The organism is Bacillus sp. B4EP4a, from assembly GCF_006680105.1.
In the GTDB taxonomy this organism is placed as follows: Bacteria; Bacillota; Bacilli; order Bacillales; family DSM-1321; genus Peribacillus; species Peribacillus simplex_E.
Genome location: NZ_VHIK01000018.1, coordinates 1 through 57,671, shown reverse-complemented (window position 1 = coordinate 57,671; position 57,671 = coordinate 1). Strand labels below are relative to the sequence as shown.

Annotated in this window: 50 protein-coding genes and 1 pseudogene (1 of these 51 running past the window's edge); 46 read left to right on the top strand and 5 right to left on the bottom strand. The window is 38.8% G+C overall.

Features of this window, described 5'->3' with window-relative positions; genetic code table 11:
* From FNK51_RS10515 to FNK51_RS10465, 11 genes and pseudogenes are all read left to right on the top strand, one after another.
* Window positions 1–778: the 3' portion of a thiamine pyrophosphate-dependent dehydrogenase E1 component subunit alpha gene (locus tag FNK51_RS10515; RefSeq protein WP_098371783.1), read on the top strand. It extends 218 nt beyond the left edge of the window; the window shows 778 of its 996 coding nt (coding positions 219–996); its start codon lies off the left edge, out of view; its stop codon occupies window positions 776–778.
* Window positions 779–790: 12 nt separating this feature from the next.
* Complete coding sequence (locus FNK51_RS10510) at window positions 791–1,774, top strand: alpha-ketoacid dehydrogenase subunit beta (RefSeq protein ID WP_098371784.1); 984 nt, start codon at window positions 791–793, stop codon at window positions 1,772–1,774.
* A gap of 44 nt (window positions 1,775–1,818) precedes the next feature.
* A pseudogene (locus FNK51_RS27525) lies at window positions 1,819–1,920 on the top strand (2-oxo acid dehydrogenase subunit E2); the annotation flags it as partial.
* Window positions 1,921–2,391: 471 nt separating this feature from the next.
* Entirely contained in the window at window positions 2,392–3,762 is a 1,371-nt protein-coding gene (locus FNK51_RS10500) for a sigma-54 interaction domain-containing protein (RefSeq protein ID WP_141993286.1), read from the top strand.
* 435 nt (window positions 3,763–4,197) lie between these two features.
* Window positions 4,198–5,754: an AMP-binding protein gene (locus FNK51_RS10495; protein WP_141993285.1), complete on the top strand. Its 1,557-nt coding sequence runs from the start codon at window positions 4,198–4,200 to the stop codon at window positions 5,752–5,754.
* Between the two features lie 179 nt (window positions 5,755–5,933).
* A complete protein-coding gene (locus FNK51_RS10490; protein ID WP_141993284.1) occupies window positions 5,934–6,728 on the top strand; it encodes an enoyl-CoA hydratase in 795 nt (264 codons plus the stop codon).
* Between the two features lie 272 nt (window positions 6,729–7,000).
* Window positions 7,001–8,467, top strand: coding sequence for a GntP family permease (locus FNK51_RS10485; RefSeq protein ID WP_098371789.1), 1,467 nt, complete (start codon window positions 7,001–7,003; stop codon window positions 8,465–8,467).
* Window positions 8,468–8,667: 200 nt separating this feature from the next.
* On the top strand, window positions 8,668–9,111 hold the full coding sequence (locus tag FNK51_RS10480) for a MaoC/PaaZ C-terminal domain-containing protein (RefSeq protein ID WP_141993283.1): 444 nt from the start codon (window positions 8,668–8,670) through the stop codon (window positions 9,109–9,111).
* 730 nt (window positions 9,112–9,841) lie between these two features.
* The gene (locus FNK51_RS10475; RefSeq protein WP_098371791.1) at window positions 9,842–10,765 is read left to right on the top strand and encodes a DMT family transporter; all 924 of its coding nucleotides are present in this window, start codon (window positions 9,842–9,844) and stop codon (window positions 10,763–10,765) included.
* 465 nt (window positions 10,766–11,230) lie between these two features.
* The gene (locus FNK51_RS10470) at window positions 11,231–12,208 is read left to right on the top strand and encodes a ring-cleaving dioxygenase (protein WP_141993282.1); all 978 of its coding nucleotides are present in this window, start codon (window positions 11,231–11,233) and stop codon (window positions 12,206–12,208) included.
* Window positions 12,209–12,316: 108 nt separating this feature from the next.
* On the top strand, window positions 12,317–12,916 hold the full coding sequence (locus FNK51_RS10465) for a nitroreductase family protein (protein ID WP_141993281.1): 600 nt from the start codon (window positions 12,317–12,319) through the stop codon (window positions 12,914–12,916).
* Between the two features lie 164 nt (window positions 12,917–13,080).
* On the opposite strand, the gene FNK51_RS10460 is transcribed toward FNK51_RS10465, so the two are convergent.
* Entirely contained in the window at window positions 13,081–14,424 is a 1,344-nt protein-coding gene (locus tag FNK51_RS10460) for an aminotransferase-like domain-containing protein (protein ID WP_141993280.1), read from the bottom strand.
* A 117-nt stretch (window positions 14,425–14,541) separates the two neighbouring features.
* Here FNK51_RS10460 and FNK51_RS10455 point away from each other — a divergent pair, with 117 nt between their 5' ends.
* Together FNK51_RS10455 and FNK51_RS10450 are read left to right on the top strand one after the other, a co-directional pair.
* Window positions 14,542–15,498: a DMT family transporter gene (locus tag FNK51_RS10455; protein WP_141993279.1), complete on the top strand. Its 957-nt coding sequence runs from the start codon at window positions 14,542–14,544 to the stop codon at window positions 15,496–15,498.
* Entirely contained in the window at window positions 15,499–16,383 is an 885-nt protein-coding gene (locus FNK51_RS10450) for a DMT family transporter (RefSeq protein ID WP_141993278.1), read from the top strand.
* Window positions 16,384–16,646: 263 nt separating this feature from the next.
* On the opposite strand, the gene FNK51_RS10445 is transcribed toward FNK51_RS10450, so the two are convergent.
* The 3 genes from FNK51_RS10445 to FNK51_RS10435 all read right to left on the bottom strand — a co-directional run bounded on the left by FNK51_RS10445 (window position 16,647) and on the right by FNK51_RS10435 (window position 19,370).
* Window positions 16,647–17,204, bottom strand: a complete 558-nt coding sequence (locus FNK51_RS10445; RefSeq protein WP_098371797.1) for an MFS transporter — start codon at window positions 17,202–17,204, stop codon at window positions 16,647–16,649.
* The gene (locus FNK51_RS10440; RefSeq protein ID WP_141993277.1) at window positions 17,201–18,631 is read right to left on the bottom strand and encodes an FAD-binding oxidoreductase; all 1,431 of its coding nucleotides are present in this window, start codon (window positions 18,629–18,631) and stop codon (window positions 17,201–17,203) included. Before FNK51_RS10440 ends, FNK51_RS10445 begins: the two co-directional genes overlap by 4 nt.
* 133 nt (window positions 18,632–18,764) lie before the next feature.
* Window positions 18,765–19,370, bottom strand: coding sequence for a TetR/AcrR family transcriptional regulator (locus FNK51_RS10435; protein ID WP_141993276.1), 606 nt, complete (start codon window positions 19,368–19,370; stop codon window positions 18,765–18,767).
* Between the two features lie 487 nt (window positions 19,371–19,857).
* Between FNK51_RS10435 and FNK51_RS10430 the strand changes: the two genes are divergently transcribed.
* From FNK51_RS10430 to FNK51_RS10305, 27 genes are all read left to right on the top strand, one after another.
* Window positions 19,858–21,177: an MFS transporter gene (locus tag FNK51_RS10430; protein WP_141993275.1), complete on the top strand. Its 1,320-nt coding sequence runs from the start codon at window positions 19,858–19,860 to the stop codon at window positions 21,175–21,177.
* Window positions 21,178–21,492: 315 nt separating this feature from the next.
* Window positions 21,493–22,962, top strand: coding sequence for a helix-turn-helix transcriptional regulator (locus tag FNK51_RS10425; RefSeq protein WP_141993274.1), 1,470 nt, complete (start codon window positions 21,493–21,495; stop codon window positions 22,960–22,962).
* Between the two features lie 195 nt (window positions 22,963–23,157).
* Window positions 23,158–24,831, top strand: a complete 1,674-nt coding sequence (gene hutU, locus FNK51_RS10420; RefSeq protein ID WP_141993273.1) for a urocanate hydratase — start codon at window positions 23,158–23,160, stop codon at window positions 24,829–24,831.
* A complete protein-coding gene (gene hutI / locus FNK51_RS10415) occupies window positions 24,831–26,129 on the top strand; it encodes an imidazolonepropionase (RefSeq protein ID WP_141993272.1) in 1,299 nt (432 codons plus the stop codon). The genes hutU and hutI overlap by 1 nt, the downstream gene beginning before the upstream one ends.
* Window positions 26,130–26,618: 489 nt before the next feature.
* On the top strand, window positions 26,619–27,941 hold the full coding sequence (locus FNK51_RS10410; protein WP_098371804.1) for an MFS transporter: 1,323 nt from the start codon (window positions 26,619–26,621) through the stop codon (window positions 27,939–27,941).
* A gap of 445 nt (window positions 27,942–28,386) precedes the next feature.
* Window positions 28,387–28,539, top strand: a complete 153-nt coding sequence (locus FNK51_RS26540; protein WP_179891081.1) for a hypothetical protein — start codon at window positions 28,387–28,389, stop codon at window positions 28,537–28,539.
* Between the two features lie 302 nt (window positions 28,540–28,841).
* Window positions 28,842–30,227 (top strand): MFS transporter, encoded by a 1,386-nt coding sequence (locus FNK51_RS10405; protein WP_286178634.1) that lies wholly within the window; start codon window positions 28,842–28,844, stop codon window positions 30,225–30,227.
* 75 nt (window positions 30,228–30,302) lie between these two features.
* On the top strand, window positions 30,303–31,862 hold the full coding sequence (gene hutH / locus FNK51_RS10400) for a histidine ammonia-lyase (protein ID WP_141993271.1): 1,560 nt from the start codon (window positions 30,303–30,305) through the stop codon (window positions 31,860–31,862).
* Between the two features lie 130 nt (window positions 31,863–31,992).
* Window positions 31,993–33,120, top strand: coding sequence for an N-methyl-L-tryptophan oxidase (gene solA / locus FNK51_RS10395; protein WP_141993270.1), 1,128 nt, complete (start codon window positions 31,993–31,995; stop codon window positions 33,118–33,120).
* Window positions 33,121–33,603: 483 nt separating this feature from the next.
* The gene (pxpA, locus tag FNK51_RS10390) at window positions 33,604–34,365 is read left to right on the top strand and encodes a 5-oxoprolinase subunit PxpA (RefSeq protein WP_141993269.1); all 762 of its coding nucleotides are present in this window, start codon (window positions 33,604–33,606) and stop codon (window positions 34,363–34,365) included.
* Between the two features lie 119 nt (window positions 34,366–34,484).
* Entirely contained in the window at window positions 34,485–35,624 is a 1,140-nt protein-coding gene (locus FNK51_RS10385) for an NRAMP family divalent metal transporter (protein WP_094246674.1), read from the top strand.
* A gap of 79 nt (window positions 35,625–35,703) precedes the next feature.
* Window positions 35,704–36,495: a putative hydro-lyase gene (locus FNK51_RS10380; protein ID WP_063233464.1), complete on the top strand. Its 792-nt coding sequence runs from the start codon at window positions 35,704–35,706 to the stop codon at window positions 36,493–36,495.
* 27 nt (window positions 36,496–36,522) lie between these two features.
* Window positions 36,523–37,281 (top strand): 5-oxoprolinase subunit PxpB, encoded by a 759-nt coding sequence (pxpB, locus tag FNK51_RS10375; RefSeq protein WP_063233465.1) that lies wholly within the window; start codon window positions 36,523–36,525, stop codon window positions 37,279–37,281.
* Window positions 37,278–38,267, top strand: a complete 990-nt coding sequence (locus FNK51_RS10370) for a 5-oxoprolinase subunit C family protein (RefSeq protein ID WP_098371808.1) — start codon at window positions 37,278–37,280, stop codon at window positions 38,265–38,267. The genes pxpB and FNK51_RS10370 overlap by 4 nt, the downstream gene beginning before the upstream one ends.
* Window positions 38,268–39,019: 752 nt before the next feature.
* On the top strand, window positions 39,020–40,102 hold the full coding sequence (locus FNK51_RS10365) for a hypothetical protein (RefSeq protein ID WP_141993268.1): 1,083 nt from the start codon (window positions 39,020–39,022) through the stop codon (window positions 40,100–40,102).
* The gene (locus FNK51_RS10360; protein ID WP_141993267.1) at window positions 40,089–42,257 is read left to right on the top strand and encodes a molybdopterin oxidoreductase family protein; all 2,169 of its coding nucleotides are present in this window, start codon (window positions 40,089–40,091) and stop codon (window positions 42,255–42,257) included. Before FNK51_RS10365 ends, FNK51_RS10360 begins: the two co-directional genes overlap by 14 nt.
* On the top strand, window positions 42,258–42,818 hold the full coding sequence (locus FNK51_RS10355; RefSeq protein WP_061462858.1) for a 4Fe-4S dicluster domain-containing protein: 561 nt from the start codon (window positions 42,258–42,260) through the stop codon (window positions 42,816–42,818).
* Between the two features lie 11 nt (window positions 42,819–42,829).
* Window positions 42,830–43,357 carry a QcrA and Rieske domain-containing protein gene (locus FNK51_RS10350; protein WP_141993266.1) on the top strand — a complete coding sequence of 176 codons (528 nt, stop codon included), beginning with the start codon at window positions 42,830–42,832 and terminating at the stop codon, window positions 43,355–43,357.
* The gene (locus tag FNK51_RS10345) at window positions 43,347–43,538 is read left to right on the top strand and encodes a hypothetical protein (protein ID WP_141993265.1); all 192 of its coding nucleotides are present in this window, start codon (window positions 43,347–43,349) and stop codon (window positions 43,536–43,538) included. The genes FNK51_RS10350 and FNK51_RS10345 overlap by 11 nt, the downstream gene beginning before the upstream one ends.
* 5 nt (window positions 43,539–43,543) lie before the next feature.
* The gene (locus tag FNK51_RS10340) at window positions 43,544–43,855 is read left to right on the top strand and encodes a hypothetical protein (RefSeq protein WP_063233471.1); all 312 of its coding nucleotides are present in this window, start codon (window positions 43,544–43,546) and stop codon (window positions 43,853–43,855) included.
* Complete coding sequence (locus FNK51_RS10335; RefSeq protein WP_141993264.1) at window positions 43,842–44,129, top strand: hypothetical protein; 288 nt, start codon at window positions 43,842–43,844, stop codon at window positions 44,127–44,129. Before FNK51_RS10340 ends, FNK51_RS10335 begins: the two co-directional genes overlap by 14 nt.
* Window positions 44,122–45,627 (top strand): nitrate/nitrite transporter, encoded by a 1,506-nt coding sequence (locus tag FNK51_RS10330; protein ID WP_141993263.1) that lies wholly within the window; start codon window positions 44,122–44,124, stop codon window positions 45,625–45,627. The genes FNK51_RS10335 and FNK51_RS10330 overlap by 8 nt, the downstream gene beginning before the upstream one ends.
* Window positions 45,628–45,833: 206 nt before the next feature.
* On the top strand, window positions 45,834–46,484 hold the full coding sequence (locus FNK51_RS10325) for a sensor histidine kinase (protein WP_141993262.1): 651 nt from the start codon (window positions 45,834–45,836) through the stop codon (window positions 46,482–46,484).
* 98 nt (window positions 46,485–46,582) lie between these two features.
* Window positions 46,583–47,236 (top strand): response regulator transcription factor, encoded by a 654-nt coding sequence (locus FNK51_RS10320; protein ID WP_098371816.1) that lies wholly within the window; start codon window positions 46,583–46,585, stop codon window positions 47,234–47,236.
* Window positions 47,226–47,687 (top strand): GAF domain-containing protein, encoded by a 462-nt coding sequence (locus FNK51_RS10315; RefSeq protein ID WP_141993261.1) that lies wholly within the window; start codon window positions 47,226–47,228, stop codon window positions 47,685–47,687. The genes FNK51_RS10320 and FNK51_RS10315 overlap by 11 nt, the downstream gene beginning before the upstream one ends.
* A 23-nt stretch (window positions 47,688–47,710) precedes the next feature.
* Window positions 47,711–49,438, top strand: coding sequence for a sensor histidine kinase (locus tag FNK51_RS10310; RefSeq protein WP_141993260.1), 1,728 nt, complete (start codon window positions 47,711–47,713; stop codon window positions 49,436–49,438).
* A gap of 255 nt (window positions 49,439–49,693) precedes the next feature.
* Entirely contained in the window at window positions 49,694–50,449 is a 756-nt protein-coding gene (locus tag FNK51_RS10305; protein ID WP_141993259.1) for an IclR family transcriptional regulator, read from the top strand.
* 225 nt (window positions 50,450–50,674) lie between these two features.
* Here the strand turns inward: FNK51_RS10305 and FNK51_RS10300 are convergent, their stop codons facing one another.
* Window positions 50,675–51,697: an NAD(P)H-dependent amine dehydrogenase family protein gene (locus tag FNK51_RS10300; RefSeq protein WP_141993258.1), complete on the bottom strand. Its 1,023-nt coding sequence runs from the start codon at window positions 51,695–51,697 to the stop codon at window positions 50,675–50,677.
* A 132-nt stretch (window positions 51,698–51,829) separates the two neighbouring features.
* On the opposite strand from FNK51_RS10300, the gene FNK51_RS10295 reads away from it, so the two are divergent.
* The 6 genes from FNK51_RS10295 (at window position 51,830) to FNK51_RS10270 (ending at window position 57,464) form a co-directional block, all read left to right on the top strand.
* On the top strand, window positions 51,830–52,009 hold the full coding sequence (locus FNK51_RS10295; protein WP_098371821.1) for a hypothetical protein: 180 nt from the start codon (window positions 51,830–51,832) through the stop codon (window positions 52,007–52,009).
* Window positions 52,010–52,415: 406 nt separating this feature from the next.
* Window positions 52,416–53,696 carry an MFS transporter gene (locus FNK51_RS10290; protein ID WP_141993257.1) on the top strand — a complete coding sequence of 427 codons (1,281 nt, stop codon included), beginning with the start codon at window positions 52,416–52,418 and terminating at the stop codon, window positions 53,694–53,696.
* A 368-nt stretch (window positions 53,697–54,064) separates the two neighbouring features.
* A complete protein-coding gene (locus tag FNK51_RS10285; RefSeq protein ID WP_260286232.1) occupies window positions 54,065–54,853 on the top strand; it encodes an SDR family NAD(P)-dependent oxidoreductase in 789 nt (262 codons plus the stop codon).
* 245 nt (window positions 54,854–55,098) lie between these two features.
* Entirely contained in the window at window positions 55,099–55,893 is a 795-nt protein-coding gene (locus FNK51_RS10280) for an alpha/beta fold hydrolase (RefSeq protein WP_141993256.1), read from the top strand.
* Between the two features lie 88 nt (window positions 55,894–55,981).
* The gene (locus tag FNK51_RS10275; RefSeq protein ID WP_141993255.1) at window positions 55,982–56,230 is read left to right on the top strand and encodes a ferredoxin; all 249 of its coding nucleotides are present in this window, start codon (window positions 55,982–55,984) and stop codon (window positions 56,228–56,230) included.
* A 241-nt stretch (window positions 56,231–56,471) separates the two neighbouring features.
* On the top strand, window positions 56,472–57,464 hold the full coding sequence (locus FNK51_RS10270) for an NAD(P)/FAD-dependent oxidoreductase (protein ID WP_141993254.1): 993 nt from the start codon (window positions 56,472–56,474) through the stop codon (window positions 57,462–57,464).
* The last annotated feature ends 207 nt before the right edge of the window (window positions 57,465–57,671 follow it).

Here is a 57,671-nt window from a genome sequence, read left to right as displayed (position 1 = left end):
CCGTGATCTCGGTGTGGTGCTTGCGTTTGGGATGACCGCAAGGGATTTAATGTTATCCAGTTTTGCAAAAGCAGAAGATCCAAATTCGGGCGGGCGTCAAATGCCTGGGCATTTTGGGCAAAAAAAGAATCGCATCGTGACGGGATCTTCGCCAGTTACCACTCAAGTGCCACATGCAGTGGGAATTGCACTCGCTGGAAAAATGGAAGGAAAAGATATTGTTTCATTCGTTACATTCGGTGAGGGTTCATCAAACCAAGGTGATTTCCATGAAGGGGCGAATTTTGCAGGTGTACATAAACTTCCGGTTATCTTGATGTGCGAGAATAATCAGTATGCCATTTCCGTACCGCTTGAAAAGCAATTGGCTTGCGGGAAAGTGTCGGACCGGGCCATTGGTTATGGCATGCCAGGGGTGACGGTTGATGGAAATGACCCGATCGAAGTATACCGGGTGGTGAAAGAAGCGGCCGAGAGAGGCAGGCGTGGAGAAGGACCAAGCTTAATCGAAACGGTTTCATACAGGCTTACACCACACTCAAGCGATGATGATGATAGTCAATACAGATCGCCAGATGAAGTGTCGGAGGCAAAAAAAATAGATTCGATCATCACTTTCGGTGCCTACTTAAAAGAAGCAGGAATCATGGATGACCAAATGGAGAAACAAATGAACGAGGAAATAATGGAAGTTGTGAACGAAGCGACGGATTATGCGGAAAATGCTCCATTTGCAAATGAAGACACGCTCTCAAATTACGTTTACGCAGGTAAGTAAGGAGGAAAGAAGATGGCAGTGATATCTTATATAGATGCCGTAATAATGGCGATGCGGGAAGAAATGGAACGTGATCCCCGTGTATTTGTATTAGGTGAAGACGTAGGGGTAAAAGGCGGTGTGTTTAAAGCGACTTCAGGGTTATACGAACAATTCGGGGAACAGCGTGTCATTGATACACCGCTTGCTGAATCCGCAATCGCAGGAGTTGGCATCGGCGCGGCCATGTACGGAATGAGGCCGATTGCGGAGATGCAATTCGCTGATTTTATCATGCCCGCAATCAACCAAATCATCTCGGAAGCTGCAAAAATCCGTTATCGCTCAAATAATGACTGGCATTGCCCTATCGTCATCAGAGCTCCATACGGCGGGGGTGTACATGGGGCGTTATACCATTCACAATCCGTTGAAGCCATTTTTGCCAATCAACCGGGACTTAAAATTGTCATGCCCTCTACACCCTACGACGTGAAAGGGTTATTGAAAGCAGCCATTCGCGATGAAGATCCGGTCCTTTTCTTTGAACATAAACGTGCCTATCGCCTTATTAAAGAAGAAGTGCCGAATGATGATTATGTTTTACCGATTGGTAAAGCGGATGTAAAACGTGAAGGCGAGGACGTTACAGTGATTACTTACGGCCTTTGTGTTCATTTTGCGCTTCAGGCAGCTGAAAGGCTGGCCAGTGATGGCATATCCGTTCATATACTTGATTTACGAACCGTTTATCCATTAGATCAAGAAGCCATTATGGAAGCTGCATCTAAAACAGGAAAAGTCCTATTGGTTACTGAAGATAATAAGGAAGGAAGCATCATTAGTGAAGTATCGGCGATCATCGCAGAAAACTGCCTCTTCGATCTCGATGCCCCAATCATGAGACTCGCGGGCCCGGATGTCCCTGCGATGCCATATTCACCACCATTGGAGAAATCCTTCATGGTCAATCCTGAAAAAGTGGAAAAGGCACTGAGGGACCTTGTTGCCTATTGAACGGACCTTAAAATAGAACAAACAAAGCATCCTCCATCTCGGGGGATGCTTTGTTTGTTCCCGTAATTGATCATGCCGATGAAAAACCAATTAAGGAAATCGCCAAGGATGTCCGTGAACTTGACCAAAAAGTACGCATGAATAAAAAATTATTGAAACGGCATTTGATTTTACTCGAATCTTATACGTTGAAGCAAGTCGGCAAAATAAACTATACCAGTATTTATTGAAGACGAGACTACAGGCTACAGAGATTCGTATAGACCAAGCACTTGAAGAGTATTGTAAGGGAAATGGAAAAGGTGAATTTTATATTAGTTCACATAATACGGATTATAATCATTAAGGCCTTTAATAGTGTTTATATTGGGGTTGAATCTTAAAAATGAACTTAAGTCTAGCAACTATAAAAAGGTTGCCAGGCTTTTTTTTCGATAAATAAAGTCAACTATAGAAGCGTGAAAAACTAATCCGTTTGATTACGCTAGGGAGGGCACATAATATCTCCCCCGATTTCTTTTATTCAGTTGTGATTTTTGATGAATTTTCACTTCTTAAATATATATTGACCGAAATGCGTGGTATTATATGGTAAAGGATTCTAGGTAAAGGAGCTTATGATGAATACTGGACAATTCTCCAATAATAAACTATTAGATATAGTGTTTGAAAGTACATATTATGGAATTGTAATTGTCGATAGTAATGGAAAAATTCAATACATTAGCAATAAATATTGTGAATTTTTAAATGTTGAACGCGACACAGTGATTGGTGAACATGTGACGAATATAATTGAAAATACAAGGCTACACCTTGTAGTGCAAATAGGTAAATCGGAAATCGCTGATATACATTTTCTTCGTGGTGATTTTGTTATCGCCAATCGCATTCCTATCATCGAAAATAATGAAATAATTGGTGCAATCGGGACAATAATGTTTCGTGATCTTGATGACTGGAATAAAATGAATAGTCACATTAAGGAGATACTGACAAAACATAATTTTTACAGAAATGAAATAGATGTTACAAATGGAGTAAAGTATTCCTTACACAACTTAATTGGAACTTCTCAAGAAATACAACAGTTAAAAGAACGTGTGAAAAGGTTGGCTAGAGGTGATATCTCTGTACTAATTAGAGGAGAAAGCGGTACAGGCAAGGAAATAATAGCACATAGCATTCATCAGTTAAGTGGAAGAAGCGACAAACCGCTTGTGAAAATAAATTGTAGTTCAATTCCGGAACACTTGTTAGAATCTGAACTTTTCGGTTATGAAGAAGGTGCCTTTACTGGGGCAAAAAAGGGAGGTAAAATAGGAAAGTTTCAATTTGCTGATGGTGGAACGGTTTTCCTTGACGAAATTGGTGATATGCCTCAGCAAATGCAAGTCAAGTTATTAAGGGTACTTCAGGAGAAAGAGTTTGAGCCTGTAGGTTCGCTTTACCCAAAAAAACTAAATGTTCGAGTGATTGCTGCAACAAATCGCCCTTTAGAAAAATTGGTTGAAGAAAAGCTATTTCGTGAAGACTTATTTTATAGAATTAATGCTGTCCAATTATTTGTTCCTCCTTTAAGAGATAGAATTGAAGATATCCCTTTACTTGTAGATTATTTTTTAAAAAAAATCACAGCTCGAATAGGAAAACGAGTAACCTCCATACACCCTGAGGTGATTTCATTAATAGAGCAATATAACTGGCCAGGGAATATCAGAGAACTAGAGAATGTCATTGATGCAGGAGTTCACCTATCAAATGAAGAGGTAATGGGAAAGGATGCTTTACCTGATAATCTAAAACTTCATAATGTGAATATGAAAGAATTAAGTTTAAAGGATTGTGTAGAGGAAACAGAAAAGAAGGAAATCGAAAGAGCGTTAAGGAGGTTTAAGTTTGATAAAAAAAGGGTTGCGGAAGCTCTTGGGATAGGGAATTCTACCCTTTACGATAAAATTAGAAAATATCAGATTTCTGACCAATAAAAATAAATCCGGCATTTCAGAATTCATTCCGAAATCCCGGATTTATTTTTTAATTTCCGGATTAATGTTGATATAGTTCACATTACAGGAGAAACAAGGCTATAAATTATGAAAATTAATGAATGAAAAATCAACTGATCTTACTTCAGTTGATTTTTTTTAGTTATTTTCCGAATAATCGGAAAATAAGTTATTGGGTTTTCCTCGATTATTAAGGACAGTAAGTCAGTAAGGGTTTTTTCCGTTTTGGAATGAATCTTGCATTCAAAATTAGAAGAAAGGAGGAAAGAAAACGATAAAAACGAGTGGTCAATTTAATGGCATGTAAGAGGGCCTGTTTAGAAAGTTTGAGAATTGATTTGAACATTATTGAATTTAGTGGCCTTGCAGCCTAAATTTTGTCTGTATTTTTTTAATTGAAAAGGAGGAATTTCATTGGATGTCGGTTTTATCACAAGAAAAATGGCGAATGATTTAAATAATATAAATCCTAGAAAAATAGCAATAAAAGAAGAAGTAGGAAAGTCGATGACGTACATGGATCTCCACCTTATATCAAATGCGTATGCAAACAAGCTTTACGAAATTGGAGTGCGAAAAGGGGATCGTGTCGGTATTTTACTTTACAACTGTCTCGAATATTTTAGTCTATATTTTGCCATTGCGAAAATCGGTGCAATTGCAGTTCGACTTAATTTTAGGCTTTCAAGTGCAGAGCTTGAGTATGCATTAAATGATTCACAGACAAAAATATTGTGCTTCCATTCTAACTTAGCCAATCAGCTGGAATCAGTTTGTAATAATGTTTCTGTTGAGCGTTATTTTTGTCTTCCTCATAGAAATGGCTCAACCCCAGGTTGGTCAGAGTCATGGAGTGTTTTAGAAAGTGGTTCGGTAGATGAGGTCAAAGTCGATAACATTAAATTAAACGATCCAGTCATGCTGATGTACACATCAGGAACTACGGGAAGACCTAAAGGTGCGATTTGGACTCATGATACAACTTTCTGGTTTTCCACGATACAAGCACTGAAATGGAAATTTACAGGGCGAGAAGTTGCGATGACGACAGGGCCACTATACCATGTTGGAGCGATGGAAGATATCGCACTTCCCATTCTACTGATGGGTGGAAGGGTAATAATTACAAAAAGCCAAGAATTCGAGATTGGAAGAATTCTTTCCGTTATTGAAGAGGAAAATGTGACCGATTCTTTTTTATTCCCTTTCATGATTTATGAAATGCTAAATTTGCCTGAAATTGAAAAGTATCAGCTAAAATCTTTAAAAACTATTTATACAGGTGGTGACCCGCTAATGCCATGGGCACTAGAACAATTAAAAAAGAGGTTTCCTCAAATTGGAGTTGTTCAAGTTTACGGGTTAACTGAAGGACAGCCAATTGCGGCTTCGCTTGAACCAAATGATGCTTTTACAAAAGGCCATACCGTAGGAAAGCCGATGCCACTTACAGAAATAAATATTATCGATGAGGAGGGAACGCCTTTGCCAGTTGGTGAAATTGGTGAAATCGCTATTAAAAGTCCAGCGGTTTCTGAGGGTTATTGGAGGAAACCAGATGCCACAATGGAAACATTCGTGAATGGGTGGTGTAAAACAGGAGACATGGGAAAATTCGATCATGATGGGTATCTATCAATTGCAGGCAGAAAAAAAGATATGATTCGGAGCGGTGGTGAAAACATTTACTCAGCGGAAATTGAAGATGTCTTATACCGGCATGAGGAAGTGAAGGAAGTTTCTATAATTGGTATTCCTGATCCGAAATATATTGAGGCTGTATGTGCTGTTATTGTTAAAAAAGAAGGAGCCAAACTTACGGAGGAAGATGTTGTTAATTATTGTAAGGAACATCTTGCTAGCTACAAAAAACCTAGAAAGGTCACATTTGTTGATGAAATACCACGTACCCCATCCGGGAAGGTTCAAAAGTTTATTCTTCGAAAACAATTTAGTGGAATGGATAAATAAGGGGTTTATGGAAGGGTGAAAAAGGTTTTGTGAATACATTATTTCACTTTGTTTAAAAAATCACATAACCACGAAGGATTCTATCATAGATATCAGGGTTCACCCACTGATTCACGTTTTTCAATAATGCCAGAGTATTTGGAACCCACAAGTACACTTTAGGTTTAGGAGGAAAGCCGATGAAGAATAAGGATCAAGTTGTTTCATGGTCAAAACAGAGTAATATTGCAACGATTATTATTGATAATCCACCTGTTAATGTATTAAGCGCAGATGTTATAGAACAATTGAATCTTGTGGTGGATGAAATTGAAAGCGATTACAATATTAAGGTCATTATACTTACCGGTGAAGGCGAAAGAGCTTTTGTTGCTGGAGGAGATATTAAAGAATTTCCAGCATGGATTGGAAAAGGAGTGGAAGAAGGAAAGGGGAAATCACTTTGGCTTCAGGAACCACTTAATAAAATTGAACGGTTATCTCGACCAACTATTGCTGCAATCAACGGATTAGCACTAGGTGGAGGGTGTGAACTTGCCTTAAGTTGTGATATTCGAATTGCGGAGGAACATATTAGGATTGGGCTTCCTGAAATTAAATTGGGATTGTTTCCAGGTGCAGGGGGAACTCAAAGACTTCCTAGACTGATAGGTAAAGCCAAAGCAAAAGAAATGATCTTTACTGGAGAGCCACTGAATGCAGAAGATGCCAAACAAATAGGGCTTGTTAATCATGTTGTGCCAAAGGGCGAATCTTTAGAAAAAGCAAAGGTAATTGCAAAATGTATTTGCAATCATTCTTTACAATCTTTAACTTTTGCAAAGCATTCTATTGATTTTGGTTATGAACAAACACTTGAAGATGGACTCGTGATTGAAGCTGAAAATTTTGGTCATGTTTTTCAGACTAAGGACGTAAAGGAAGGAGTTGAAGCCTTTATCAATAAAAGAGAGCCGAACTTCATTGATCAGTAATCCCTCATGACCGAACCAGAGGCAAGTCCGATTTTTGAAAAAGATCCTGATGACGGGATTGGAAAAAAGCAGATTCTAAAGTAACTCATCTTTGTTAATAAACAAAATCGTTTAAAAGAAACAGTGGATTTACTCGGGAAATTAATTAAAGTTCTTTACTAAATGTGCACTGGAAAACTGTCCTATAATGCCCCAATAAGTCTTGGGGCAAAGCATTCAAACCAGCAACAAATGATAACATATAATATTTTGAGAAAGAGGGGGAAGTCGAATTGGATGTAATGATCATTATTATTTCACTAGGATTACTTATGTTTCTAGCATATCGAGGATTTTCTGTTATACTTTTTGCACCATTGTGCGCTTTGTTTGCTGTATTTTTAACGGATCCTGGACATGTTTTACCTTTTTTCTCTAATATATTTATGGTTAAGTTGGTTGAATTTGTTAAATTATATTTCCCGGTTTTTCTACTAGGTGCTATTTTTGGGAAACTGGTTGAAATAAGCGGTGTTGCAAAGAGCATAGCAAAAATTATTGTCCGTTTTATCGGGGCTAAACAAGCCATTCTAGCCATTGTGATAATGGGCGCAATTCTGACATATAGCGGAGTTAGTTTGTTTGTTGCAGTGTTTGCTATCTATCCATTTGCTGCTCAGCTGTTTCGCGAGGCTAATATTCCAAAGCGATTAATTCCTGCGACAATCGCAGTTAGTGCATTTACCTTTTCCATGGATTCACTTCCAGGGTCTCCACAAATTCAGAATGTCATTCCAACTGGTTTCTTTAAAACTGACATCTATGCTGCACCGACATTGGGGATTATTGGGGCAATATTTATCATTTCCTTAAGCCTTTTATACTTAAATCATTGTCGCCATAAGGCAGCTAGAAACGGTGAAGGGTATTTTGGAATTGGTGATAAAGCTATTGATAAGGAAGCTGCTGAAGCAGAAATGGCAGCCAGTTCTGCTATATCAGTGGAAACGACTAATAAGTTGGGAATAGATTCTGAAAAAGCTATAAGTAGAAAAGACTGGCTTGCTTTTATTCCGTTGGTGTTAGTCGGAGTGATGAATAAGTTTTTTACTGAGTCTTTTCCTCTTTGGTATGCCAAAGGATTCGATTTTGCTACGATTGGGTTAAAAGACTATGGTATTGTCGAAATGTCAAAAGTTATTGGTGTCTGGTCTGTAGAGATGGCTCTTATTCTCGGGATAATAGCAATCGTCTTATTAAACTATAAAGCTGTCAAATTAAATTTCAATTCGAGTATTAATATAGGCATTAGTGGGGCATTGCTAGCAACCATGAATACGGCAACCGAATATGGCTTCGGGGGTGTGATTGCAGCTTTACCCGGCTTTACTGTGGTACAAGATTATCTCACTGGAATGTTTTCGAATCCTTTAATTAATGGGGCGATCATGACAAATGTTTTGTGTGGCATTACTGGATCAGGATCTGGTGGGATGAGCATTACGTTGAGCTTAATGGCGGATACTTATATACAAACTGCTGCTCATTTTGACATTCCGTTGGAAGTTTTGCATCGTGTCATTTCTATGTCAGCAGGTGGATTTGATACTTTGCCGCATAACGGAGCTATAATAACTCTTCTAGCTGTTACGGGACTCACACATCGCCAGGCATATAAAGACATTTTTGTTATTACCATTATAAAGACACTTGCTGTATTCTTTGTAATTGGTATATTCAGCTTGTTTGCTATCGTTTAACCATTTCCCGTTGAACATAGAAAAATACAATTTTATTTCTGCTATAACCGCTATTTACATGGAATAATACGTCTTCTATATGAAAAAAATTTTATTCGTGTTGATTTTAAAGAAATACACTAAATTATATAGTCTTTTAGTATTTAAAATCGGAATCTTCCGACTGATAATTCAATCACAAATAAAAGGAGGATGAAATAATGTTTAATAAATATTTCCATCAATATGAAATCGGAGAAACATGGATGTCGAAAGGACGTACTATAACCGAGGCTGATTTAGTAATGTTTTCTGCATTTAGCGGTGACTGGTTTCCCCTCCATACTGATAAGGAGTATGCAGCTAATACACAATTTAAGCAACGGATAGCCCACGGAATGCTTATACTTTCGGCTGCAACCGGCTTATTTCATTTTGAACCAGGGATCGTTGTTGCATTTTACGGTTTGGAGAAAGTTCGATTTATAAACCCAACTTTTATTGGGGACACGATACATGTAGAATTAAAGGTGATTGACCTTTTTGAAAAGGGCTATCAAGGTGTTGTAACAGTCATCCAAGAAATAAAAAAACAAAACGGAGAAACTGTAGCCATAGCCAACATGAAAATAATGGTCAATTCTGATGCCGATGTAAAAGTATAGTAGTCACTTGATTTATTAGGCGACAAACATAAAAATAATTAAAAAGGTAAAACGAGCTTTGGACTACTATCACTATCATTAGTCTAGTCAATCGAATTAGCTTATGGATAAAAGAGGAATTCGGAGTGAAAGTATTACCCAAAAATTTAGCACAGAATATAAACGGGCAGTAGGAGGAGGAAACGAAATAACATGCTGCGTTTTTTCTCATTTTTCAGATTAAGGCAAGCCTATAGACTGGCTTGCCTTCTTTAATGATCTCCAGCTTTTTTAGTTTTTTAAGACATGAAAAAAACATAAAGGGTAACAGAGCTAAAATAATAGGAGAAATCGCACTGACGATTCCTCTCTGCATTGACCTGCAACCGCTTGGAGTCCAACATACTGGAATTTTAATTTACTTTTATAAAATCCTATCCAAACCTTTATCCTTATATTTATTCACATAGTTGCGAATGTTTGGTTCCCTTCGTTTAATCGTTGGCAATTTCACTGATGGTTTTACCTGGCAGCAGCATGTATCGTTCGAACATTCTTTTGCAATCAGTAGAAAGCATGGCTTAATCTAATCATTCATTTGATTTGAAATCTGTGGCATTTTTATCCTTTCTTTATAAGGTTTTGTTTATTCTATACCGAATTTGTCAGAAAATAAATTTCAAGTTCATCTTATATATATGAAATCCATAACAATGTTTGTCATAATAAGAAAGTAGGAAGGGGGAATATCATGCTTCGATTATACGGGGCTTTAATCGGCCTTAGTTTGATATGGGGTTTATCGTTTGTTTTCATGAAGTGGCTGCTCCCGCCAGCGGGCATTTGGGGGATTGTGTTTCTCCGCTGTTTGGCGGGTGCTGTTGTTCTGCTTCCCATTTTATGGTGGAAGCGCAGTGAAATTAACTGGAAATTACCATGGACAGCACTGGTTGTTGTCGGAATCTTCAATTGCGGATTAGCATGGGGTTTAATAGCTTTAAGTGAAACAGAGATTAACAGCAGCACGGCATCGATTCTTAATGCAACCACTCCGATCTGGACGGGGATCATCGGATTTATCATTTTTTCTTATGTTTTAACCGCCCGACAATGGATGGGCATTCTTATCGGTTTTTTCGGAATTCTAGTATTGATGGATTTTCAAGTCGGTCAGCTTTTCGGCAAGGAATTCATCGGGATTGGGACAATGCTGCTAGCGTCCACCTGTTATGGTTTTGCCGGCCAATATACGAAAAGATTTCTTTCCAGTACAAGCATATTGGTCATTACTACGTTTACGCTGCTCACGGGTGCCTTTATCGGTTTGATCGGGATGCTAATAACAGGTCCGATTAAGCCAGTGATGTTGATGGACCCGCTAACGATTTTCTCCATAGTCGGTCTTGGGTGCTTTGGCTCTGGGCTCGGCCAGCTGATCTATTTCTACATCAATAAAAATGGCAGCCCAGAGTTAGCCGCAACGGTTACATACCTTATTCCTGCAAGCGCTATGGTTTGGGGGTATGTCCTGCTTGGAGAAGCGATTAATCCTAATGTAATTATTGGCCTGCTGATTATTTTCGCAGGGGTTTATCTTTCTTCTAAGAAGTCAAAAGAAAAAGATGGTGCTAACTCTTCATCCGGAAAACAAGGGGAATTGCGTCATGTAAAATAAGATACCAAAACGAAATAGCCCTCACGTAAAGGTTTTGTCTTTACCTGGGGGCTTTCGTATTGAAATACTGTCAATTTAGCAAGACAAGTGATTGATCGTCTTTGCCGCGAATTATAACTATAGATAGTAACCCGTATTCGGAATGGCATTTGCTTTAGAATGGATATTCTGTTTCGATAATTCTTTCGAAAGATATTTAGAATAAAATGAAAATTGACAGAGGTTTTTTTAGAAGTTATTTTGACTTTGAGATATATTGATTTGAGATAAGTTGTTGACAGTGAATTTTATTCATGATAAATTATCTTTAAGTAAAGATATATTAATTCAAGATAATAAAAATTATGTAAAACCTTTTCCAACCCCTTTAATGAATAGCCACTCTTCTTGAAGGGAGAATATAGGGGATTAATTCACAAGCTGAACATCCAAAAATTGAATCGTTTTAATGGGAGGAATTAATTTATGAATGGATTAAAAGGTATACACCATGTAACGGCCATAACAAGTAGTGCAGAAAAGAACTATGAATTTTTCACAAATATATTAGGCATGCGTTTAGTCAAGAAGACAGTTAACCAAGATGATATCCAAACCTATCACCTGTTTTTTGCCGACGATGTTGGCGGTCCAGGTACTGACATGACATTCTTTGATTTTCCTGGTATTCCTAAAGGAGTGCATGGGACTAATGAGATTTCAAAAACATCCTTCCGTGTACCGAATGATGCGGCATTGGAGTATTGGGTTAAGCGGTTCGACCGTTTAGAAGTAAGGAATACAGGGATTCAGGAACAATTTGGTAAAAAGATCATTTCATTTGTGGATTTTGATGATCAGCAATATCAATTGATTTCAGATGAAAATAATGAAGGGGTTGCAGCGGGGATTCCTTGGCAAAAAGGACCGATTCCCCTGGAATATGCCATTACAGGATTAGGACCAATTTTCATTCGGATTGCCAACTTCGATTACTTTAAAGAAATGATGGAAAAAGTTCTATTATTCAAAGAAATAGACAAGGAAGGATCATTTCACCTATTTGAAGTAGGGGAAGGCGGGAATGGTGCACAAGTGATTGTCGAGCATAATTCGATCCTTCCTCAGGCACGGCAGGGTTTTGGGACTGTTCACCATACAGCCTTCCGTGTTGAAGACCGTTCCGTTCTTGAAGAATGGATCGAACGAATGGAAAGCTTCCAATTTCATACGTCTGGTTATGTTGATCGTCACTTTTTTGAGTCGCTTTACGTGCGAGTGGCGCCGCAAATTTTATTCGAGTTTGCCACTGATGGTCCTGGATTTATGGGGGATGAGCCGTATGAAACGCTTGGGGAAAAGTTATCTTTACCACCGTTCTTAGAACCGAAAAGGGATCAAATCGAAAAGTTGGTACGTCCCATTGATACAGTAAGAAGCACCAAGGAAATCATTAAAGAATAATTGACAATCTTTAGCGAATGATATGTAGGTTTATGCCCATACTAAAACAGGTAGAAATAAAAAAGGGATAATCATTTGAAATATAAAAATGCTCTGGAGGAATGAATCATGACAAAAGATTTTTACACGGCGATTAAAGAGAGACGATCATATTATGGAATCAATAAAGAAGTCCAAGTATCGGATGAGAAAATTAAAGAAATTGTTGAATTTGCGGTAAAACACACGCCATCGGCTTTTAATTCCCAATCTTCCCGCCTTGTTGTTTTGACAGGCTCGGCCCACGATAAGTTATGGGATATTACGACGCAGGCTTTAAGGAAAGCAGTTGGAGATAGAGATTTTTCTGGTACTCAACAAAAAATGGATTCCTTTAAAGCGGGATATGGTTCAGTATTATTCTTTGAAGATGAATCTGTTGTGAAATCACTTCAAGAACAATTTGCAACTTATGCCGATAACTTCCCAATCTGGTCTCAACAAACATCAGGCATGCATCAATTAGTTGTTTGGACTGCACTTGAAGCAGAAGGATTGGGAGCAACTTTACAGCATTATAATCCTCTAATTGATGATGAAGTGAAAAAAGAATGGGATGTTCCAAGTAACTGGAAATTGATTGCGCAAATGCCATTTGGAAATCCAACAGCTCAACCGGGTGATAAAGAATTCAAACCACTTGAGGATCGTATAAAATTTTATAAATAAAGAGTACTGATAAGAGTAACTTTGTTGAGAGCCATTTCTAATTGGCTCTTTTTTGTTTGTACTCATTTGCCCATATCTTTTCAGTATTACAATAAGATAAAATGTTTTCACTATATTTTGTTTATTGCCCTGTGTGGAAAGTGACTATACCTTATGTAAAAGTTTTATAAGTAATAATTTTGCTTTTTATTCAATTCTTTAAAAATAAGAGCTATTCCTTGGTCAAGTTTTTGTATATTTGTATTGGACACGTTTAGTTTTAATATTTTTTCCTGGTGAAAGCCATCTATATAATTTTGGCCTATAGTCTCTACCAGTACTTGTTGATTTTGTAAGTTTTTGATAAGGTGAGCACTATTTAAACGATGAGGCAGTACGATATGTGCGTTCATGCATATGGATGCTGGGCGATAAAAGCCTGGAGTAGAGTACTTTTCCAGAGCATCATATAGCAAGTTTGCACGCCCTAAATAGGAGAGCCGTACCTTGTTTCTATGGCGTTCAAACATACCGCTTTTTATGTAGATTTCCAAGGCTGCTTGTGAAATCATGGAACTATCAATATCAGCTGTTCTTTTATATCGTTGGAAGCTGACGGCTAATTGTTTAGGCAATACGGCAACACCTATGCGTAGTCCTGGAAACATTATTTTAGAGAAGCTTTTTAAATAAATGACCATTTGATGAGTATCCCCGGAAAAAATGGGGTCTACCTTCATATTCTCTTCGAAATCTGCTAAATAATCATCTTCTACAATATAGACACCATACTTTACAGCAAGTTTTAGTATCTCTTCTCTGTCCTTTTTAGAGTAAGAAGTCCCTAACGGATTATGGAAACGAGGCATCGTATAAAAGAATTTAATTTCCTGACTGCTAAAAATCCGCTCTAATTCCTCTAAATCAATACCTTCTGCAGTTCGTTGGATTCCTAGCACGGAAATCTTGTACGCTTTCAATTGCTCCACAAATAGATGATAACTAGGCTGTTCAACAAGTATATGGGTACGTTCATTTGGAAAAGGGATGAACGTTAATAAGGAAAGTGCTTGTTGCACGCCAGAAGTAATGAAAATCTGTTCTTCTTTGGCGAAAACCTGATACTGCTCTAATTGTTTTTGTATCACTTTTATTAAAGAGGGTAGTCCTTTTGGAGTGCCATAGATAAACAATTCTTGCTGATAGGTATCGATGGCTTTGTTGATGCAATGTTGAAAGTCATGATACGGAAATTGATGCCAAGCGGGAGCGGAAGTAACAAAGTCGATTTCCGCTGTTGGTTCACTTTTACCATCAAATTCTTTTTGAACGACATAATATCCACTTTTAGGAACTGCGTAGATTAAATGCTTCTTTTCCAATTCTTGCAGAGCTTTCAAAACTGTACTTTTACTACATTGATGTTGTTCGCTTAATTGACGAATCGATGGGAGTTTAAACCCCGCTTTGAGCTGTCCATTCTGGATGAGAGATTCAAATTCATTACACAAAGCTACGTATTTTAACATGAATACCTCCTAAAAACTGTACCGTTACAGATGCTTCTTATTTGTATTGTATCGTAGTGGAACTTTTAATACGATACTAACAACCGGCCGGGTGTTGAAAAGGAGGATTTACTCAATATGCCAGAACATAAAAAAGCCTATATTGCGGCGATACTATATGCCTTTATTATTGGATTTTCATTTATTTTTACAAAAATATCATTAATGGAAGCGAGTCCGTTAGATACATTGGCACATCGATTTACGATGGCTTTTTTGATCGCGATAATTATTAAGCTGTATCGGAGGACATCAGTGAAAATGAGCGCAACCGATACTTTGAAAATTCTTCCGTTGGTGTTCCTTTATCCAATTTTATTCTTTACATTTCAAGTGTTTGGGCTCGTATATACCTCATCTTCAGAAGCGGGTATTATCCAAGCGACCATACCAATTTTCACGTTATTATCAGCTTCATTATTTTTGAAAGAATACGCAGGTAAAGGTCAAAAAATTTCCCTTTATTTTTCTGTGATGGGGGTTATCTTTATCTTTGTCATGAATGACTTGCAACTTGTGGCTTACAGTTTGAAGGGAACGATTCTGATCTTATTATCCTCGATTGCTGCCGCTCTCTATAATGTGGTAGCGAGGAAGGTAACAAAGCAATATTCACTATTTACGTTAACTTATGTGATGACGTTCTTTGGTTTTGTGACTTTTAATAGTATGGCCGTCATCAACCATATAATTAACCAATCTATTAGTAGCTTTTTATTACCCTTCACAAGTAGTGCATTCCTCATTTCAATCGTATATCTTGGGGGATTATCATCACTGCTTACTGCTTTTTTATCAAACTATGCATTATCTATATTACCAGCATCTAGAATGAGCGTTTTTAGTAATTTAGCGACATTGATTACGATTATAGCAGGGATGATTTTCTTACATGAATCGATTCATTATTATCATGTTATAGGTGCAATGATTATTCTTGTTGGGGTAATCGGCACGAATTATTTTGGTGGAATTCAATCAAAGCATATTAGTAAGACTATTGCCGATCCATTGCTGAAAAGAGAGGTAAAGTGAATGAATAAATATGTGTTGTTACTGTTGATTAGTGGTATATGGGGATCTCAATTCTTCTTTATTGCATTAGTCATAGAAAATGTTGGGGTTATTACATTGTCAGCCATCAAAGCATGTATCGGCGGTATCTGTTTACTCTTCTTTGGTTTTTTTTTATCAAAAGAAGAGCGAAGAGTACCTAGGAGTTATTATAAATGGTATATAATCATTGCTTTTTTCGAGGTTGTACTACCATTCGTGTTTATTGCACAAGGCCAGAAATCGGTGCCTAGCAGTTTCGCAGCGGTGCTGATTGGAATGGTTCCCGTCTTTACCATCCTCCTTTTACTAGCATTTTTCAAAAGAAAAAGCACAAAGCCGGAGATTACAAGTATCCTATTCGGATTTGCAGGTATTGTCTTCCTTTCCTGGCCAACACAAGGATTCCAAGACCATTCTAACAGTATTCAGGGTAACATCCTATTGATATTGGCTGCCATGAGTTTTGGATTATCATTGATTTTGATGGAGAAATTAAACGAGGGATCTTCCGTTATTCATATGAGAAATGTATTGCTGATTGCCAGTGCATTGCTCATTCCCATGTCCCTTTTGTTTGAGCAATCTTTCAAATTGGATTTAGCACGATCTCAATCTATCTACTTAGCGATTTTAGGCATTTTCCATGCAGGTGTTGTTTATGCATTATTTAATAGGCTGATTCGGCAAGAAGGCGCATTATTTACTTCATATAGTAATTATATAGTGCCTGTCATCGGAATGATTTTAGGCTTTTTCCTTTTACATGAAGCGTTGTCTATTCATCAGTTGATTGGAATGGGTATAATTATGATGTCATTAGTTTTTGTAGACGGAAAAATAATAACCAAGTTGATAAGAAAGTAGTATTTTATTATATGTGCTCTGGTCCGATATCTTTAATTGTACTAATTAACGCAGTAAGTTTAGAATTCGTATATTTAACGAATCCAAAATGAGAAAAGGGGAGCAGGTTTAATATATCTTTGTAAGACCATTTTTTGTTTTTTGATCCGCAAATGATTTACATAGTAGAAGAAGCATCTGCTGAGGTTAATCCAGATGCTTCTTCTACTAAAAGGGGTAACTGATTTATTAGCGCTAACCAGAAATAAATGCTTATATTTTATTTATTCTGCATTAGATAGTGAAGCGTTTTTATCTATCTTCATTACAATAAATCCACTCCAGGCAAACATTAAGGAAGCAATGTAAAAGATGCTGCCGATCGTTAAAAAGTCGACTAAATATCCGGTTGCAATCACCGCAGCTGCAGCACCGATGGATGTCCAAACATGGTAGTTTCCAATTTCCTCACCCGCTGTTTTCTTCGTAACATATCTAGCAAGTACTGTTTTTTCTGTGTTTTTTTGTACTGCCCCAAGTACCCCCATAATGATTTGCAGGAGATAGACATGCCAAATTTCATATGCGAGAGGAAAGGCAAGAAGGATTAGTGCCATCCCCCATGAATAGACCAGGAGAAATGCTTTGTCACCGGCTTTGTCAGTGAATTTTCCGATTAAAGGATAGCTAAGTGCTGCAGTCAGTGAGAATATTCCATATGCCCAACCGAATTGCGAATAACTGGTGCCTACATTTTTGATTAGCAAAATATAAAAAGGGAAAATCATGCTGGCAGCCATTCCAACAGTGCCTTGGTAAAAAACGAAACGTTTATAATTCATGGATGATACTCCTCATAGAAAAGATTCATGAAGCGATTATCAGGATCATATTTCTTCTTTAATTGAAAGAATTCCTCAGTACGCGGATACGCTTCAAATAATTGTGTCTTGGTTGGATACCCATAATAGGGCAAATAGTAGCTGCCGTTATGGTCAAGCGTCACATCTATCATGTTTCGGATGACCCTTTCCGTATTTGCCTTACTTTCGTTATCTGTCCCTTGATTGATGAGCATTACAAGAGCGAACATATCATCCTTGGCATAGGACATGAGTGATTCATCATTATGCTCCACATAGCGAATTGTAATATTTAATAAGTTAAAATCTTTTTCATCAGATAAGGTTTTTCTTAAATCATCGATATAATCAGCAAATTGATCAATCGGAACGAAGTATTCTTGCAGCACTTCAGTTTTGGTTGGGTTGCTGTAATCCATAAAGGCTGAGTCCGACCGCATCACATTATTCCTCGAAACCAAGTTACCATCAATATTGGCCGTGTAGGTTTTTTGAGTTTCCCAAAACTTTTCTTTACCCCAGTCATTATAACGTGAGAGACCAAGAAAGAATTTAGGCACGGCAATGATCGTTTCCCGTTTGAGAGTATTGTAGTTAGATAGCTGTGTTTGGTCATTTGCTCTATAATAATCCGTTACATACATTTCATCCAAATACGAGCCAGGAGCCACAGATATTCTTGCAAGATGCATTTTAACATCATCGTTTTGAAGAACTTCTCTTTTAAAGTACGAAGTATATTCATCATAATGGAGTGATTTGGTTTTAATTTTATAAAGTTCGTCATCTGTAAGGTGGAGTGTTACATCGAGTATTACTCCAAACAAACCATACCCGCCAATAACCGAATGGAAGAGCTCCGAATTTTCTTCGCGGCTCACTGTTAGGATTTGGCCTTTTGCGTTAAGCAACCTAAAAGATTCCACGGTTTCTATCAAGGCATGATGACGGATATCGCGGCCATGGACATTAACGCTCAAAGAACCGCCAATGGTAAAAATGTTTTGAGATTGACTGACCTTCAGTGCAAGTCCATATGGGTTGATATATTCCTGGAGAGCAGCCCAGGTTGCTCCGCTTTGGACCGTGATGCGTTTTTCATTTACATCCAAATCAAGTATTTTATTATAATGCTTCATATCGAGCAGGATCCCATTTGGATATAATGTCTGACCTCCTTGGCTATGCTGCATTCCGGCAATGGAAATGGGATCATCGTTTTTTTCGGCATCTAAAACGACCATTTTGATTGCTTCTTCACTATCTTCTGCCTTTATCTCTTTCATTTTAACTGGCATCAGACGGCTGATATCTTCTGCAATAGGGTGGTCAAGCTTGAAATTAAAAGCCTGCAGTGATAATCCAAATAATAGTGCATATAGGATGATAAAGAAAAATTGTTTCATGATATCTGGCTTTCGACTCCTCGTTTAATATGTCTGACACTCAATTGAAATAATGCAAATGTATGAACTTATAGATTAATGGAGTTAACCTGACCAATCAGTGTGATTGAAAATGAATCTTTTGATTTATGTATTAGTTCTTCGTTTTCAGCCCATTAATGATTGTTTTGGTTAGTGGTATGGATAGTGATTCCAAGCTTTGTTCTGAGTTGTTTAATCCCCAATGATAAATGATTCCCATCAGGCTTTGGGTGATAAGCTGTGAAATTTCGTTAACTGATTGGTCAGTGTCAATGTCGTTTTGTTCTTTAGCCTCTTCAACTAATGAACGAATAATTTGGAAGAGTGAGCGATTTGAATTCAAAAAGTAAGTATGTTCTTTTGAATCTAAAGCGGAACTGTAAATCACTTTCATTAAATCTCTGCCCATTTCTTCTTCCAGAAAACGCATCAATTTGCATATGAAAATAAACAATTTCTCTGTAGCGTCCATATCGACTGGGAACGAACGGAAGACTTCGCGATAGTAATCATCGACTTCTATGAATCTTACTAAAAAAATGTCCGATTTCGCTGAAAAGTGTTGGTAAAATGACCCTTTTGATGTGCCGCTTTTTTTCACGATCTCGTCAACGGTAACTTTATCATAACCTTTTTCGCTAAATAGCTTTAAAGATATTTTTAAAATTTTTTCACGAGTCTTTTCTCCCCTAAGCTGTTTCTTTCTGGGTTCAATCATAAAAAACCTCCAAATGATAATTGACAGAATATTCCTGTATAGTTTAATATCAGACTACAGTCTAGTTAAATGATTGGTGGTCTATTTAATCTAACGTAGATCATCAATAATCACAACGCTTTCTTAATTGGATTTCGCAAATTCAGAAAGCGCTTACAAAGTTTTGGAATCAATTATGGGGGAGGTTAATTCAGTTTAAATAGGAGGTTTTTCAAGTAGAAGAATTAGTTGAAAAGGTTGGTTAGATTTTTCTGAACATTCCTATACAATTGGTTACTGTCATGTTGAAAGGCTTATTCCTCTTTAGCCATGAGTAAATGGATTGTATTTATAATATTGTTGGATTCAGTATATGTAAATGGAGGGGGGGATCAGGATAAATTGATGGTCCTAGGAATGAACCAGAGTGTCGGGAAGCAGGAAAAGAGATGTGCGGTAAACGGATTATTTTTTGGGAAATAGTAGCATGAAAAGGGAGGAAATAATCATGAATCATTCCAGTGGTGAAATAGGGAAAAGAACGATCAGTAAAACGATGAAACGCATATTTCCATTTATCTTGCTCCTTTATATCATTGCTTACTTGGACAGGGTCAATTTAGGCTATGCTGCTTTACAAATGAATGCAGAATTAGCCTTATCCGCAGAAGTTTTTGGATTGCTTTCCGGCATTTTTTTTATAGGTTATTTCTTCTTTGAAGTTCCAAGCAACATGATCATGCATAAAGTGGGAGCTCGGATATGGATTGCCCGTATAATGATTTCGTGGGGACTCGTGGTAATATTGACAGGTTTTGCCCAAACAACGATGCATTTATATATTCTCCGTTTTTTATTAGGTGTCGCCGAAGCTGGTTTTTTTCCTGGGGTAATTTTGTATTTAACTTATTGGTTCAGGGCCCGCGAAAGAGGAAGGGCCACAGCGGTTTTGCTTTTAGCCCTACCGATTGGCGGATTGATTGGTGCGCCTGCATCGACATGGATTCTTGACAATATTTCCTGGTTGGGTATGGCAGGATGGAGATGGATGTTCATCCTTGAAGGAATTCCGGCCATTATTATTGGAATTGTTGTTGTTTTCTATTTAACTAATAGACCGACCAACGCTAAATGGTTATCTAAGGAAGAAAGTGATTGGCTAGAAGGGGAATTGAATGCGGAAAGAAAAGTTAGCTCGAATATAAATAAAGTTACTAAGCTTGATATGCTGAAAGATTCGAAAATCTGGAAGTTGGCCCTTTTTTATTTCGCAGGGTACACATCTATCTATGGATTGTCATTCTGGATGCCAACCATCATAAAATCTTTATCGGAAAATGCGACAACCAATCTAGAAATTGGCTGGTTAGCGATGATTCCATCGTTAGTCGGTATACCTGCCATTATGTTTGTAGGCTGGAATTCAGATCGGACCAATGAACATAAATCACACTTGCTCGTTTGCCTCATGATTGCAGTTGTCGGGTTTATCGGGTGCGGCTTTTCAGATAGTGTCTTTATGATGGTGCTTATGTTAACGATTACATCATTAGGGTTATACGGGTTCAGTGGATGTTTCTTTGCCTATATGACATTTTTCTTCACTGAGTCCACTGCGCCAGTTGGAATAGCCATAGTCAATTCATTTGCGGCTTTAGGGGGTTTTGTAGGACCGATGATTCTCGGAACTGTTGCATTTACTCAAGGGATGTTTATTTTATCCGGATTACTTGTGATGGGAGTCATCACCCTATTATCATTAAAATTGACAAGTGCTTCAGATGAAAACATCGTAAAAGAAGTTGAAGTCAATATTAATCAATTATAAAGGTTCTAAATGTATTGAAGAGTAAAAGTGACTAAAAAAGAAACATCACTTGGAAATCATAAGGTTTCCATGATGTTTCTTTTTATATTTTCATATAGGAAGTACATATATATGGGATGAAAATATCGGTTGAACATGTCAAAATTCAATCTAATTCGAAAGTTCTGCCCAATAAGACTTGTTTGTGGTTTTAGGCGGGATTAGAATGGAGATGTGATACAAGTGCTTTCGAAAAGGCAAGGGAGTCCTTTTCTTTTCAAGTACTGACTTCATATTTATTCATTACAGGAATAACAGCAGAAATGAGGTGATGATGTGGAAATTCATTTGGTGGCGAAAGATGAGATTGAGGCTCAAGGAATTCGTTGGATAGTGGAGTCCCACCTAACGGGAGTCAGACTGATCTTATGGAAAACGATTGAAGAATTTGAAAAGGGCATACGCAATCAGCAACCGGAATTCGTTATTTTGGATATGGATATTTGGACGGATGAAAGTGAGGCGATGGGTGTTTCGTTAAAGCGGAGGGGAATTCGATGGTTAGGCATTTCATCTGAGCGAATCTTTCAAACGGCTTATCGAGCCTTACGCTTTCGTGCTGAAGATGTTTTATTCCGACCTTTTTCTTCGGCAGATCTGGTAAAACATATCCAACAATTGCGTTTTCAATTGAGAAATGGTCCTGGTCTTCTTTCGACAAACACCATGGATGATGGGAATGCTCTGGATATTGGATATCCGGATTTCTTCTTGACAGACCGGAGGCATGAAAGTCGAATAACCATGGTCGCTTTTTTGACACCTGATAACAGGACCCTTCCTTTAGTTTATGATGAACTGCAACGATATTCTTTTACTGGGAAGAATCAAATCTTCGCTTTATCGGATTTTATTTTATGTGTCCAGGAAACGAAGGAAAAAGAGGTATATAAGGAAGAGTACCAAGCGTTCCTTGCTCACTGGAAAGAAAGAATGGATGAGCCCCTTGCCATCATAATAAAAGCGGCAACTTCAGATGAGTCTTTAAAAAGGATGTATCAGCAAACACGTGAATTTACGAGACAAATCTTTTTCGATGGATATGATATCATTTTAGCCGAAAGTCAGCAGACTTCGCCTCAAGAGATGGATCCATTCCTCACTCCTCTTGAACAAAGACTTTGGATAGAAATGCTCGAACGGCGGGATGCAAAAGCCATCAGGAACTGGATTGAGCGTGAATTCCTTACTTTTGAACGACCATACCCCGACCCGGAAATCGTTCGTATCCGCCTTACAAGCGTACTCGCACAGATTCGTAGGCATATGAAATCATACGACTTGCAAAATGCTTCTCTAGAAGCAATATACTATGATGTATTTCAGCAAATTGTACATAAACCTGTCATCCATCAAATAGTAAAAGAGCTGCATGCGTTCACCACCCATATGCTTCTGCAGGATCATGGACAATTACAGGAAGGGGCACGCACACTTAGCGAAAAAGCAAGGGAGATGATCGAGTCCAACTATTGGGACGCCCAGTGGAATCTAGCGAGTTGTGCAGATACTCTGCGTATCAATAAAAGCACACTCAGCCGTCGTTTTGCGGCTGAATCCGGCGAATCTTTTCGAAATACTCTGCATCAAGTTCGAATTAGGGAAGCTAAACGTTTATTAAAGGAAACGGATTTATCATTGGAGGAAATTTCACAATTAGCCGGCTATTCACATCAAACTTATTTCAATGCCAAATTCAAACTGCTTGAAGGTTGTACACCATCAGCATATCGGTCTGGATTATAAAAAAGGACGATTCAATAAATGAATCGTCCTTTTTTTATTTATTCATAACAATGTAATTATTGAAATTATTCATAAAAAAATAAAGTTAACTGCAAAAACTTAAAATAAATTATAAAATAATCATTAAACTATAATTAATTATTCTGAATTTTTCTTATAGAATGAATATATAACAAAAACAAGGGGGAAATGAAAATGAACACGATTACAAACAAGGTTATCCGTTATACTGGAACAGAATTGCATACTAAAGGATGGCAACAAGAAGCAGTGCTTAGAATGCTTATGAATAATTTGGATCCTGAAGTTGCTGAACGTCCAGAAGATTTGGTGGTATACGGTGGGATTGGGAAAGCTGCTCGTAACTGGGAATGCTTTGATGCAATCGTCAAATCACTAAAAGAGCTTGAAGAAGATGAAACTTTACTTGTCCAATCAGGGAAACCGGTGGCAATTTTTAAAACGCATTCGGATGCACCACGTGTCCTGCTTGCAAATTCAAATATCGTCCCTGCATACGCGAACTGGGAAACATTCCATGAACTTGATAAAAAGGGATTGATGATGTATGGGCAGATGACAGCAGGCAGCTGGATATATATCGGATCTCAAGGGATCGTACAAGGTACATACGAGACCTTTGCCGAGCTTGCAAAACAACATTTCAATAACTCGTTAAAAGGCACCATTACTCTAACTGCAGGTTTAGGCGGAATGGGAGGGGCACAGCCGTTAGCAGTTACGATGAACGGTGGTGTCTGTATCGGGATCGATGTAGATGAGACAAGAATTGACAGGAGGATTGAGACTCGTTATACCGATGTGAAAACGGATTCATTGGATGAAGCCATTCGTTTAGCCAATGAAGCTAAACTTGCAGGGAAAGCATTATCGATTGGTTTGATTGGGAATGCATCAGATATTCTTCCGGAAATGATCGCAAGGAACTTCATTCCTGATGTCTTGACGGATCAGACTTCGGCCCATGATCCGCTAAATGGATATACTCCTTCAGGCCTGTCAATGGTGGAGGCTGCAGAATTACGGAATGCAAATCCAGAAGAGTATATTAAACTCTCTAAAGCTTCAATGGCCAAACATGTAAGAGCGATGCTTGAAATGATGGAAAAAGGAGCCGTGACGTTTGATTATGGCAACAATATCCGTCAAGTTGCGAAAGATGAAGGGGTAGAGAATGCTTTTGACTTCCCAGGCTTCGTTCCAGCTTATATCCGTCCACAATTCTGTGAAGGTAAAGGTCCATTCCGCTGGGTGGCTTTATCTGGTGATCCAGAAGACATTTATAAAACAGACCAAGCCATTTTACGCGAATTCGCTGATAATGAACATTTATGTAACTGGATTAGAATGGCTCAAGAAAAAATTCAGTTCCAAGGTCTGCCTTCCCGTATATGCTGGCTTGGTTATGGGGAGCGCGCACGTTTTGGTAAAATCCTCAATGATATGGTTGCAAGTGGTGAATTGAAGGCCCCGATCGTAATTGGTCGTGACCATTTGGATTCTGGCTCTGTCGCTTCGCCGAATCGTGAAACGGAAGCCATGAAGGATGGTTCCGATGTAGTGGCTGACTGGCCGATCTTAAATGCAATGGTGAATGCTGTGGGCGGTGCAACCTGGGTTTCCGTACATCATGGCGGCGGCGTAGGAATGGGTTACTCCATGCATGCAGGCGTTGTAATTGTGGCAGACGGCACAAAAGAAGCAGCAGCCAGGATTGAGCGAGTGTTGACAACGGACCCTGGGATGGGTGTAGTGCGTCATGTTGACGCAGGATATGAACTGGCTCAGGAAACAGCACGTGAAAGAGGTATTAATATCCCGATGCTTGATAAAGGAATTGATAAATAATGACAAAACCAATTTGGATAAAACATGCCGCTCAACTTGCAACCCTTACCTCTGATAGGAAAGGTCCTCGTTCCAAAGAGGCAATGTCAGAGCTTGGGTTGATCGAAGATGGAAGTATATGGATGGAATCTGGTTTGATCCAAGCGATCGGTACGACCAAAGAATTGGAAGAACTCTATGCAGATAGAATGCATGAAGCTGAAGTCTTTGATGCAACTGGCCATTTGGTGACACCTGGGCTAGTTGATCCACATACGCATGTTGTATATGGCGGGAGTCGGGAACGTGAATTTGAAATGCGTCTTGAAGGCGCAACATATATGGACATTATGAACGCAGGTGGGGGCATTCATGCTACCACCCGCATGACAAGGGAAGCAAGTGAAGAAGAATTGATGGAGCAAACCATGCGACGACTTGATTCGTTTCTCGCTCATGGCGTGACTACAGTAGAAGGTAAAAGCGGTTATGGAATGAATTTGGAAACCGAATTAAAGCAGTTGCGGGTGATGAAAAAGTTACAGGAAGAGCATCCGATTGATCTAGTTCCTACTTTTATGGGAGCCCATGCGGTTCCAAAGGATTATAAAGGCCGCGAGGATGAATTTGTCGATCATCTGATTAATGATATGCTTCCAATCGTCTCTGAAGAGAAGCTGGCTGAATTCAATGATGTATTTTGTGAAAAGGGGGTCTTTACCCCTGAACAATCAGAGCGGATTTTAACGGCCGGAAAAAAATACGGCTTGATTCCTAAAATTCATGCTGATGAAATTGAGCCATACGGTGGAGCTGAATTAGCTGCGAAGATAGGAGCCATTTCAGCTGAGCATTTGTTAAAAGCTTCCGATGAGGGGATTACTGCCATGGCGAAGTCAGGTACCATTGCCTGCTTGCTTCCAGCCACCGCCTTGTATTTACGGGAAGAAGCGGCCCCTGGAAGACGAATGGTTGATGAAGGCGTAGCTGTTGCCATTTCGACCGATTGTAATCCTGGATCTTCACCGACAACTTCCATGCCGCTTGTCATGAATCTGGCATGCATTTCGATGCGGCTTACCCCTGCAGAAGCTCTGACGGCGGCGACATACAATGCTGCTTGTGCAATCAACAGGCAAGAAAAGGTCGGATCGCTTGAAGTCGGAAAACAAGCGGATGTCGTTTTATGGAATGTTGAAAACTATCAGGAGTTGCAATATCTATTTGGAGTCAATCACGTTAAGTCTGTATGGAAAAATGGTGTGCAAGTTGTGAATGATAAAGTGAAGACTGATTTCAAAAGCCTGACTGGTCTATAAAATTCACTAAAAGAAGAGAGACTATACAATCCATCATTAGGTTGACCGGATCTCTCATGAAACGCATTTAATGAACTTCAATCTATGTATCAGGAGCCTCTTTATATCCGCTGGAATTTTGGCGGATGTAAAAAGGCTTTGATACGTACAACATGATCTAACAGAATTCCAAGTTGCCAAAGCAGGTGATGTATTTGATACTTCAGTTGCACTGGCATACATGCTTCTACCCATGGTGGAATGCCTGCTAATGGGTTTTTTGATATTTTACTAAAAATTGGCCAGTATCCGATTGTCATGCAAATTGATTTTGTCAGTCTTGATCCGAGCTACTCTATGGGGTCAAAACAGTCAGAATTAGGGTATTCATCGCTGCAATTTATTACAGGCTGCATAATGCAGACTAGATTTAGGGTTTTAGGATGACTGTTTTTATGTTTAAAATCAGTCAGTATTGCTGCTCTCTAACAAACATCAAGGAGTGATCACATGTTGAGAAATAACTATCGTTATTTTATCATTTTTATGATTATTGTTATTACAATCATAAATTATATTGATAGAGGTGCACTTTCATATGCCCAAGCTGAAATAATCAAGGAGTTCAATTTAGATCCAGTAAGTTGGGGAGCGATCCTGGGGTATTTTGGATATGGATATATATTCGGTGCACTATTTGGTGGTGCTTTAGCAGATAAGAAAGGCCCTAAATTCATGTGGATCATTGCCGGAACTACATGGTCTTTTTTTGAAATTGGGACAATATTCGCAGGTCACATAGGTGCAGCATTATTTGGAGGCTCTGCCTTGGCAGGATTTGCGGTGTTTCGTGTTTTATTTGGTTTAGCTGAAGGACCTACCTTATCAACGATGAACCGAACGATGGCAAACTGGGTATCTCCTAAAGAAAAAGGGTTTGCTGTAGCACTTGGATTAGTTGGAACGCCAATTGGAGCATTAATTACTGCACCCATCGTAGTAGGTCTTCTAACATTCACTAACTGGAAAGTAACATTTGTTATTCTCGGTATATTAGGCTTTATTTGGGTAGCAATCTGGAACAAAGTATTTACAAACTTACCTGAAGATCATCCAAGAGTCTCGAAAACCGAACTAGAAGAAATTCGAAGAGCAGATATTTTAATAAAAGGTGAGACGAAATTAGACGAACAAATAAATGTACCATGGTACCATTTTTTTAAAAACCCTACGTTAGTATTTAATGCAATTGGATATTTTGCCTTTTTATATGTAAATATTTTATTACTTACATGGACCCCAAAATATCTGCAAGATGAATTTAATTATTCACTTTCTTCACTTTCATATATTGGGATGATTCCCTGGGTAGGAGCTATTATCACTGGATTATTAGGTGGTAAAATCTCGGATATATTACGCAGGAAAACAGGGAATTTACGAATTGCCAGATCTTGGTTCACAGTAGTCTCATTATTTTGTACAGCTGTATGTTTTATGTTGATTCCGACTGTCGAGAGTGCGGCGGCCGTACTTGCTTTAATGTGTATAGGAAATGCCTTTAATTATTTACCTAATTCCATTTATTGGATCGTGGTTCTGGATACAGAACCGAATAAAGCTGGAACATTTGGCGGGGTAACTCATTTCATTGCCAATCTGGCTACCATTATTGCCCCTACATTGACAGGAAGTCTTGTCGCCATATATGGATATAATGCCATGTTTATTGCAGCATCAATAGCCGTCACGATTGGCATGATAGCCATGGTTTTCGTGAAGCCTGGCAAACAAGGTAACACATCGGAAACCACCAATAATATGGTTAGCTAAGATAAGGCATAAATGGATGTATATTGATTACGGATTATGTATTTCACTTTCAGAAGAAGTTTATAAGAGGAGCATCCGATTGATCTAGTTCCTACTTTTATGAGAGCCCATGCGGTTCTAAAGGATAATAAAGGCCGTGAGCATGAATTTGTCGAGTAAAAACCCTCTTTAAGGCCATTTGTGAAGAGTGATTCCTAAAGCCTGACTGTCCTTTAAGAATCACTAAAAAAGATAAGGCCTTGATCTTCAGTCAATGTCTACCCATTTCAGCAGATGAATTGGGCTTTTAGAAGTATTTATCCACATGTAATGGTGTTGAATAGTAGGATGGTGGTTTATCATCCTACCCATTGGCAGCGTTAAACACTTTACTGCTTTACAGTGAAATTAAATGAAAGTGTTTTAAGGAAAATGTGGAAATGAATCTCCATGTGGAGGGAATTTTATGTGGGTAATCACCATCCATTCGAAAAATGGCATAAAAATGTTTGAGTTTACCACAGAAAAGGAAGCTAGGGAAAAATTTGAGGTAATAGAAGGCTGTAAAATCCTTAGTGAAGTCATTTATTTCAATGATAAACAATTGATCGAATCCTAAAACTATATTTTCATAATTAAATAGAAATTAAAAGGTAGAATGGTTTGAAACAAATTATAAAAAGATTACTATTTCATAATATTCTTTGCCGAATAAGTACTAGTCTTAACCATAAAATGAAAACTACCTGTACGTGCAAAATTTCTAACAGGTGTACATTCCTTGTTTGGAAGGTCAGTAAAATATCATTTTTTAGTGTGAACTGAAATCTATTCATTTAATTTCAGGGTCAATACCGGAGTACTGCAGTAAAATTTTTTTTGATCCATAAATCTGATAAATCAAAAAATGGAGGGGATTCTTTGAACGAACAAAAGATCACTATGGACGATGCCCCATTTAATAAGTTTCATTTTCGTATTGCTGGCCTTACCTTTGGATCAAGCTTCTGTGATGGTTATTCACTTGGAATCATTGCGATGGCTCTGACAGTACTTGGTCCTCAATTGGAGTTAAATGCAATGTGGACTGGATTGATCGGAAGTTCTGCATTAATCGGTCTTTTTGGGGGAGCGTTGGTATTTGGAAGACTTTCTGATCGTATTGGCAGACAGAAAATCTTTCTCGTAAACTTTTTACTGATCACGATTGCTACTATTTTACAATTTTTTGTTAGTGGTCCAGAAGAACTTCTCATTTTACGTTTACTAATTGGTTTTGGACTTGGAGGAGATTATGCTGTCGGTACGACTCTACTCGCCGAGTTTTCACCAAAAAAGTATCGCTCCTCGCTCCTCGCGTCTATAAACGTAGTATGGACGCTTGGATATGTAGCATCAAACTTTGTTGGTCATTACCTGGGACAGGTTGGATCAGACTCATGGCGTTGGATGCTTGTCAGTGCTGCTATTCCCGCTATTGTGGTTTTGATCTTACGAATAGGAACGCCTGAATCACCAAGGTGGCTTGTCAGCATGGGGCGTTTCGAAGAAGCTCGCCAGATTGTAAAAAAACACCTTGGACCGAACGTTGAAATGGGAGAAACGACTACTGGTACGGAAAATCAAAAGACTTTAGGATTTAGTGGGCTTTTCAGCAAAAAGCTTCGTAAGCGTACGGCATTTGGTGGAATATTCAAATTAACTCTTGTTATTCCGTACTTTGCAATCTACACTTTCCTTCCGTCGATACTAAGTACAATGGGTTTTGAACAAAACTTTTTTGCCGATACGATGCTGAATCTATTCTTGCTTGTTGGGGCAATTGTTGGTCTTTGGTTGCTTGCAAAATTTTCTCGTAGAGGATTTACCATCGGGGCTTTTACGATCCTTACTGTTTCATTGTTTTCACTCAGCTTCTTACACAATGGTTCTCAATTCTTAATGTTGACAGCCTTCTTAATCTTTACATTTTTCATGTCAGCAGCATCAAACCTTACATTAGTTTACCCAGCAGAGCTTTTTCCAACTGAGATTCGTGGATCGGGAATAGGAATGGTTACGGCCATTAGTCGGATTGGTTCTGCAATTGGTACATTTCTGCTGCCTATTAGTCTAAATTCATTCGGGTTAAGTACATCAATGATCGGTATGGCTGTAGTCCTGCTAATCGGTTTGATTGTATCGATTGCTTGGGCACCTGAAACGAAGAATCTTTCCTTGCACGAAGCGAGTGACCCATTACTAGAAGCGGGGAACTTTTCGAAGGGAACCGATATTCCCTTTACAGAAAATAAGAAAATAACATAAGATTAATTTCTAAATGAGAAGGACCAAAACTTTTTTCTCCTTCTTGATGAGTCAAAGGAGAGGAGATGTGTAAGGATGACAACGACCGATTGTTTACACCCTAAAGATATTAAAGAGGTTGCACTAGGTGATGGTGCAATCTCAATCGAAGAGATGATAGCGGTTGCAAGATATGGTGCAATCGTTACCTTCACACAGGCGTATTGTGAAAGGGTGGATCAATCACGAAGCTTAATAGAAAAGTTTTTAGATGATAATAGATTGATTTACGGTGTAACGACAGGGTTTGGCAGTAATATGACGGAGGTGATTTCTCCAGAAGACGCAGAAACCCTTCAACGGAATATTGTTCGTTCTCATGCTGTTTCGGTTGGGGAACCTCTTGAAAAAGAAGTAGTAAGAGCCATTCAATTGATGATACTTGTAAACTTAGGTCAAGGCTATTCAGGTGTCCGTTTACAAGTATTAAAACTTATTGCTTCATCTTTAAATCACGATGTACTTCCCTATGTTCCAGGTGATGGGTCAGTGGGATATTTGTCTCCTGAAGCACACATGGCCTTATTGTTGATCGGGGAGGGACGGGCGTGGTACAACGATGAGCTTCTATCGGGAAAGGATGCGCTAGCGCAATCTGGATTGAAGCCAGTTACGCTTGGGTGTAAAGAAGGACTGGCTCTAATAAGCGGAACTCCTTCCGTCACTGCTCTGGCTGCTCTGGCTTTATACAATAGCATGCAAGCAGCTAAAACCGCAGACATTACGGGTGCTATGTCCTTAGAAGTGCTAAAAGGTACAATTAAGGCATTTGATCCCCGTCCCCATGCAATAAAAAAGCATGAGGAACAGGCTAAGACAGCCAGAAATGTTACAAGGATACTGGAAGACAGCCAAATCATTGATACATACAAGGAACATAGATTACAAGATGCGCTTAGTTTACGATGCATTCCACAAGTCCATGGAGCCATAAAAAGAGTATTGAAAGACGCTGCTGTTTCAATTGAGAATGAAATGAACTCTGTAAGTGACAATCCTTTGATTTTTCCGGAAGAGGAATATGGGATTGCACTCATGGCTGGAAATTTTGATGGTTCATTTGTAGGGATGTACGCGGATACGATAGCCATAGCGTTAGCAAACCTAGCGAAAATAACAGAACGCAGAATAGATCGCCTAGTAAACCATCACCTTAGTGAATTACCTAATTTCTTAGTGGTGAATCCTGGTTTAAATAGTGGCTACATGATCCCACAATATACAGCCGCCGGACTATTAAACGAGATAAGGGTGCTCTCGCATCCAGCGACAGTAGATAATACCCCTACATGCGCCAATCAAGAAGATTTGATAAGTTTTGCCTATTTTGCTTCAAAGAAAGCCTATCAAATTTCAAAGAAACTTGAATATATTTTAGCTATTGAACTGATGACGGCAACGCAAGCAATGGATTTTCATCTGCCCTTGAAACCATCGCCTGTTACGGAGGGTGTATATCATTTAGTTCGGAGTCAAGTCCCGATGGTGGAAGAAGATCGGTTTTTTCATCCTGACATTGAAGCGATTTATAGACAAATTCATGAAGGGGAAATAGTTATGCTAGTTGAAAAGGAGATCGGGGAAATGGAGTTCTAAAAAAAAAGATGGAAGCTGTTTTACTTTATTTTATAGAGTAAAGGGGCTTCCTTTTTCATTAAGGATCATATGAATGATTGCTGTTAAACTAGAATGATTGTATGATTCATCTAAAAAGGAGGGAAGCAAGATGCACTATGATGTAATTGTAATTGGAGCTGGTTCCATGGGAATGTCTTCAGGATATTTTCTATCAAAAAAAGGACAAAAAGTATTATTATTGGATTCCTTTGTTCCTCCTCATAATAAAGGCAGCCATCACGGGGAAACAAGAATTATTAGACATGCTTATGGCGAAGGGAGGGAGTATGTTTCTTTGGCACTTAAATCCCAAAAGCTATGGGGGGAGTTGGAAAAAAATACGGGAAAGCAATTGTTTCTTCCAACGGGGGTCCTGAATGCTGGAAGCGAAAATTCCACCTTCATTAAGCAAGTGAAAGCTGGTTCGAAGGAATATGGTTTACCAATGGAAATCTTGGATTCAAATCAAATTCATGATAGATGGCCTGGTATAACACTGCCAGAAGACTTTATTGGGTGCTTTGAATCGACTTCGGGCGTGTTAAATAGTGAAGAGTGCATTAGAGCGTATCAACAACTTGCGAAATCTAATGGTGCCGACATAATTGTAAACAGTGAAGTAAGGAAGATAGTTGTTCATAGTGATGGGGTCACGATTAAAACGGATGAACAGACATTCCACTCAGAATCTTTAGTGGTTACAGTTGGGGCATGGGCTCCAAAAATATTAGCGATGTTAGATTTAAATCTGCCTCTAGAACCTATCAGAAAAACATTTGCATGGTTTCATGCAAATGAAAAATTATATAATCATCATGACTTTCCAGCTTTTACTTTTGATACTTCTATTGGTACATATTATGGCTTTCCAAGTATAAATGGTTCTGGATTGAAAATAGGGAGACATGATGGAGGAAACCGTATAAATCCTGATGGCTGTATTGAAGGGTTTGGTGAATTGGATGATGATGAGGGTGATTTGGTGAAGTTTTTACAGAAATATATGCCTGCTGATCAAAAAATGAAATATGGGAAAACTTGCATCTACACCATGACCCCTGATGAGCATTTTATAGTGGATAAACATCCTTATTATCCACACATTGCTATAGCAGCGGGTTTCTCTGGACACGGTTTTAAATTCAGCAGTGTCATGGGTGAAATTTTGAGTGACTTGATTATCTCCGGTACGAGCAAGGAAGATATATCATTGTTTTCTATTAATCGATTTAATTAAAAATGAGAAGACTTGAAAAAAATATTTCGCCATCGAGATGAAAATATAAAATCACAAGTTTAACTTGAACCTGCATATAGAATGAAAATCAAAGTCGTTGATTCCTTATCATAGGAATCAACGACTTTTTTAGTCAGCAAAAAAAGGTTTTGCACTTGTTTTTGCCGGTCTATTGATATTACATCTATGTATTATTTTTTTACATTAATCTATGTACATAACCTCCTGTTTAATCAAAGATAATAGTAGAAGAAAACATAAATGATATTCAAGATTAATGAAAAAATACAAAAACATATGTTAGGTTAGCTAACAATTGTATTGTCGAAATAAAAAAAACATGCTAGAATAAGAATATTCCGAAATATGAAACGTCAATTCCGAATTTCGGAATTTTATGAAATTTAATGAAAGTGAAATATTTTTATCTACATATTTATAGGTTTTATTGTTCGAAATTTCTGTAAATAGGAGGAGTGTACAATGAATACAGTTGATTTGAATTGTGATTTAGGAGAGAGCTTTGGCACATATCGAATTGGAAATGATGCAGAGATTTTGGATTATGTAACATCTGTCAATGTTGCTTGTGGATTTCATGCTGGCGATCCGACCGTTATGAGAAAAACGGTTCAGCTTGCTTTAGAGAAAGAAGTAAAAATCGGAGCCCACCCAGGTTTCCAGGATTTAATAGGTTTTGGCAGACGCAATATGAATATTTCACCACAGGAAGCTTATGATATTGTTGTCTATCAAATTGGTGCATTAAATGGCTTTTTGCAATCTGAAGGCGGGAATATGCAACATGTTAAACCACATGGTGCTTTGTACAATATGGCGGCAAAGAATAAAGAGTTGTCTCTTGCCATAGCTGAAGCTGTATACAAAATTAATCCTGAGCTCATTTTATTTGGCTTGTCGGGCAGTGAATTAATACGTGCTGGACAGACCATTGGATTACAAACGGCTAGTGAAGTGTTTGCGGATCGGACATATCAACAAGATGGTTCATTGACTTCTCGTATGAAAGCGCATGCAATGATAGAAAATGATGATGATGCTGTTGCACAAGTAATTCGAATGGTTAAAGAAGGAAAGGTTTTATCACAGCAAGGAACTGATGTGGCTTTAAAGGCAGATACAATTTGTATTCATGGGGACGGAGCACATGCTTTAACCTTTGCTCGTCATGTAAAAAAATCCTTAGAAATATCTGAAATTACAGTTAAGTCTATTTCTACATAAAATCACAAACATCTAGGAGGTAGATTTCATTGGAGCCAATCAAAAATACGACAGATCAGAAAAAAAATCATTCTAAGCCAAAAAATAACCGGACATTATTGCTAGGTGCAGCATTTCTTATGGCAACATCAGCCATAGGACCAGGTTTTTTAATGCAGACAACTGTTTATACCCAAAGTCTTGCAGCAAGTTTTGGGTTTGTTATCCTTATTTCAGTTATTCTTGATATTTTTGCACAAACAAATGTATGGCGCATTATTGCTGTATCTGAAAAACGAGGACAAGAGATTGCAAACATGGTTCTTCCAGGACTAGGTTATGTTCTAGCGGCACTCATAGTTATGGGGGGGCTAGCATTTAATATAGGGAACATCGCAGGAGCTGGACTTGGTCTAAATGCGATGATTGGAATTTCCCCAACAACTGGAGCAGCAATTAGTGCAGTTATTGCAGTATTAATATTTGTAGTAAAAGAAGCGGGAAAAGCTATGGACCGCTTTACACAAATCGCAGGCTTTTTTATGATCTGTTTGATGATATATGTTGCATGGACAACTTCTCCTCCAGTTGGAGAAGCAGTAGTGAAGACATTTGCACCTGATAAGATTGATATTATCGCAATCGTTACATTAGTTGGGGGATCTGTGGGTGGCTATATTACATTTGCTGGCGGTCATCGTCTATTGGATGCAGGAGTGAAAGGTGTCGGAGCACTGCCACAAGTAACAAAGAGTTCAGTAATGGGTATTTTAATAACCACAGTTATGCGAGTTGCATTATTTTTAGCAGTTCTAGGTGTTGTATCTAAAGGCTTGCAAATTGATTCAGAAAACCCTGCGGCATCCGTTTTTCAACTTGCTGCTGGAAATGTAGGTTATAAAATGTTTGGTATTGTTATGTGGGCTGCAGCAATCACATCAGTAGTTGGTGCTGCATATACTTCTGTTTCGTTTATCAGAACATTCAGCGAAAAAATAAATAAAAAGGCTAACTGGATTATCATTGGCTTTATAGTCGTATCGACCATTTGCTTTCTATTAATTGGTCAACCGGTTAAAGTACTACTTGTAGTAGGGGCAATTAATGGTCTGATTTTACCAATTGCACTTGGTACACTTTTAATTGCGGCATATAAGAAGAATATTGTGGGTGATTATAAACATCCTTTATGGTTGACGATTTCCGGCGTATTTGTGGTAATCATCATGGCGTTAATGGGCGTATATACATTAATGAAACAACTGCCCGCTCTTTTTTAATGATACATCAATAAAACGGGGTGGAAGTGGCGTGCTAGTTTGTCACTGACTCCCAGTTCTTAATAGGAGATGAATATTAATGATCGATCTTTCTCAAGCTACCCCGGCTGAATTGCGCGCAATGATCCGCAACAATGAATTGATTAAGCCAACTGCTGGCATGGCAAACGGATATGCACAAGCAAACTTGGCCATCTTAAAAAAAGAGCATGCTTTTGATTTTTTATTGTTTTGTCAGCGTAATCCTAAGTCTTGTCCACTTCTAGACGTAACAGAAATTGGTTCTCCTATTCCTAAATTTGCTGCTCAGTCTGGTGATATACGTACAGATATTCCTAAATACCGGATATATAAATACGGTGAATTAATGGAAGAAGTAACGGATATTTCAGATTATTGGGAAGATGATATGGTTGGGTTTTTAATCGGTTGCAGCTTTACATTTGAACATGCCCTTTTAAACAACGATATTTCCATTCGTCATATTGAAGAGAACAGTAATGTACCGATGTATAAAACGAATATTTCATGTGTTGAAGCAGGGATATTTCACGGGAAAATGGTAGCGAGCATGCGTCCGATTCCTCAGAAAGATGTGGTGCGAGCGGCTCAAGTTACATCGCGTTTTCCTGCTGTTCATGGTGGTCCAATCCATATTGGAGATCCGGAGGCGATTGGTGTTTCTAACATACAGCAACCTGATTTTGGTGATGCAGTAACGATTCGTGAAGGAGAAGTGCCGGTCTTCTGGGCTTGTGGAGTAACGCCTCAATCTATCGCAATGGAAACAAAACCGGCGATTATGATTACGCATGCACCAGGACATATGTTTATAACGGATATCCGTGATGAAAAATTAGGCGTTTTATAATATTACTAACAGAAAGAGTTGAGTTCTATGCCGGAAAAGCTTTTGAATAAAACTACATGCATACTGTCTCCCTTAGGCGATTCCGCAATCGTGATTACATTTGGGAATGAAATTAAATACGACATTCACAAAAAAATTAAAATGTTTATGGATTTGCTTGAAGATGAACCTTTTGTTGGATTTATAGAATGTGTGCCGGCTTTTACAAATTTGACAGTTTTTTATGATCCTCTAGTTATCTATAAGAAACAAAAACAAAGCAATAATGATGAATTTATTTCCCCATATGAAGTGGTTCGTTCTATCATGGAAAGGAAACTACAGTGGTTAAAAGAAGATAAAAAGCTGACACACCGAACTGTTTCTATTCCTGTATGTTATGGGGGGGAATATGGCCCGGATTTGGAATATGTAGCTCGTTATAATAATTTAACTACTGATGAAGTCATCCATATTCATTCAAATGGTGAGTACTTAGCCTATATGATTGGATTTGCTCCAGGTTTTCCGTTTCTCGGTGGACTATCAGAAAAAATTGCAACACCTAGACGATCTTCTCCTAGAATGACCATACCAACAGGAGCAGTTGGAATTGCAGGTATGCAAACGGGTGTATATCCAATATCTACGCCTGGAGGGTGGCAATTAATTGGACAAACGCCAACCAAACTATTCTTACCAGATGTTAATCCTCCAAGCCTATTACAAGCAGGAGACATTGTGAAATTCCATCCAATTTCTAATCAAGAGTATAATGAAATTATTCTTAAGGAGGGGTTACAGTGAGCCTGCGTGTAATCAAACCGGGATTATTAACTAGTATTCAGGATCTTGGAAGAAAAGGGTTTCAGCAACATGGAGTGATTGTAAGCGGCGCAATGGATGCATATTCCCTAAGAATTGCCAATATGTTAGTTGGCAATAAAGAAAGTGAAGCGGCCATGGAAATTACGTTAATGGGTCCGACTCTTAAAATAGAAAAAAATTGCTTGATCGCGATAACAGGTGGAAATTTATCACCTACTATTGACAGTCAAGCTGTTCCAATGTGGAAGCCTGTTTATGTAAAAAAAGGCTCTATTCTTCGATTCGCGGGATGTAAATCAGGTTGTAGGACTTATTTGTCTGTAGCGGGAGGATACGCTATTTCTACAGTTATGAATAGTAAAAGTACATATCTAAGAGGGGAAATTGGGGGCTATAAGGGAAGAGCATTAAAAGTAGATGATGTTGTGGATTTTAATGAAACTTCTACGATTCTAGATAACCGGGAGTTTAAAGAAGCGTTTATCGCTCCAAAGTGGTTTGTCAATGAAAAGGAGTTTATGCCAAGTCGCATGCCAGTTATTCGTTTCATAGATGGAAGCCAGTACGATTATTTTACGGACTCTAGTAAAGTTAGTTTTGCAGAGAATTTGTTTAAAGTTTCAAACCAATCTGATCGTATGGGCTATAGAATATCAGGTCCTTTGTTAGAGTTACAGGATAAAAGGGAGCTATTGTCTGAAGCAGTAACTAACGGGTCTGTTCAAGTTCCTCCTGATGGAAACCCTATTATTCTTCTTGCGGATAGCCAAACAACGGGAGGGTATCCTAAGATAGCTCAAGTGATTACTGCAGATTTACCATTAATTGCTCAGGTCAAACCAGGGGAATCTATTCAATTTTCACGAGTAACCTTAAAAGAAGCCGAGCAGCATTTCCTTCAAAAAGAACAACAATTAAAAGATTTAAAGGTTTCGATTTCATTATTTCTAAAAAACAGCATGTAATATAGTTACTTCATCAAGAAGTAACAAAAGGAAGAGAGTACTCTTATTAAAAGGATACTCTCTTCCTTTTGTTAATACATAATAAGTGAAAGATGGAGCCTCTATTTATTTTCTTTATTCAAGGCAGTTTTTCAAATAAATTGTTGCTTTATTTTACCTTAATACTTGATGGCTGATGTGACTCCAACAAGTATTTTCTTTAATGACTGTATCAAGAATTACTTTATCTTGCATTTAAGCTTAGTATTAACCGTTGAATTTCTATGTGGATTTTTATCGCTCCTATCTGATTAAATGTTTCGATCTATCAGAATTCTCTATCCCATTTTACTATGTATGTGCAGTTCTTCTTTCAGTCAATAAAAATCTTGAATACTAATATCTTTTTGTGAGATTATGTCTCAATAATTTAACCTCTATATACTTATTTTCATTAAAAAACATTTGTTTTCGGTAATCGATTTTATCATATGCAAAGACTGCAAAAACAACAAACATCCCTTAATCATACTAACATCTAGAAAAACTTCCATCAGCATTTCCTCCATTGCAAAATAAAATATAAAAACTGGAAAAGAGAAAACTTGAACATTGAAATATAGTACAGGCAGTTCTGCACATCAGAACTGTTTTTTTATTTTAAAAGATAGGGGAATTTTCCCCTTAGGATAGGGAAGTCCCCCGATATAGAACAATCGGGAAAGATCTTACAATTAGAGTATGGTAATTGTTTGTAATAAGGAGGAATAGTAATGCAGGCAAAAGTCGCAGTAAATCAAAAAACAGGCAAATCAATTGATAATGCTTTTGCATCACATTTTGCTAAGTCTATGTTTCTAGCAGTTTGCGGACTTGTATTCTTATCGTTTATTGGTACGAGAATGTTTACACATGTAGATTTAAACCTTTATGGCTATATGATGGGGACGATTATTTTTATTGGGGGGTTCTTTTACAGGTTTATCGCATGGGGAGAAAGGCCGCCAACAAAGGTTTTTATAAAAAAAGGCATCAAACTGATATTTAGAAAATCAACGCCTAAAACATCAGTTGAACATTTAGCAACATACAATTTCATCTGGAATAGGGGAATTTACCGATGGACTCAGCACGTTCTAATCGGATGGGGATGTATCCTTTCCTGCTTCGTGACATTCCCTCTAGTATTTGGATGGATGTACTTTACCATGGACGACAATGGCTACTACAACATCATCGCAATGGGGATCCAGGTAATAACAGTACCAGCTAATGGGATCATTGCGTACATATCATATAACGCTCTGAACATTACTGCTGTAATGGTCATTGCCGGAGTATGCATGGCTCTTTACCGCCGCTTGAAAAATATGCAGGCAAGAGCAGAACAACAATTCATGTATGACTTCCTTCCATTATTCATGCTGTTATTGGTCAGCGTTACAGGATTGGCATTAACGTTCATGAACATCTTTTTGCACGGTGCAGGACAGCCAGCCATGTCCCTGATTCACCAGTGGTCAGTCATTATTACACTGATTTATCTTCCGTTCGGAAAACTTGCTCACATACCTTTCCGCCCACTGAGTGTATTTGCCAGAAACTACAGAGAGCATTATGCGGAACAATCCATGAAAGAATGCAAAGTTTGCGGTAATGAGTTTGTTTCAACAGAACAATCAAAAGATGTCATAGAGGTTCTCGGTAAGAATGAAATAGAATTTCAAACGAAGGATGGCCACCATCTCGCCGAAATGTGCCTACCTTGCCGAAGAAAATACCGGATTGCCCAATTTTCCGGATTTCCTATCCACGAGGTAAAAGTTAAGGAGGCTAACCAGAATGCAAAGGGATAAGTTTTTTAAAGATGCAAAGAATTTGTTACACCCTAATGAAACATTGGTTAAAACGCATTGTGCATATTGTGGAATGCAGTGTGGAATGAATTTAAGGGTAAATAGAGCGACAAATAAAATCATTGGGGTTGAACCACGTTATGACTGGCCCGTAACTGTTGGGAAAATGTGTCCAAAAGGGGTTACAGCTTACCAGCAGACGAACCATGATGATCGCATTTTAACACCGCTTATTCGTGATGATGCATCATTAAAGGGAACAAAGGAAGGCTTCCGAGAAGCCAGCTGGGATGAAGCATATGATTTAATCGCGAAAAAATTCAGTGAGCTTCAAAAAAAATATGGAAAAGATTCATTATCCGTTTTCAGCGGCGTATCAATGACGAATGAAAAATGTTATTTAACAGGGAAATTTGCACGTGTGGCTCTTGGCACGCGCTACATTGACTATAATGGCCGATTCTGCATGTCTAGTGCGGCCGGGGGATTCCTTCGTTCTTTCGGCGTAGATAGAGGTTCAACATTACCCTGGACAGATATTCATGAAACTGATTGCTTATTTCTTGCAGGAAGCAACACAGCAGAATGCCATCCAACTTCTATGTTCAGAGTCTGGAACGTTCAAGAAAGAGGCGGTTACATTATCGTGGCGGATCCCCGCGAAACGCCTGTTGCGAGAAGAGCGGATGTTCATCTTGACTTGAAACCGGGAACGGACCTTGCCCTTGCTAATGGAATCTTAAATGAATTAATTCAAAATGGTTATGCTGATGAAGAATTTATTAATAATCATACAAATGGATTTGAAGAAACAAAAGAGCTTGTAAAAGATTTTACGCCGGAATATACGAGTGAGCTTACAGGTGTTGCACCGGAAAAGATCATTCGCGCAGCAGAGATTTATGGAAGATCACCGAATGCAGTTGTCATGTTTGCCCGTGGAATTGAACAGCAGCATAAGGGCGTTGACAATGTGTCTGGATATACAAACATGGCGCTTGTAACAGGTAAGATTGGCCGTCCGAAGTCTGGTGTAGCAACTTTCACTGGTCAAGGAAACGGACAGGGTGGACGCGAGCATGGTCAGAAAGCGGATTTATTGCCAGGATACCGGAAAATTACGAATCCTGAACATGTGGAAGAAGTTTGTAACGTATGGAATATCACTCCGGAAGAAATGCCTAAGCCTGGTGTTTCGGCTTATGAAATGTTTGAACTGATGGAGCAAAAAACGATTCGCGGATTATATCTGCTATGTTCTAATCCTGCAGTATCTGCGCCTAACCTGAATTTTGTCAGAAGGGCGATGAAAAACCTGGATTTTATGCTGTGTTCGGATTTCTATCTTTCTGAATCAGCAGAGTTTGCGGATGTGATCCTGCCGTCCGTAACGTGGTCAGAAGATGAAGGAACAGTTACAAACCTTGAAGGGCGAATTATTAAGATAAATAAGGCACAAGAACCAATCGGAAAATCTAAGCCCGATTGGCAAATACAAGTAGAGCTTGCAGAACGTCTTGGGAGAGGAAGATATTTTTCCCATTTGAAAACTGCAAAAGATGTGGCAGATGAATTCAGACTGGCCAGTAAAGGCGGAAATGCCGATTATTACGGCGCCACATGGGATAAGATTGACAAACAGGACGGGGTATTTTGGCCTTGTAAGGATGCAAATGACAAGGGAACGCCGCATATGTTCTTGGATAAAAAATTCTATCACGCAGACGGTAAAGCGAAAATTTGTGCACTTCCTTACCGTCCCCCTGCTGAGGAGCCAGATGAAAAATATCCGCTTCGTTTAACAACTGGACGTGTCGTTTACCACTATCTATCAGGGAACCAGACGAGAAGAATTCAGTTCCTTCGTGATATGTGTCCGGAACCTTACGTGGAAGTACATCCGGATACAGCAAAAAAATACAATATGGACCATGAGGATAAGGTCCGCCTGTATACCCGAAGAGGTGAGGCAATCTATAAAGTGAAAATTACAGAAGCAATTCGTGAAGACACTGTATTTGTTCCATACCACTTTGGGCACGAGCAATCTATCAATCTATTAACCATTGCAGCGCTTGATCCAATGTCCCGTATGCCGGAATTTAAGGTCTGTGCAGCCCAAATGGAAAAAGTCGAAATAAAGAAGGTGCAATAAATGAAAAAGAGGCTCTACTTAGAACTTGAAAACTGCATAGGATGCAGGTCTTGTCTAGCGGCTTGTACACAATGCGGAGGGCATGAAGAGCGGAACAGAAACTATGTATATGATGTAAACCCTCTGGTCAATCGGCAAACGATGCCTCTTATGTGCCTTCATTGCGTAAATCCTGCCTGTGCAAGGAGTTGTCCGGCCCAGGCAATCCAAATCCATGAGACAGGGGCCGTGTTATCAGCACTCGTTGAAAAATGTATCGGCTGCCAAAATTGTACGATTGCTTGCCCATATGGAATACCGAAATTTGACACTGAACAAAACTTAATGTACAAATGCGATTTATGTATCGACCGGACAAAAGACAGTATCCCGCCAATGTGTGCAAGTGTTTGCCCATCCAATACACTTCAATGGTTGACAGATGAAGAAATTGAAAATAAGAGAAAACAATTTAATCTAGATAATGGAAAATGGGTGACTAGCCTTCCTTATCTTGAAAGTGAAACGAACGTTAAGGTAAATCTCCCAGGTATTTTACAGGGGATAACTAAGCTATATTAGGAGGGATTAAGATGCCGTCAGATAAAAATAATAAAATTCCCTTTAATGAAGATAATTACACTCATAATATTGAACGGAATAATGAAAGAAAGCTTGACAGACGTGGGTTCATGAAAACATTGGTGGGTGCTGCTGGCGTATTCGCCATTTCCTCCCTCCCTTGGGGGGCGGTAGCGGCTAAAGAATTGATGGGGCTTGGGGAGAAGGAGTATCCTCACAAAAAAATCACAGATGTAAGCAAACTTGCAATTGGTGACGCAAAGAATTTTAAATTTCCAGGTGATCATGATGATGCCATTTTGATCAGATTGTCAGAAAAGAAATACGTAGCATACCAAAATGCATGCACACATCTTCGCTGCCCAGTTTTCTGGGTGAAGGAAGAGGGCGAGATGATCTGCCCTTGCCATCATGGGAAATTTGATGTTGAAACAGGTGTTCCATCTGCAGGGCCGCCAAGAAGGCCGCTGCCTCAGATTCAGGTGAAAGTGGAAAATGGGGCGGTATACGCAGTAAGGGTGAAGCGTTATGAAGTTTAAGTTTATCGGTGTCGCGTTGCATTGTGCCTTCTTGATGATGAATATTGTATTTACCCAATTCATGGTTCACCAATTTTATTATGAAAATTATGTAAATGTTTTAATATTTGGGGGATTAAACATAGTGGTGTTTCCCTTAGCGTTATTTACTTATAAAAAAACGAAAAACGAAAAGGCGTGAATCAAATGAACAGTGAAACATACTTTGATTTTTGTTTTGTAAAAGAAGCATCTGGAAATTTTGCTGCTGAAATCGATAAGCTCCTTTCAGACCTTTTTAAAGATGTCCGTCTTAACTGGTATTTAGATGAAAAGTCAATAGATGGGGCCGATATTGTAGTTGCCGAAGTAAAGGGAATGAGCAATTGGGAGTCTGTAGTGGAAACAATTGAATTTATCGAGAATCATGCAGAAGATACATTCTGGGAATATTTGCAGGGTTTTCAAATGAATGTTTACACGGCAAAGAGAGGATGCAATACCTGTGGAACACATTAAAATAGAAGATATACAACCATTAATATCGGAAAAAGCTAGAGTGGCAATCTTGGATGATGTTGGGCAGGATAAAGCTCCTTTCGTTTCTAAAACGATTGTAAAGGTGGAGCTTTGTCCTGATATAACACATCTGCGTATTTACTTTGACGACATTAATTTTTTCGCTGTCCCGTTGATATCCAATGTGACTAAAAATGAAAATGAGTGGTCAGCTTTTGACGAAAATGCGAGATTACAATATGTAATTAGAAGAGAGAGTGGTCAGGATGTTTAGAAAAATTCAGCTTCCATTACAAACCTTAAACCTCGTTGTAGGATTTATGGTGTGGGTATTAATTTCGTCCCTGCTGCCTTTTATTAAAGAAGATATCGCAATACCGGATGGTCAGCTTGCACTGGTAACAGCTGTTCCAGTTATTTTAGGATCTATTCTTCGCATTCCCCTTGGCTTTTACGCCAATCAGTTCGGGGCCAGGAAAATTTTCCTGATTAGCTTTATATCGCTGTTATTCCCTGTTTATTATATCAGTATTGCGGATTCTCTTGCTGATTTGTTGATTGGAGGGCTATTTCTTGGTATTGGGGGAGCCGTATTCTCTGTTGGAGTAACCTCTTTACCGAAGTACTATCCTAAGGAACGCCATGGCTTTATAAACGGAATTTACGGTGCAGGAAACCTCGGAACGGCTATATCAGCATTTGCAGCACCTGTTGTAGCTACGAAGTTTGGCTGGTCAACAACCGTACAGCTTTATCTTGTGATTTTGGTAGTATTTATCGCAGGTAACTTCCTATTAGGGGATAAAAAGGAACTGAGAGTAAAGACACCGCTTTTAGAACAAATTAAGGGTGTCTACAAAAATGAAAAACTATGGCTGCTAAGCTTATTTTACTTTATAACATTCGGTTCTTTTGTTGCATTTACTATTTATCTGCCAAACTTTCTTGTAGCGAACTTTGGATTGGATAAAGTTGACGCCGGTTTGAGGACAGCAGGCTTTATTGTTCTTGCTACCCTAATGAGACCAATTGGCGGATGGCTTGCAGATCGCTTTCATTCCCTCATTCTGCTCATGTTCGTTTTCGGAGTGTATACGGTTTCAGCGATGATTTTATCCTTTGCTCCATCGATTGGCTGGTACACTTTTGGTTGTTTGAGTATTGCCCTCTGTGCGGGAATGGGAAATGGTGTCATTTTTAAACTGGTGCCCATGTATTTCCAAAAGCAGGCTGGTATTGTGAATGGTATTGTTTCCGCAATGGGCGGTTTGGGAGGTTTTTTTCCGCCATTAATTTTATCCTTGTTATTCAATATCACAGGACATTATGCAATCGGGTTCATGGCATTGTCAGAAGTTGCCCTTGCAAGTTTGATTTTAGTTGTCTGGATGTATTTCCAAGGCAAAATGGGGCTTGCCAAAGAAGTGATTGATCATACAATAGAAGGGATTCTTATTACCGATACCACCGGCAAGATCATTTCAGTAAACCCTTCGTTTTGCAGTATTACGGGTTATCAGGAAAATGAAGTAATAGGGAAGAACCCTAGTATACTTAAGTCAGGCAGACAGCCTCAAACTTTTTATGAGGATTTGTGGAAATCCATTGAGATAAACGGGTTCTGGCAAGGTGAAATCTGGAATAACCGAAAGGATGGACAGCAATATCTACAATGGCTGACCATTAGTTCGATAAAGAATGATGCGGGGGATGTCGTTCAATATGCAGGAATGTTTAGTGACATTTCAAGTCATAAAGTGAAAAAAGCATAAAAAACTATGGGCAGTAAATCATTGAATTCCCAGTCTTGAAGCGGAGTTTTCTACGTACAAGAAGTACTAGTGCTTACTTTCCCACTGGACAAAAAAATCTACGTCAGCTTTTACATCGCTCGACCGAAAGCGTAACTTTTGGGAGGGCATGGCGTATTTAGTCGGGCTGACCGTTAATTTGCGAAAAACGAGTAAGGAGGGTGGGAATGAATACTCAGCCACTCAAAAAAAACATTAGTTCTTATATTATTCAAACTCATGAAGAAGAGATTAAACGAATTGCCATGGAGCTTCATGAAGGTGTGGGACAGTCCCTCTACAGCATTTTTACAGGTATGCAGCTCATTGAAAAGACAATCGAACAGCCTGCCATGAAAAGCTATGCAGGTGATATGAATCAGTTATTGGAAAAGGCAATTCAAGAAATCAGGCTTTTGGCTGTAGAATTGCATCCTCCTACCCTTACAACTCTTGGGCTTATTTCAGCTATAAAAAGCTACTTAAAATTATACACTTCAACCTACGGCCTTGAGGTTGAGCTGGAGAACCATGGTATTGAATCGGAAATCACTGATAGAGAAAGCATTACACTTTTCAGGGTCTGCCAAGAAGCATTGGTGAATATAGCAAGGTATGCAGACACAACGAAGGCATGTATGATATTTAAATGGGAAAAAAGCAGGTTATTGATTTTGATTAAAGATTCAGGGAAAGGGTTTGAGGTTGAGGCCGCTATGAATAAGTTGAGCGGGCTTGCTGCCATGTGTGAAAGAATGCATTTGATCGGCGGAAATTGTACCATTGTTTCGAAAATAGATGACGGGACATCTATAGAGATTTCTCTGCCATTATATTAAAATGCTAAACAAGGGGTTTGCGAATTTTGCAATCCCCATTGTTGTTTCATATTCATTAATAACGATAGAAATACGAACAAAGCTAAGGGGGAGCCGCTTTGATAAAAATTTTGCTTTGCGATGATCACGCCGTTGTAAGAATGGGCTTAAAGATGCTATTAAACAATCATGCGGATATGGAAGTGATAGGGGAAGCTTCAGAGGGGAACGAGGGAATACAGCGAGCACTAGAGCTTCAGCCTAATGTGGTAGTCATGGATTTAAGCATGCCTCATGGGAAAGATGGCTTATCGGCGACTTCCGAACTAAAAAAACTAATGCCTGAGGTAGCCATATTAATACTTACCATGCATGATGATGATGAATATTTGTTCAGAACTATTCAAGCGGGTGCTTCAGGCTGTATTTTAAAAAGTGCACCACATGAAGAATTATTGGTAGCCATCCGATCTTTAGCGAACGGAAATGCGTACCTTCATCCATCTGCAACAAAAAGGGTAATGGAAGAATACTTAGGCAGTGTGAAGCAGGGGGCAGCTGATTCTTTCAATCTGTTGTCTGACCGGGAAAAAGAGGTACTGACCTTGATAGCGAAAGGGTTTTCAAACAAAGAGATTGCCGGACAGCTTGTCATAAGCGTGAAAACTGTTGAAAGCCATAAAGGAAACCTAATGGAAAAGCTCAAAATGAAAACAAGGCATGAACTTGTTGCATTCGCTTTAAAAAAGGGGTTATTAGGGTATGGAATTTAGCGGGGGCAGTAAATCGAAAGAGGAACAACCGTTTAAAGAAGCGTGTGAACATGCATTAGAAGAAATGAACTGTGACTTTGTAGGCCTTGCCTTACAAAACAGTAAAGGTCCTGACATAAGCTGGCATTATGCCGCCGGAAACAGAAATGATAAATACAAAAGGATAACTGTTCGATATGGAAAAGGAATAGCAGGTAAGGTCATATCAACGGGGAGGCCGATGAAAATCGAGGGTTTTCCAAATAATATTCACGGCAAAGCCTTAGAGTATCCCATCATGCTTGCGGAAAATCTCAATTGCGCTTTCGCAGTTCCCATTCATTTTAAAGGTGTTCCTAAAGGGGTATTATTAGTAGGTAAACGAACAGATCAGCCTATTTCTGAAAGTGATCAGCATACGATCCTTGATGCAGCGAAAAAATTGGAAAAGGAAATGAACAGCTCGATTTAACATGGCAACAAGGAGGATTATGTATGGACTTGAATAAACATTTGGAAATGAAAAAAGGGATTTCTCCTGGATCTAGCGATGCGACAATCCTTGTCAATGAATCAGGAGTCATCTCTTTTGCAGATCAACAAGTATATGAAAACTTTGGTTATGAACATCATGAATTGAATGGGGAAAAGCTCCTGAATCTTATACCAGGGGTAAACCTTCAGTCAAGTGGGGAAGGGGAAATTATCCACCATTTTGGAATTCACCGGGATGGTCATGCTTTTTCGCTTTTTTTCAGGGTGAACTCCTTTCAGCTTGCGAAAGAGCTCTATTATTTAATCGTGGTCCATAAAGTGAAAGACCAATCACGGATTAACCAGCAGCAAACCTATCCGATAAATGAGCTGGTTGATTTAATTTACGCACTTGATGAATCAACGATTGTTGCATTTACCGATGAAAAAGGCAAGATAATATACTTGAATAAGAAATTTTGTGAGGTATCCAAGTATTCAGCAGCAGAGCTCATTGGGAAGGACCACCGAATTATCAATTCAGGTTTTCATTCAAAGGGATTTATGCAAAATCTTTGGCGAACAATTTCATCAGGAAGTGTATGGCGGGGTGAAATTAAGAACAAAGCGAAGGATGGAACCTATTATTGGGTGGATACCACAATTGTCCCTTTCTTAAATGAAGACGGGAACCCTTATAAATACTTGGCAATCCGGAAGGAAATAACCGAATATAAACGAGTTTTAGAGGAATTAGGAAAATCCGTTAATAAAATGGCCGATTTTCAATTTGCTTTGGATTCTTCCTCAATTGTGGCAATAACCGATCAAAGAGGGACGATCAAATATGTCAATGATCAATTTTGCCGGATCTCAAAGTTTTCAAAAGAAGAGCTGATCGGACAGGATCATCGAATTATTAACTCGGGCTTTCATTCGAGAGAGTTTTTCAACAATCTTTGGAAAACAATATCAGCAGGGGAAGTATGGAAAGGCGAGATTAAAAATAAGTCCAAAGATAGTACTTATTATTGGGTGGATACGACAATCGTTCCATTTCTTGATGAGTTCAATAAACCTTACCAATATTTGGCGATTCGTCATGAAGTGACCCAGCGTAAGCTTGCGGAAGAAGAGATTCAGAAAATTACCGGGAAAATCATTGATGTGCAGGAAGAAGAAAGAAAACGCATTTCCCGAGAGCTTCATGATGATATCGGTCAAAACTTATACAGCCACCTCATAACGATTAACAGACTGCAGACAGAAATGGATCATCCCCTGTTAGATCAGATGCAGGATGAAACGACCGAGATAATCGAAGCACTCCGGCATCTATCCTGGGAATTAAGGCCATCCGTACTTGATGATCTTGGTCTGTTCCCTGCGATTCGCTCTTTATTGGTGCAATTTTCAGAGCATCATCATATCAAGGTCCATTTTGACTGCTATTTGAATTACCGTCTGAATACAAACAAAGAAATTACCATTTACCGTATTATTCAAGAAGCATTAACAAATATTCGGAAATATGCTCATACCGAAGATGCTACAGTGACGATCCGGGAAATAGAGGAAGAAGTTCATGTGGAAATAGAGGATAAAGGAAAGGGCTTTAATATAGAAAAAGTTACCCGTGGAGTAGGCTTATTCAGTATGGAGGAAAGAGCCAGAGCTTCCGGCGGAAACCTTATCCTTCATTCTGGTGAAGGGAAAGGGACAAAAGTAATATTGAGAATGCCTTTGTAGTGAATGGGTTTTCGTAATGTTCAAGATACTTAATCTTCTGGCTTCAGCATTTCCCATTAATGCTCTTACTATGAACTTGCAGGATGTTAAAATGATTCGATCACAATGAAAATAAAGCTGGAAAAGCAAACGAGAATACAGTCAGAGAGTTAACGAAAAAACAATGAATACGGTTATATTGATTACATCCTTTCCTCCATGTTTTATAATAGAATGATAGTTAAGGAAAACATGTATCATGAAAGGAGACAATGTATGCAGGCACATAACAAGACCGTCGTGAAATCCATGCAAATCCTAACCCTTTTCATAAATCATCCGAAACTGACTTTTAATGAAATGATGGAACTTTCCAATTTGCCGAAAACGTCGTTACACCGTATGGCTGGATCATTGGAGGAAATGGGGTTTTTAACAAAGGACGATGATGGCCATTATTCACTTGGACTGATATTCCTGCAGTTTGGCCAACTGGTAGGGGAGCGTTTGGATATCAGGTCAATCGCCTATCCCATCATGAAAGACCTTCGGGATGATGTTGAAGAAGCAGTGAATTTAATTGTGAGGGATAAGGATGAAGCGATGTATATTGAAAAGGTGGATACCCTGCATCCTGTTCGCCTTTATACATCCATTGGTAGACGTTCGCCATTGTACGCTGGCGATTCTCGAATCATCCTAGCGTATTTGCCGGAAGAAGAGCGGGAAAATTATTTGGGAAGCGTTCAATTAAAACCAATCGCCATTGGAACGATAACGGATAAAACTAAACTCCGTCATGCTTTGAATGAAGCGAGATTGGATGGTTACACGATAACTTCATCAGAACTTGAGGATTATACAAAAGCGGTGAGTGCACCGATACTCAATGGTAAAGGTCAAATAGTGGCTGGTATTAGTGTGGCTGGGATTGAAGCAAGATTTCAGGAAGAGCGCTTGCCTGAATTGATTGACAAAGTAACGAAAGCCGCCAAGGCCATTTCCGTGAAACTGGGTTCTCAAACACATTAATAATGAAAATGGAAAAATGATGTCATTTTCGGAATATATATTCCTGAAATAAGATAATGTACATAAGATAGTGGATTCTATATGTAGGAAGCTGAGCCACCGCTTATGGTGGTTTTTTGTCATATTGGCATGCAAAACTATCTGGCCAGGACGAAAAAGGTGAACCATTCGGGGTTCACCTTTTCTAATATAATAAGACTTATACGCAAGATTGTTGGTTAGCCATTAAATATGCACAAAGTCAGATTGATTTATATTTCTCGGCACCCCGATGTCAGCCATTGTAAGTAAACCTGGTTTACGGAGGGCATCGATTTGCTTAGCGGTATTGATAATCATCGCAGCGGTTGCGGTATCTCCAAAAATTCCGTTGGGAACAATCAACCTTTGGGTTTCGTTCCCATCAATAACGATTTCATCTTCTTGTTTAATACCTGCAGACATCGTTAAATCCAAGGAAATTACCTTTCCGTCCACTGTCTTGCCCGTGGAGATTTGATGAAGCCCATTAACATCCCCTGGTTTTATAGTAGTTAGCGGAACGGTCATATTTTCGATTGCAATCGTTGGTTCAATGGTATTGATAACACTTGAAAGTTCCCAATTCAGCCCATAAGCGATTAACCTAACAGACTCCTCAAGACCCACATGCCCAATTTTATTCCGTTCAGCTAAAAATTCAAACTCTTCTCTAGTCATCCCGATTCCGACCTTTTTTTGTAAGGGGAGGCGCCTTTTCGAAACATCAACTTTACGATTGACCTTGATTTGGTTAACCGTGGTCAATACTGTTGTAAAAGAAATGGCCATAGTGTCCATGATGTAACCTGGATTGATTCCGGTCCCAATGACACTAAGCCCTTTTGCTTTGGCATAATCATCTATTTCCTTTGAAAGTTGAGGGTAGCGATGCCAAGGGAAAGAAAGCTGTTCACAAGTGGAAACCACTGAAAAGCCGTGATCTAGAAGCTCTTTGATCTGGGGCCAAACTTGTTGTGCGTTGGAACCGGTTGCATGTAATGCGATAGGGTAGTCTGCTTCAGTATTTACATCCTGTATATGGGAGACTACAAACTTGTTCGTTTCCTTTTCATTGATTAGTAAGCCAATATCCTTTCCTGCCTTTTCGGGATCAATATCGACAACACCGATAATCGATTTAGGATTCGTTTGATAAGCACTGCGTAGAATTTCAATTCCGATGGGACCCAGCCCGAATACTGCGAATTCAGAAAATTGCATAGTCATTCATCTCTCATCCTTTCAAATAACTTATAACAAAATGCTAACATTGAGTGATAAATAATAAAAATAGTTAATTTTTATATATTTATAAAGAATCGTTATAAAAGGAAATACGGCAATGTATGAGGTGATATATTGGAGAATCATACTTCAACTTTGGGGTCACCCATCGCAGGTGTTGTGGAATTGCGGTTGACGAAACATATGCTTTATTCACCTCAAGCGGCAGCATATATTGGGGTGTTGGACAGGAATCCAAGGTTATCTCCTTTGGAGAAACCGCCATACTGTTCCCGGTTAAAACCTTTTACTTGAACGGACACTAGACTAAGTAGATCTTCAGTCCGCAGCATCCCCGGATTTTGGACATGATGGACATTTTCTCGCTTCGGTTAATGAAGTGTCAAAAAAATTATTGAGTTGCATTACCTAAGGCTCGATTAAGGTGTTGTTTCGGCTTGTTTCATCGAAACAACACCTTATTTAGTTTTGTATATAAAACTACTTTTTCTGTTGAAAAAATATTAATCTGAATATTATTGACTATTAAGAAAATTCAATATAACATTAAATATCGGTAACATTGTTTTTTATATGAAACAGAAGTTGCTGCTATTTTTTGAAAGGGGGAGTTGGTGAAGTTTGATGGAATGATAGTCATTTTCTTTATTGAAAATCATGAAAGCGCATTCAAATGAGCCTATAATAAGGGGGAAATAACATGTTACAAGGTCAAAAAAGATGGTTGTACATTGCGATTCCTATTTTTTTCTTCTGGTTTTTCGGCCAGATTGATAAAGTAGGTATCTCTGTTATCCAAACCGATCCGGGATTTTTAAGTGATCTTGGTTTAACTGGCCCGGATAAAAATGCAAAAATTGGCTTGATCTCCTTTATATTCATGATTTCATACTCCTGTTCCAACATTTTTTGGGGAGTTATTATCGACAAGTTAGGGGCACGGAAAACAGCAGTTTTAGGTTTACTGGTATGGACAGCGACAATGGTCATGGGAGGGCTGTCCACTTCATACGAAATGTTTTTAATTAGTAGAGTCATCCTCGGAATTGGGGAAGGTATGATGATCCCGATATCGGGTAAATTCATTTCGAATTGGTTTAATAAACGAGAGCTTGGCAGGGCACAGTCATTCTGGATTACTGGAAACTACCTTGGCCCGGCAGTGGGTACCGTTATGCTCATTCTAATTATTTCAACGTTTCATTGGCAGGCCGCGTTCTTTGCTCTCGCCGCCTTTAACTTGTTTATAAATATTCCAATGTTCCTGTTTTTGACTCGTAATACGCCAGAAGAACATCCACGCATGAGTAAAGAAGAAGTCTCCTATATTCGCCAAAAAGACGAAGCGGATGATGTTCAGTCGAAGCAATTCTTCGCAAAGGATTATCGTTATTGGGTTGTTTGGTTCGGCAATTTGATGTCGTCCTTTCTTTTCTTTGGAATCAGTATTTGGCTGCCTACATATCTCGTTGAAGCCAAAGGCTTTGAAAGGGAAGCAATGACTGGCATTACTTCATTATCGTGGCTATTCGCGCTTGGATTTGTCCTGGCTGGCGGATTTCTGGCGGACAAAACGAAGCGCCCGAGTTTGCTTGCGACCATTCTGTTCATACTAACAGCTGTATTTTTGACAATCGCTGTCATTACACCGAATCCTATTTTTGCCGGCGTTTCCATGGGGCTCGCAATGGGAACTCAGGGTGGAATGTTTCATCTAACCAATTTCTTCATCATCAAATTTTCAACACCTGAAACAGCGGGCCGCGCAGCCGGTTTAATGGGATTCACAAATATTATGGGTGGATTTTCAAGCTATATTATGGGGTGGAGTCGCGATTTGTCCGGCGGTGATTTTGGTCCCTCGATTGCCATGCTGATCGTAGCAGCCACTCTTGGGTTTGTTGCGTACTTGTTTATGATTAAACAAGAAGTTGCCGAATATCACCTAAGTAATACGACAGGAAACAAACTAACTTTATAGAGAGCAAAAAGTTAATATAATACGTTTTTTAGTAGGGTTTCTCAGTAAGAAGGGGCGCTGGATTCTTACTGAGAAACCACAATAAAATCTTGAATACTCATTGACAAGTACATAGGAGTAAGGATAACCACAGATTGATAGAAAACAAGTAATGTTTTCCCGAACGATGGCTTCAGTTTTTTTACAGCTTACATTGACAATAAAGCGATTACATTTTAGAATTGTTTATATAAAAAACACTGTTTTGTATACTAAACAAAATATGATCATTATTAAAAAATATGTGCTCGCTTACAAGACCTTATACTTGAATGGATCTTTGGATAACCATTCATCACGGTTGAAAGATAACAGAAGGGGTGGAGACAATGGGCATGGCCTTAAAAGATAAAGTCGTATTGATTACAGGGGGAGCTTCTGGAATAGGAGAGGCTGTCACACGCCGTTTTATACAAGAAGGAGCAAAAGTGAGTATTATCGGCCGCTCTATAGACACGTTGGCGAAAATGAAAGAAGAATTTGGTGAAAATATCCTTACTTATCAGGGAGATGTAAGCAAATACGAAGACAATGAGCAAGCGGTCCAAGCTACTGTTGAGCAATTCGGAAAGTTAGATGTTTTCGTTGCGAATGCCGGCGTGTTCGATGGATTTGCCAAATTTGCCGATGTGACTCCTGAGGCGCTTTCCGAAGCGTATGATTTCCTTCTCAATATTAACGTAAAAGGCTCTTTTTTCGGGGCTAAAGCCGCTCTTGAAGAACTGAAAAAAACAAATGGCAATATTATTTTTACCGTGTCCGGTGCAAGTTTTTATCCAGATGGCGGCGGTGTATGGTACACAGCGAGCAAACACGCCCAAATTGGATTGATGCGCCAGCTTGCGTTCGAACTATCTCCTTCCATCCGGGTGAATGCGGTAGCCCCAGGTGGGACATTGACAGCACTCACGGTGATTCCACCGCTGCGTCCATTTGTGAAAATCGTCGATAATGATACGAAAGCAAGCAGCATTAAAAAACGGAATATTCTTCAACTTGCCCAGATGCCGGAAGATCACGTTGCGGCGTATGTGCTGTTAGCTTCTGACGAATCACGTGCGATCACCGGTGAAATCATTTCAAGCGACGGCGGATTGTCAGTGCGAGGACTTGGCTAAGCTGGCACAGTTTTTGAATACTGTTTTAGTTAAGTTGAAAGACGGGAACGGAAGTCGATTTTCCTGCTTATCTTCAAGAAAAAGGAAGCACTTTTTTTATCAGATCAAAACGAAAGCTATTTCCAGGCGAAATATTATTTTAGTAAATCATTTGCTATTTTAAGGTAATATATTTCAAGTTATTACAGCTTTCCTAAACTGTATTGTTCAAAGTTATGCCCGAAAAAATAAGGGGGACTGATATTATGCCATACGTAAAAGTAGAAGATTTAAGTATACATTATGAATTAGAAGGTAATGGAGAACCTTTAGTATTATTACATGGTATGAGCAATAATTCACAGTCATGGAAGGAACAGATCCAGGAATTAAAGGAGCATTATACAGTAATTGCATGGGATGCCCCGGGTTATGGGAAAAGTTCAGATCCAGCTGAAGAATTTAGAAATTTTAAAGAGTTTGCGCGTATTCTGAACGGCATGATGGATCAGCTAAAGTTGGAAAAAATCCATCTGCTCGGCCATTCAATGGGAGCGGCAATTGCGATAGAGTACTGTTGCCTGTACCCTGAAAAGATTAATAAACTAATATTAGCCGATTCGACAAGAGGGGCTGCTGCTCTAACCCCAGAAGAGAACGAGATGAAATTGAAAAATCGATTATTTTCAATTGAAAACCTTTCTACAGAGGAGATAGCGGAAAAGAGGATACAAGCACTGCTATCCCCCCATGCTTCAGAAAAAGTCCATACACGAGTAAAAGAGATTATGACACAGATAAGACCAGCAGGGTATCGTTCGGTAGCATATTCACTTTATCATCTAAATCAAATGAAATCGTTATCTCATATAGATGTTCCTGTTCTTGTAATTTGTGGTGAGTTGGATACTGTAACTCCTATAAAGGAGTCGGAAGCAATTCATGAAGAGTTAATAGACTCCCGGATAGTGATAATTCCAGAAGGCGGTCATCTGTGTTACCAGGAAAATCCTGAAAAGTTTAATTCAAGCATTTTGGGATTTTTGAACGATATTGAGTAGGGTAAAAACGAATTCGATTGCTTAAGGCTTCTATATATGCCTTAGTAAAAAACAGGGTTTAGATTATAGAGAGGAATGGATAGTAAAAATGGCTAATTATACAATCGTGGATAAAGAAACTTGTATTGCTTGCGGAGCTTGTGGTGCTTCAGCTCCGGATATTTATGATTACGATGAAGAAGGTATTGCGTTTGTTATATTGGATAATAATGTTGGGGCAACGATTATACCAGAAGAACTCGAGGAAGATATGATAGATGCTTCAGAAGGATGTCCAACCGATTCTATAAAAGTGGCTCAAGTATCCTTTGATGGTAACCCTAATAAATTTGAATAATATTTATAGATATAATCAATGAGGGCGTTTGTACTGATTATAGATTTATAGATTTTAAAACTAGGGAAATTGACGTCACTAGTTTGTCTTTTGAAAGGGTGGGTATTTTCCAATGTTATCCATAATTATTATAAGGTGAAAAGAAAGAATTACTTGTGGAAACATTACAAGTCAATCCCTTACAACCTGTAAATCACGTTCAGTATGAACAACCAACCTAGAAAAACAAGGAGTGATTACATTGACAGAAGATAAGAAGGTATATGACATAACAATTATTGGCGGCGGCCCAGTTGGCTTGTTTACGGCGTTCTATGGCGGAATGAGGCAAGCAAAGGTAAAAATCCTTGAAAGTCTTCCTCAATTGGGAGGACAGCTCTCGGCTCTTTATCCCGAAAAATTCATTTATGATATAGCTGGATTTCCAAAAGTAAGGGCACAGGAATTGATAGAGAATTTAAAAGAACAAATGAAAGTATTCGAACCAACAATTTGTCTTGAAGAAGCAGTTGAACAGATGGAAAAGCAAGAAGACGGAACATTTAAGATCACCACAAACCTTGATACTCATTTTTCTAAATCAGTTATCATTACTGCTGGAAATGGAGCCTTTCAACCCCGTAAACTGGAATTGGAAGATTCAGCACAGTTCGAAAATAAGAATTTGCATTATTTCGTGAATGATATGAACCGATTTAAAGGAAGAAAAGTGGCGATTCTAGGCGGTGGGGATTCTGCTGTTGATTGGGCCCTTATGTTAGAGCCGATTGCAGAAAAGGTAACATTGATACACAGAAGAGATAAATTCCGTGCCCATGAACATAGTGTAGAAAAATTAGTGAATTCCTCTGTTGAGGTCAAAACACCTTATATTCCCTCCGAACTGGTTGGAGCAGATCAAATTACTCAAATTGTTTTAGAACATACTAAGACTCAACAAAAAGAAGTGGTTGACGTAGATGATTTAATTATTAATTACGGCTTTGTCTCTTCTCTTGGAGCGATTAAAGAATGGGGTTTAAACATCAATAAAAATGCAATTATCGTTAATTCCAAACAAGAAACAAACATTTCAGGCATTTACGCGGCCGGGGATATTTGTACGTATGATGGAAAGGTTAAATTAATTGCTTCCGGATTTGGTGAAGGCCCTACGGCAGTTAATAATGCCAAAGCCTATATTGATCCCATGGCGAAAGTTCAGCCGTTGCATAGTACTTCCTTATTCGGTTGATATATTTGGCAATAAGACTATTCTAAAGAAATGCACGTAGCGAGACGCCAAAATAAAGAGTGATGGATAGGGGTCTCGATAGTCCTGATTTTTAATGGAGATGAAACTTAAAGTAGATATCGAGGCTTTACAGGTTTTGTTGCCTAATGAACTCCCTCAGTTTAATAGATAATGCTCACGAATACTCGCTTATTCGCAGGATTTCAA

Coding starts and splice junctions, on each gene's coding strand:
- FNK51_RS10480 (WP_141993283.1), top strand. CDS start 8,668: ATGTTTAATAAATATTTCCATCAATATGAAATCGGAGAAACATGGATG.
- FNK51_RS10345 (WP_141993265.1), top strand. CDS start 43,347: ATGAAGTTTAAGTTTATCGGTGTCGCGTTGCATTGTGCCTTCTTGATG.
- hutU (WP_141993273.1), top strand. CDS start 23,158: ATGAACACGATTACAAACAAGGTTATCCGTTATACTGGAACAGAATTG.
- pxpB (WP_063233465.1), top strand. CDS start 36,523: ATGCCGGAAAAGCTTTTGAATAAAACTACATGCATACTGTCTCCCTTA.
- FNK51_RS10340 (WP_063233471.1), top strand. CDS start 43,544: ATGAACAGTGAAACATACTTTGATTTTTGTTTTGTAAAAGAAGCATCT.
- FNK51_RS10285 (WP_260286232.1), top strand. CDS start 54,065: ATGGGCATGGCCTTAAAAGATAAAGTCGTATTGATTACAGGGGGAGCT.
- solA (WP_141993270.1), top strand. CDS start 31,993: ATGCACTATGATGTAATTGTAATTGGAGCTGGTTCCATGGGAATGTCT.
- hutI (WP_141993272.1), top strand. CDS start 24,831: ATGACAAAACCAATTTGGATAAAACATGCCGCTCAACTTGCAACCCTT.
- FNK51_RS10275 (WP_141993255.1), top strand. CDS start 55,982: ATGGCTAATTATACAATCGTGGATAAAGAAACTTGTATTGCTTGCGGA.
- FNK51_RS10365 (WP_141993268.1), top strand. CDS start 39,020: ATGCAGGCAAAAGTCGCAGTAAATCAAAAAACAGGCAAATCAATTGAT.
- FNK51_RS10280 (WP_141993256.1), top strand. CDS start 55,099: ATGCCATACGTAAAAGTAGAAGATTTAAGTATACATTATGAATTAGAA.
- FNK51_RS10315 (WP_141993261.1), top strand. CDS start 47,226: ATGGAATTTAGCGGGGGCAGTAAATCGAAAGAGGAACAACCGTTTAAA.
- FNK51_RS10385 (WP_094246674.1), top strand. CDS start 34,485: ATGGCAACATCAGCCATAGGACCAGGTTTTTTAATGCAGACAACTGTT.
- FNK51_RS10310 (WP_141993260.1), top strand. CDS start 47,711: ATGGACTTGAATAAACATTTGGAAATGAAAAAAGGGATTTCTCCTGGA.
- FNK51_RS10305 (WP_141993259.1), top strand. CDS start 49,694: ATGCAGGCACATAACAAGACCGTCGTGAAATCCATGCAAATCCTAACC.
- FNK51_RS10500 (WP_141993286.1), top strand. CDS start 2,392: ATGATGAATACTGGACAATTCTCCAATAATAAACTATTAGATATAGTG.
- FNK51_RS10435 (WP_141993276.1), bottom strand. CDS start 19,370: ATGATTGAACCCAGAAAGAAACAGCTTAGGGGAGAAAAGACTCGTGAA.
- FNK51_RS10410 (WP_098371804.1), top strand. CDS start 26,619: ATGTTGAGAAATAACTATCGTTATTTTATCATTTTTATGATTATTGTT.
- FNK51_RS10325 (WP_141993262.1), top strand. CDS start 45,834: ATGAATACTCAGCCACTCAAAAAAAACATTAGTTCTTATATTATTCAA.
- FNK51_RS10380 (WP_063233464.1), top strand. CDS start 35,704: ATGATCGATCTTTCTCAAGCTACCCCGGCTGAATTGCGCGCAATGATC.
- hutH (WP_141993271.1), top strand. CDS start 30,303: ATGACAACGACCGATTGTTTACACCCTAAAGATATTAAAGAGGTTGCA.
- FNK51_RS10440 (WP_141993277.1), bottom strand. CDS start 18,631: ATGAAACAATTTTTCTTTATCATCCTATATGCACTATTATTTGGATTA.
- FNK51_RS10450 (WP_141993278.1), top strand. CDS start 15,499: ATGAATAAATATGTGTTGTTACTGTTGATTAGTGGTATATGGGGATCT.
- FNK51_RS10360 (WP_141993267.1), top strand. CDS start 40,089: ATGCAAAGGGATAAGTTTTTTAAAGATGCAAAGAATTTGTTACACCCT.
- FNK51_RS10355 (WP_061462858.1), top strand. CDS start 42,258: ATGAAAAAGAGGCTCTACTTAGAACTTGAAAACTGCATAGGATGCAGG.
- FNK51_RS26540 (WP_179891081.1), top strand. CDS start 28,387: ATGTGGGTAATCACCATCCATTCGAAAAATGGCATAAAAATGTTTGAG.
- FNK51_RS10510 (WP_098371784.1), top strand. CDS start 791: ATGGCAGTGATATCTTATATAGATGCCGTAATAATGGCGATGCGGGAA.
- FNK51_RS10475 (WP_098371791.1), top strand. CDS start 9,842: ATGCTTCGATTATACGGGGCTTTAATCGGCCTTAGTTTGATATGGGGT.
- FNK51_RS10460 (WP_141993280.1), bottom strand. CDS start 14,424: ATGTTAAAATACGTAGCTTTGTGTAATGAATTTGAATCTCTCATCCAG.
- FNK51_RS10445 (WP_098371797.1), bottom strand. CDS start 17,204: ATGAATTATAAACGTTTCGTTTTTTACCAAGGCACTGTTGGAATGGCT.
- FNK51_RS10465 (WP_141993281.1), top strand. CDS start 12,317: ATGACAAAAGATTTTTACACGGCGATTAAAGAGAGACGATCATATTAT.
- FNK51_RS10300 (WP_141993258.1), bottom strand. CDS start 51,697: ATGACTATGCAATTTTCTGAATTCGCAGTATTCGGGCTGGGTCCCATC.
- pxpA (WP_141993269.1), top strand. CDS start 33,604: ATGAATACAGTTGATTTGAATTGTGATTTAGGAGAGAGCTTTGGCACA.
- FNK51_RS10290 (WP_141993257.1), top strand. CDS start 52,416: ATGTTACAAGGTCAAAAAAGATGGTTGTACATTGCGATTCCTATTTTT.
- FNK51_RS10490 (WP_141993284.1), top strand. CDS start 5,934: ATGAAGAATAAGGATCAAGTTGTTTCATGGTCAAAACAGAGTAATATT.
- FNK51_RS10430 (WP_141993275.1), top strand. CDS start 19,858: ATGAATCATTCCAGTGGTGAAATAGGGAAAAGAACGATCAGTAAAACG.
- FNK51_RS10330 (WP_141993263.1), top strand. CDS start 44,122: ATGTTTAGAAAAATTCAGCTTCCATTACAAACCTTAAACCTCGTTGTA.
- FNK51_RS10470 (WP_141993282.1), top strand. CDS start 11,231: ATGAATGGATTAAAAGGTATACACCATGTAACGGCCATAACAAGTAGT.
- FNK51_RS10455 (WP_141993279.1), top strand. CDS start 14,542: ATGCCAGAACATAAAAAAGCCTATATTGCGGCGATACTATATGCCTTT.
- FNK51_RS10350 (WP_141993266.1), top strand. CDS start 42,830: ATGCCGTCAGATAAAAATAATAAAATTCCCTTTAATGAAGATAATTAC.